Here is a 54,131-nt window from a genome sequence, read left to right as displayed (position 1 = left end):
GGCGACCTGCTCGGCGCCGACAGTCATGTCTACGGCTATGAAGTCGACGGCCTCGATTTCGAGATCCGTGGCGGCCTGCCCTACCCGACCGCGAGCAGCGGCGCGCCGGACGGCTTGCAGGTGCTGGCGGTCGGCATGGCGAGCCAGGTCGAGGAAAGCGCCGACATCCCGATCGAGGACCAGTTCCTCGCCGACGAGGATGGCCGCTTCACCGCCGAGACGTTGTTCGGCGAGGTGAGCGACGCCAATCTCGACAAGGTCAAGCGCGGCAACGGCATGATCGTCAATTTCCCGCGCGGCAAAGGCGAGGTCTTCCACGCCGGAAGCTGCGAATGGGTCGCCGGCCTGCTAAGGCAGGACGCGATGGTCGAACGCGTGACCAAAAATGTTCTCGACCGCTATCTCGGAAAGTCCTGACATGTCGAAACTGGAAGTCCAGCCCGTAGCAGAGGCCGAAGCGCGGCCGCCGTCGCACCTGTTCTATTTGTCCAGCCTGCGCCGGCCGCTCGTCGACCGGGCCGAGGGCATCTATTTCTGGACGAAGGACGGTCGCCGCTTCATCGATGGCTCGAGCGGGCCGATGGTCGCCAATATCGGCCACTCCAACCGCAACGTGCTCGACGCCATGAAGCGGCAGATGGACAAGACCACCTTTGCCTACCGGTTGCATTTTGAGAACGAGCCCGCCGAAGAGCTGGCGCGCGCGCTTGCTGGCAAGCTGCCCGAAGGCATGGACCGCATCTTCTTCGTTTCGGGCGGCTCGGAAGCGACCGAATCCTGCATCAAGCTCGCCCGCCAATGGGCGGTCGCCACCGGCCAGCCCAAGCGCTGGAAGGTGATCACCCGCTTCCCCTCCTATCATGGCGGCACGCTGGGCTCGCTTTCCATCACCGGCGACGATGCGCTCGCCGAAACCTTCACGCCGATGATGAAGGTGATGCCGACAGTGCCTGCGCCCACAGCCTGGCGCGACCGCGACAATCTCTCGATGGAGCAGCGCGGCCTTCGCTATGCCGACATGCTGGAGGAGAAGATTCTCGCCGAAGGGCCGGAAAGCGTTTTGGCCTTCATCATGGAGCCGGTCGGCGGTGCCGCGACCGCAGCCCTTGTCGCGCCCGACAGCTACTATCCGCGCATCCGCGAAATCTGCGACCGCTACGGCATTCTTCTGATTCATGACGAGGTGATGAGCGGCGCCGGCAGGACAGGCAAGTTCCTCGGCGGCGACCACTGGAACTGCAGGCCCGACATTGTCGCCCTCTCGAAGGGGCTGGGCTCGGGTTACGCGCCGCTCGGCGCCCTCGCCGCGCCGATGCGCCTGGTCGAGCCGCTGCTGGCCTCCGGCGGTTTCCAGCACGGCCATACCTATGCCGGCAATCCGCTGGCCTGCGCCGCCGGCCTCGCCGTGCTCGGCGAGATGGACCGGCTCGACCTCATCGCCAACGCCGCCGCCATGGGCGACGTGCTGATGGCGGAGTTGAAGGGCTTGCAAAAGCGCTTCCCCTTCATCGCCGACGTGCGCGGCAAGGGCCTGCTCTCCGGCGCCGAAATGGTCGCCGATCCCGAGACTTTGAGGCCCATCGATCCGGCCAACAAGGCGACGCAGCGCCTGCTCGACCACGGCTATGCGCGCGGCCTGATCATCTATGGCCGCAAGGTCAAGGGCGGCGTCGACGGCGACAATTTCATGGTGGCGCCGCCGATGATCATCACCAGAGACCAGATCGGCGAGATGATTTCCATCATCGGAGATTCGCTGGAGGCGCTCGCCGCGGAGCTCGACCTGCCGGTGGAAGGCTGAAAAAGGTGTTTTGATGCCGGCACCAATCACCCTCCGCCCCGGCACCATCGACGATGTCGAAACCATCCATGCCGCCCTGCTGCGCCTCGGTACCGATATCGGCGCGCATCAGGAAATCACTTCGACGCCCGAGGATCTGCGCCGCTACGGCTTCGGCGCCAAACCCGCCTTCTCGACCCTGATCGCCGAGATCGACGGCGAGTTCGCCGGGCTTTGCCTGCATTTTCCGATCTTCTCGACCTGGATGGGCCGACCAGGCGTCTATGTGCAGGACCTTTATGTCGAGGATCGCTTCCGCGGCCGCCGCATCGGCGAAAAACTGCTCAGACGCGTGGCGAAGGAATGCCGCGCGGCGGGCGGTAGCTATCTGAGGCTGTCCGTCGATACCGACAATGAGACGGCCAAGGCCTTCTACGAAAGACTGGGCATCGGCCGGTCGAGCTATGAGCAGGTGCAGAAAATCGTCGGCGATGCCTTTTTCGCCTTTGCCGATACGCCGGAGGAATGATGATGAAAGCCTTCTATGCCGAGGAGCAGAAGCGCCATGACCCGAAAGCTTTCCTCTCCAGCGGCGCGCCGCAGCCCAACCCGGAAAAGCCGGAGCGGATTGAACGATTGTTAGCCGGCGCAAGATTGGCCGGCTTGACGATCGAACGTCCAGGCAATCATGGACTCAGCCCGATCGCCGCGGTGCATACGCCTGAATATCTCGATTTTCTCGAGCACATTTTTGCGCGCTGGCAGCGCATCGAAGGCGCCTCGGCGGAAGTCATCCCGAACATCCATCCGATCGCCCGCGCCGGCTCCTACCCGGCCTCGGCTGTCGGCCAGGCCGGCTACCACATGGCCGACACCGCCTGCCCGATCTCGGCCGAGACCTGGAACAGCGCGCTGTGGAGCGCCTGGAGCGCGGTGGAAGCCGCTGAAGCGGTGATGGCCGGCGCGCCCTCTGCCTATGCGCTTTGCCGTCCGCCCGGCCATCATGCTTTCGCCGATGTCGCCGGCGGCTTCTGCTTCATCAACAATTCGGCGGTCGCGGCGCAGGTGCTGCGCAAGAACGCCGCCCGCGTCGCCATCCTCGATGTCGACCTGCATCACGGCAACGGCACGCAAGGGATCTTCTATGCCCGCCCCGACGTGCTCACCGTCTCGCTGCACGCCGATCCGGTGCGCTTCTACCCGTTCTTCTGGGGGCATGCAGACGAGCGCGGCGAAGGTCCCGGCCTCGGCTACAATCTCAACCTGCCGCTGCCGCGCAAGTCCGGCGACGCGGCCTTTCTCGAAGCGCTGGCGACGGCCTTCCAGCGCATCCGCGCCTTCGCGCCGGAAGCGCTGGTCGTGGCGCTCGGCCTCGACGCTTTCGAGGGCGACCCGTTCGGCGGCCTGTCGGTGACGACGCAAGGCTTCTCGCGCATCGGCGAAGCGATCGCCGGACTCGGCCTGCCGACGGTCATTGTCCAGGAAGGCGGCTATCTCTGCGATGCGCTCGGCGACAACCTCACCGCATTCCTCACCGGCTTCGGCGGCAAGCAGGGCTAGAAGCAATTCCAGGAAAAGTGTGTAGCGGTTTTCCGTCCGGAATTGCGTAAAGCTAAAAAACTAGGAGCGCTGCTGCCGCAGCATCGCGATCACGCGGTGCACGCTCTCCAGCGTCTCCTCGATCTCGGCCGCCGTATTGTAATGCGCGATGCCGATGCGCACGACGCCCTGCTCGGCGGGTATTCCGAGCTGGTGGACGACCTCCCACGCATAATTGTGGCCGGACCAGACGAAGATGTTCTCGGCATTCATCTGCCGCACGATCGTCTCGGGCGCGATGCCTTCGACGGTGAAGGAAACGGTCGGCACCCGCTCGGCGAGGCGTTCCGGATCGATGGTGCCTTGGATGACCAGCCCCTCGATGTCGGACAGGCCTTCGATCAGTTGCCGGGCAAGCGTATTCTCGTAAGCAATCGAGACCTCGAACGCCTTGGCGATCCGCTGCCGCCGCGACCCGCTCTCGCCGGCGGCAGCGCCGAGATCGGCGAAATAGTCGATTGCCGCCGTCAACCCGGCCATCAGCTCGATCTGCGGCGTGCCGAGCTCGAACCGCTCGGGCAGGACGTTCGACGAGCAGCGGCATTTGTAAGGCTGGAGCGCGTCGATGACGTCGCGCCGGCCCCACAATATGCCCATATGCGGCCCGAAGAATTTATAGGCCGAGCAGATCAGGAAATCGCAGCCGAGCGCCCGCACGTCGATCAGCCCGTGCGGCGCGAATTGCACGGCATCGACGTAGACCAATGCGCCCGCCTGCTTGGCAATCGCCGTCAGCGCCTTCACACGGTTGATCGAGCCGGTGAGATTGGAGGCATAGTTCAGCGCGACAAGCCGCGTCTTTTCCGAAAGCAGTCCCTTGAGCGCCGTCTCCTCCACCTGCCAGCTCCGCTCGTCGAACGGCAGGAAGCGCACGACCAGGCCGAGATCCTCGGCAAGCTGCAGCCAGGGCGAGACATTGCCCTCATGGTCCATGCGCGTGACGATGATCTCGTCGCCTGGCTTCATCGTGCGGCCGAGGGTGCGCGACATGTGGTAGGTCAGCGTCGTCATATTGGCGCCGATGACGATCTCCTCGACGCTCGATGCGTTCAGGAAATCAGCCATAGCGGCATGCGCAGCGTCGACCACTTTCTGGGCCGCGACCGTCGTTTCAAAGAAACCACCGAGATTGGCATTGGTCGTCAGCAGGCAGCGCGACACCGCGTCCGGTACCGTCAGCGGCACCTGCGTGCCGGCTGGATTGTCGAGATAGATACGCCGGCGACCGTCATCGGCGAGCGAAAGCGCCGGAAATCTGCCGCGCACGGCCTCGATCGGAAAGTCTGCCATCGTCTCCCCCTGTTTTTTCTCAACGATCCGTCTTTTCTCGACGATTCCCGCTCAAGGGCACGGATTGCCGACACGCTGATGGATCACGTCGACCGCCTTCTGCATTTCTTCCGTCCAGGTGACGTCGACCGAGGACAGCGCCACATCGAGTTGCGCAACGCTGGTGGCGCCGACGATGTTCGCGGTCACGAAGGGCCGGCTCGCCACATAGGCGTTGGCAAAAAGCGCTGGCTCCATGCCGAAGGAACGTGCCAGCTCATTGTACTGAAGCAGCACCTCCGCCGCGTTCGGCGTCTCGTAGCGCTGGCCTCGGTTGAACAGCTGCGAGCGCGAGCCCTGCGGTCGCGCGCCATGATCGTATTTTCCGGTGAGATAACCCTGCGCCAGCGGCGAATAGGGAAGGAATGCGATCTCCTCGCGCGCGCAGACCTCCGCAAGATTCACCTCGAAGGTGCGGTTGACGAGGTTGTAGGCGTTCTGCAGCGAGGCGACGCGCGGGCCGCTGCCCTTTTCGGCCTCGAACACGAAGCGCATGACACCCCAGGAGCTTTCGTTCGATAGGCCGAGATGGCGGATCTTGCCGGCTTTCACCAGGTCCTGGAAGACGGCGAGCGTCTCGGCAATCGGTGTTTCGTCTGCGGGCGCGGCTGCGGCATCGGCCCGGCGCGCCACCGCTCCGATCCGCGTCGGGTTCGAACCCCACGGAATGTCCCGGTCCGGCCAGTGGATCTGGTAGAGGTCGATATAGTCGGTGCCGAGCTTGGCCAGCGATTTCTCGACCGCGTCGAAAATGTCGGCGCGCACCAGCTTCGACGGACGATCGCCGCGGAACCATGCGTTGGCCGTGCGGCCGACCACCTTCGAGGCAAGGATGACCTTGTCGCGGTTTCGATTGGCCTTCATCCAGCTGCCGATGATCCTCTCGGTTCGCCCTTGCGTCTCTGCCTTGGGCGGGATCGGGTAAAGCTCGGCCGTGTCGATGAAATTCACCCCGCGCGAGAACGCCAGATCCATCTGCGCGTGGCCCTCGGCCTCGCTGTTCTGCTGACCCCAGGTCATCGAGCCGAGGCAGATTTGCGAAACAAGGAGATCGGTCCGACCGAGGCGGCGCTTATGCATGGAATTCTCCGGCGGGAGGTTTGCGCGGACAGCGCGGGGAGGAGGTTGAACATAGAGCAAAACGCTTGCGTTTTGCAAAGCCGCCCAGTTTCGAGATTGGCCGAAGCGTCAGTCAGTTCGTCATTCTAGGGCGGAGCAAGGAGCGAAGCGACGCGCGCAGACCCTGGAATCCATTCCGTTACCCTAAAGCGTTGTAGCGGTTACAGAATTCTGCACCGCTGCACTCTACGTTGAAGGTCACGGAATGGATCCTTGGGTCTGCGCTCCGCTTCGCGTCGCTACGCCCAAGGATGACGAATATTGGAGAGGCTCCAGCCAATTTCGATAGCGAAGTCTCTGATGGAGGGAACTACCGCCTCGCCCCGGCCAGCGCCCGCCGCTTGGCCTCGTCGATCAGCATGTTGGCAACCTGCATGCGGATCATGGCACGCTGGCGCAGATGCGGCGCGACCCGGTCCGGATGGTTGGCGAAGGCGAAGTTACGGCGGATGCGACCGAAATCGGCGTTCTTGGCCGGACGGTCGAGGCCGAGCTCGCCGGCGATCGCTTCGGGATCGATCGGCGGCAGCTTCTCCTCCGGCCACTGCTCTTCGCCGGCAAGCGTCAGTTTCGCCTGATCGAGAAGTGCTGCGAACTCGGCAGCGAGGTCGGCGGCGGACTCGCGATATTCGGCGGCGACGCTCTCGCCGGCGACCTTGATGCGGCCGGAATGCAGTTCATCGGCCACGGACAGATAGTCGAACGGGATGGACGGTCGGGCGCCCTCGTCCTCGCCTTTCTCCGAGGCGACGATCAGGTCGTCGAGCAACGAAGCGAAATCGAGCTTGTTCCCGGTGCCGATCTCAACCTCCCTGTCGTGACGGCATGCAGTGATGCCGCTAAACATAGTGGGCTCTCGTTAAGAATGAATTCTGGCGATATTGACAATTGGCGGCTTTTCCGCCCGGCAAGACGGTATCGGAAAATAAAAAGCCGGACTGCTCTTCGTGCAGTCCGGCAAGGTCGCCAGGAGTGGCGAGGAAAAAGCCGGCCATGTGCCAGCACGGGTGCCTACGGTTGAGCCTGCCGAAAAGTTTCACGGAAAATCGAGTGTGGCGGGAAAATTGTCGCGGCATGGCAGCCATGCAAATGCTGCACTGCACAATTTTAAAAATCGCCTATATGCTGGCGTCGGGAGGACCAACTGGGGCAACTGAGTCATGGGGTTCTTCACTGAAATGTTCGCTCGGCCGAGGCCGCAGGAACACCAGCGTTACCGCTCGGCGCTTGCGCTTCTGAACGCGATGAGCAATGCGGACCGCGCCGATATCGGCGTCAAGCCGGCGGATTTTCCGCGCATCGCGCGCGAAATGTCGATCCGCTGAGCTGAGCCAAAGAGGTTTCCCGGAATCCCGGGAAACCTCCAAGCCATTCAACATCAACGATTTCCGAGAAAAGTCTGCTTGCTGAGCGGCACGCCATTGTGGCGCAGGATGTCGTAGGCCGTGGTGACGTGGAAATAGAAATTCGGCATCGCCAGGTGCAGCAGATATTGCAGGCCGGGCAGCGTGGTTTCGCGTCCGCCGAGCCGCACTTCGACCGTCCTGTCCTCAGATCCTTCCAGATCGGCCGCCGCAAACGTCGCCAGATAATCGAGCGTCTTGGCGATCCGGGCCTGCAGCTCGGCAAAGCTCGCTTCATTGTCCTCATATTTTGGCACCTCGCGGCCGGCCAGCCGCGACGGCGCGCCCTTGGCGTGGTCGGTGGCGATCTGGATCTGCCTGGCCAGCGCGAACATGTCGGGCGCCAGCCGCGCCGTGAGGAACACCTGCGGATCAATCTTGCGTTCGCCGGCATTCTGCTCCGCCGCCGTCAAGACGCTGGCCAGCGCCTTCAGCCTGGCGGAAAAAACGCCCACCGATATGTCGTACATGGAAATGGTCACGGGCAATCTCCCCACGCGGCCCAGCGCCGCGGGCCGTGAACTAGCGCCTCCCGCCACGATTCTTCAAGCGGCCGTGGCTATGGCGTCACCGCGCCGCCGCAATCGCCGTGGTAGTATTTTCGTTACCGAGCGGAGGATTCGATGAAAAGAGCCACTTTCGCAGCGATTGTCTTTTTCTCATTGGCCGGCCTCACGCATTCCGCGTCCGCGGCGGATGCGCCCTATGTCGATGACCGATCAAGCGCCGATGCGGTCGTCCGCTCGCTTTACAGCGCCATCAACCGTCACGAATTCGCCCGTGCCTGGGGCTATTTCGGCGATACGAAGCCGGCAAAGGATTTCAACGCCTTCGTCAAGGGTTACGACGGCACCGACAGGGTCGAAGTCAAGACTGGCGCTGTCTCGGAGGACGGTGCTGCCGGCAGCATCTATTACAGCGTCCCCGTCGCCATCCAGGCGACCGACAAGAAAGGCGAGGCCAAGGTTTTCGCCGGCTGCTACACGGTCCGCCAGGTCAATGCGCAGATCCAGGAGCCGCCCTTTCAGCCGATCTTCATCGACAAGGGCGCGTTGAAGCCGTCGACCGAGGATTTCGACAGCGCCGTGCCGGCAAGCTGCGGCGACGGTCCGCCGCCGCCAAAGAAGGACGAGGCATTGGAGCAGGCCAGGAAAGCCTTCCTCGCCACCTATGGCGACCAGTGCGACAAGCAGGATCCTGACGGCAAGCCGATCGGCGAGCCAGAGGCTCATTCCATCCACTATAAGGACAAGGACGCCCAGCCCAGCGACCCAGAGCGCGAGACGCGGCTGTTCCGCTTCTTCTGCTCGATGGCCGCCTACAACGAGACGGCGGTCTACTACATCACCGACGACGTCAACGGCGTCTCACAGTTGCAGTTCACCGAGCCGGAGCTCGACATCCGCTACGAGAACAACAACAGCGAAGGCAAGGTCGAATCGATCCATATCATCGGGTTCAAGACCAGCGGCTGGGCGACCAACTCGGACTATGACGACAACACAAAAACCATCACCACATCCAACAAATGGCGTGGTGTGGGGGATGCCTCGTCATCGGGAACCTACCTTTTCCGCAACGGCGATTTCTCGCTCGTCCAGTATGACGTCGATGCATCCTATGACGGCGAGCAAAATCCGCAGACGGTCATCGACTACAACACGGCGCCTTGAGGCGCTGCAGCGCAATCACGGCGCTTTCGTCAGCATCCAGTTCAGCGTGCCGCGCCAGTCGACCATGCGGATCGGCGTGCCGTGGGTGCCGGTTTCGAAGCGCACGAAGCGGGTCGGATAAGCCTTCTTGGCCAGAATCGAGCGGAAGAAGGCTTCCTGCTTCTCCACCGGGAAGACCCCGTCATGGCTGCCCTGGCCGAAGAACACCGGCACGCGACGCCTGAAGGCGGGGCTGGTGAGAAAGCTGTCGTCCCACAGCGAGCCGAGCAACAGCAGCCCATTGATGCGGCCGCCCGTGTCCTTGCGCGCGGCGAGCTTCCAGCAGATGATCCCGCCCATCGAGCCGCAGGCGACGAAGATCTTCGCGCCCGGCGATGTCTCGGCATAGTGGTCGATGAGCGCCGCGACCTGCGCCGCGCCCTTGTCGCCGAAATCGGGGAAATCGGGCGAAAGATAGAGCCCGTTGTTGGCGGCCATCAGGTTCTTGATGCGGTTGAAATTGCCGCCGAAGGTGAAGTCGTCCACGCCCTGCTTGCGGCTGCCGCCTTGCCCGTGAAGATAGAGCACGATGATGGACGCGCCTTCCGTCCTGCCGACCGCGACATGTCTGATATCGCCAGCATCGGTCTTCAGCATCAGGTCCTGCTGCACCTTGCGTACCCCGGGATCGGTATACTGCGCATGCACGCGCCTTTCCGGCACCTCGTCGCGCTGATTGATGTCGCGCATCTCGCGATAGTCGAGGACGGTGTAGGCGCCGTTGTCGCCGGTCGATAGTGTCGCCGGATAGGCGAACAGATCGTCCTTGAACGATTTCAGCGAAAGCGTCTGCCCCTCGGCGGCGGAGAGGGACAGCGCCGCCGCGGTGATCAGGGCGAAGAAAAGTCGATAACGCAAAGCCATGCCGAGAGGCATGCGGAATTCGGCTCTGCTTTGTCAATCCTGCAGAACGCCACCCGCCCCTTCCAGCGCCTCGCGCGTGTCGACATCGATCGAGGCGCCCTGCCCGATCTCGACATCGATGACGTCGAGACCCTCGGCCTCGACCAGATGGCGCGCGCCGGTATCGCCCTCGAGCTGCGCGACAGCCGCGAAAAGCGATCGCGGCAAAAGCACCGGATTGCCGCGCTTGCCCTGGTGGGAAGCGCGCACCACGGAGCGGCCGCCGGCGCGGCGGAACGCGTCGATCAGGCTGTCGAGGTCTTTCGACGAAACGCCCGGCATGTCGCCAAGCACGATCATGGCGCCGGCCGCGTCGGGCGCGACCTTCGCGATACCCGCCTTCAACGACGAAGCGAGTCCATCGGCGAAATCCGGGTTGTCCACGAATGTCACGCCAAGACCGCCAAGCGCCGAACGCACGCGCTCGCGCTGATGGCCGGTGACGACGACGGTGGCGGCGGCCTTCGAGGCCAGCGCACGACCGGCGGTGCGGCGCACAAGCGGCTCGCCGTCGAACAGCGCCAGAAGCTTGTTCGGCCCGCCCATGCGACTCGAGCGGCCGGCGGCCAGAAGCACGATATCGACTTTCATCGCCGACCTTGCCGGCTGCGGCGCCGGCTCGCGCGGCTGCGGCCTGGTCGGGATTTCCATCAAAAGCCCGCCAACGCCCATTCCGGCAATATCGCCCGCCGTCACCTCGAGCCCGGCAACAAGGCGATCGAGCACCCAGTCGAAGCCATTTTCCTTCGGGCTGCGCGCGCAGCCGGGCGCGCCGACAATGCGCTTGCCGTCGAGCGTCCCCAGCACCAGCAGATTGCCGGGATCGACCGGCATGCCCGCGCGGATGACGGTACCGCCGGCACGCTCGATCGCGGCCGGCACGACATCGGCGAAGTCGCTCATCGCCGAGGCGCCGAAGATCACCACCATGTCATTGTCGCGCGCCAGCTGGGTTGCGGCCGCGGCGACCGGCGCCACGTCGTGCGGCGTGCGCCGTTCGGCGGTCAGTCGGCCGCCGAAACGCGCCAGCCGGGCCTCGGTGACGCGCAGCGTCTTGTCGAGCACGCTCGGCTTGACGCCGGGAAGCATCGTCTGGATGACGCCGACAGTTATGGGGCGATAGGCATTGACGGCAAAGATCTCGCGGCCGGCGCAGATCCTCACCACGCTGGCTACCAGGCTTGCAGCGACGGCAAAGGGAATGATCTTCACCGTCGCCACCATCTGGCCCTTCTCGACCGGCGCGTGCTGCGCCAGCGTCGCGATGGTGATGGCCGGATCGACGGCGTTGATGGCGTCGATCATTGCCGCGTCGACGGTAAAGACGCCTGAGGCTTCCGCATGCAAATTCACCCGCCCGGTCGCGGCCGGCTTGACCTCGATGTTGCGGTGACGCATGGCGGCGGCGATCTTCGCGGCTGCGGCATCTTCGCCCAAATCGTCCGCGGCAAGCACCGCCGCAACGACTTCGGCGACGCCTGCCGCCTTGAGCGCCGCGATATCGTCTCGGCTCAATCGGTGCGCCTTGCGGAAGCGTTTTTCGCCGGCGGTGATCGCATGCGCCAGCACCGCCCCTTCCGCCTCATCGATCGGAACCGGTCCGAATTTCACGCCACGGCGCCTTTTGCTTCGAGACCGCGCGAGCGGAAGGCGTGGATCGTCTGCGCAAGGACGGCGACGGCGATCTCGGCCGGACTGGCAGCACCGATATCGAGGCCGATCGGCGCGTGGATGCGGGCGATCTGGTCGGCGCCGGTGCCGAGCGCCAGCAGGCGTTCGACACGCTTGGCGTGGGTCTTGCGACTACCGAGCGCCCCGACGTAAAAGCATCGGGCGTCGAGCGCCGCCTTCAGCGCGAAATCGTCGATCTTCGGATCGTGGGTGACGGCGGCAAGGGCGGTATAGCTGTCGAGTGGCGCGCGTTTCAGCACATCCTGCGGCCATTCGGCATGCAGCGCGACGCCGGGGAAGCGTTCCGGGGTAGCGAAGGCTGTGCGCGGATCGATGATCTCGACCGGATAGCCGGCAATCCTGGCCATCGGCGCCAGCGCCTGGCTGATATGCACGGCGCCGATCACCACCAGGCGCGGACGCGGCAGATGCGCGTTGAGAAAGAACGTCCGCCCTTCCGCCGCCACCGTTTGTGAATTGCCGGTGCGGAACGCATTGGCGATCGCCGCCCCGAGATCGCCTGCGACATGGTCACCCTCGCGTACGATGCGGTCGCGACCGTCGTCCAGGTCGGTGACAAGCACCGCGGCGCGGCGGGCGCGGCGTTCTTCGTTGAGCGTCTTCAGGACGTAGGGATCCATCTGTGATCAGCCCAGCCTTTCGACATAGACCTTGATGCGGCCGCCGCAGGAGAGGCCCACCTGCCAAGCGGTCTCGTCGGCGACGCCGAACTCCAGCATCCTGGCCTTGCCCGAGCCCATGACATCCATCGCCTCGGTCACCACGGCGCCCTCGACACAGCCGCCGGAGACCGAGCCATGGAAATTGCCCTCGGCGTCAATGACCAGATGGCTGCCAACCGGGCGAGGCGCCGAACCCCAGGTCTCGACCACGGTCGCGATGGCGACATCCTTGCCGTCCTTCATCCAGCCTTCCGCGATGATCAGCGGATCGCGGGCCTCGTCGAGATAAATGCTCTCATCCATCGTCGCTTCTCGCAAAGTCTGTTTTTCAAGGGAAACCTTGGTCGTCCCTACGGTAAACGTTGGTTTCCCGCCAAGGAAACATATGGCTACGCAGCCTGCCTCCCGCCAGCTTGCCGCCAGCGGCGCGGGTCGACCGAAGCCGCCCGCCGCTGGTCGAGCGAAGCGCAAAGATCGGCCAGCGCGTCGAGATTGTGCACTGCCCGGAACTCGTCGACATAGGGCAGCATCGCTTTCACACCACGGGCGCGGGCCTCAAAACCGTCGAAGCGCAACAGCGGATTGAGCCAGATCAGCCGCCGGCAGGATTTTTGCAACCGCTCCATCTCCTGCGAAAGGCCGGCGACGTCGTCGCGCTCCAGTCCGTCGGTGATGAGAAGCACCACGGCGCCCTGCCCCAGCACGCGCCGCGACCACAGCCGGTTGAACTCGGCAAGCGTGTCGCCGATGCGGGTGCCGCCCGACCAGTCCTTCACCGCCGTCGAGCATTCGGCCAACGCCTCGTCGGGATCGCGATGGCGCATCTGGCGGGTCAGGTTGGTCAACCGCGTGCCGAAAACGAAGGCGTGCACGCGCCGGCGCTTCTCCGTCAGCGCATGCAGGAAATGCAGGAAGATGCGCGTATACTGGCTCATCGAGCCGGAAATGTCGGCCAGCACGACCAGCGGCGGATGCGCTTCGCGCGGAGACCGGAATTTCGGCAGGATAAGCTCGCCGCCGGTGCGCGCGGCCGAGCGCATCATGGCGCGCGGATCGATGCGACCCCCTTGCGCGTCCGCCCTGAAGCGCCGCGTACGGATCAGATCGAAGGGCAGGCGCAAGGCCGCGATCGCCTTTTTGGCTTCGGCCATCTCCGCCGCATCCATCTGGGCAAAATCCTTGCCGCGCAGCACCTCGTTGCCGGAAAAGGTGAGGCGTGCATCGACCTCGATCTCCGGCACTTCCCGGACCGGTTGATTCTTCCGATGGCCTTCGAACATCGCCTGGCTGACGCGGTTCTCCGCCGCCCGCGGCTTCTGCTTTTCGCGATCGTCCGGCGCAACCGGCGAGAATATCGCCAGCAGCTTCTCGATCAGCTCGCGCGATTTCCAGAACAGGCGGAAGGCCTCGTCGAAGACAGGATGATCCTCGCGCCGCGAGACGAGCACCGCATGCAGCGTCCAGTAGAAATCGTCGCGCGAGCCGATGCCCGCGGCAAGCACCGCCTCGATGGCGTCCTTCACCGACGCCGGGCCGACGCGCATGCCTGCCTTGCGCAACGCACGCGCGAAATAGACGATGTTGTCGGCGATGCGCCCATCGGCGAGCGCTTCCTTGGGTTCCGGACGCGGCACAGGCATCGCGCCTACTCCGCCGCCGACAGCTCGGCCTTCACCTCATTGAGGATGCGCCGGCCCTCGCCCTCGCCGATACGGGCGATATCGTCCTGGTATTTCAAAAGCACGCCGATCGTGTCCGACACGGTCTCCGGATCGAGCGCCACCTTGTCGAGTTCGGTCAAGGCGCCGGCCCAATCGATGGTCTCGGCAACGCCGGGCGCCTTGAACAGTTCCACCTGGCGCAGCTTCTGGATGAAGGACACGACCTCCGCCGAGAGCCGGCGATTCGCCTGCGGCACCTTGCGCCGCACGATCTCCAGCTCGCGCTCGGCGTTCGGATAGTCGACCCAGTGATAGAGGCAGCGACGCTTCAGCGCGTCGTGGATTTCGCGTGTCCGGTTGGTGGTGATGATGACGATCGGCGGTTCTTCCGCCTTGATCGTGCCAAGTTCCGGAACTGTTACCTGGAAATCGGAAAGAATCTCGAGCAGGAACGCCTCGAAAGCTTCGTCGGTGCGATCGAGCTCGTCGATCAGGAACACCGGCGCGGCACCCGCCTCGCCGGTCAGCGCGTCGAGCACCGGACGGCGGATCAGGTATTTCTCGGAAAAGACGTTGCGCTCCATGTCGGAGCGCACGACCTTGCCCGCCGCCTCCTCCATGCGGATCTCGATCATCTGCGCGGCGTAATTCCACTCATAGACGGCGGAGGAGACGTCGAGCCCTTCATAGCATTGCAGCCGGATCAGCCGGCGGCCGAGCGCGCCGGCCAGCACTTTGGCGATCTCGGTCTTGCCGACGCCCGCTTCGCCTTCGAGGAACAAGGGCCGCTTCATGCGCAGTGAAAGAAACAGCACCGTCGCCAGCGAACGGTCCGCGACATAATCCGCACCTGTCAAAAGATCGAGCGTTTCGTCGATCGTTTTCGGCGCGGGGCGCGGCGCGGTCATCTTGTCTCCGTGGATCCCGCTTGCACGTTCAAAGAAAATGATAGCCGCGGTTGTGGTAGATCAGCGGCCGCAAATTATCGCCGATGCGTAGGCCTGTCACCTTGCCAAAAAGCACACGGTGGGTGGCAAGGTCCTTGCTATCGATGATCTCGCAGTCGAACACGGCCAGCGCGCCTTTCAGCGTCGGGGCGCCAGTCGAGATCACATCCCATTCAGCAAGCGCGAAGCGCTCCTCCACCGGCAGGCCGGTGATGCCGGAAAAGGCGACCGATACGGCTTCCTGGTCCGATGCGAGGGTGTTGAGCGCGAACTTGCCGTTCTTGATGAAAGCTTCGTTCTTGGCGTTCTCGCGGTTGAGGCAGACCAGCACCGTCGGCGGGGTGTCCGAGACCGAACAGGCGGCGATCACCGTCGCGCCCCTTTTGCCGCCGGGCCCGTCGGTCGTCACCACATGCACATGGCCGGCAAAATGCGCCATCGCATCGCGATAATGCTGCGGCCCGATATCATTGATCTTCAGCACCCGATGTCCACCTGTCGAAACCAGTTCGTTATATATGGCGGCATATTGCACGCCACAAGTTGCATAGCATGGGCGAAGTGCTTGACCGCAATCCGCAAATTCGCGTGTTGCGCAGCGCTTAGCCAGCCTTTAGGCATTTCCTGGAACAGTGTCGGGACTGTATTCCCGGCATGGAGGATCTCTTAGCCCGAATGCGTCTTCTCACGACGACATCAGCCGTGCTGCTCTGGTTGTCGCTGGCCGCGAGCGCCGGCGCCGATACGCTGGTCGGCGTTGCCGCGCCGCTTTCCGGCTCATCGGCGATCCTCGGCAAGCAGATCGAGGCCGGCGCCGGCCTTGCGGCGGAAGCGAACGGCATCGCGATCAAGGCCGTCGATGACGATTGCACCGCCGACGGCGGCGTTGCCGCGGCAAAGGAATTCGTCGACGCCAGGGTCAATGTCGTGGTGGGCTTTCTCTGCACTGACGCGATCGAGGCGGCGCTGCCGATCCTGAAGGATGCCAACATCCCGGTCATCACGGTCGGCGTGCGCACCGAAAGCCTGACCGACCGGCGCGCCAAGACCGGCTGGCCGGTCTACCGGCTCGGCCCGCGCGGCGACGATGAGCGCAATGCGGTCGCCGCCAAGCTAATCCAGCTCTGGCGCGACGACCTGTTCGCCATCGTCGATGACGGCACCATCTATGGCCGCGAGCTGGCCGAGACCTTTCGCGCCGCAGCCGAGCAGGCTGCCTTGAAGCCGGTCTTCACCGACACGTTCCGGCCGCAGCTCGACAACCAGATCGGGCTGATCGGCCGGTTGAAGAAGGCCGGCGCGACCAAGGTGTTCGCCGGCGGCGACGGCGAGGATGTCGCCATCATGGGCCGCGACGCCGCCCAGCTCGATGCCGGCATCACCTTTGCCGGAGGCGAAAACCTGCGCACGCCGCCGGGCGATGTGCCCTATGCCGTCGGCACGCTGATGATCGCCCCGCCGGAATGGTCGGAGATCGCCGATCCCAAGGTGGTGCAGGGTTTCGCAGCGAAGAACATCGTGCCGGACGGCTACACGCTTCTGGCCTATGCCGCGGTCGAGGTCGCCAAGGCCGCGCTGGCCGGTGCGCAAAGCACTGGGCAGCCGCTCGGCGAAGCGTTGACCGGCCGTGATTTTGCGACCGCGATCGGCACCGTCCGCTTCGACGACAAGGGCGATCTCAGCCAGAACCCGTTCCGCCTCTTCCGCTTCGACGGCATGCATTTCGTGCCGCTGGAGGATAAGTGATGTTCCGCACCGGTCCGCGCAATCTGATCACCGACGTTGCCGGCCTTCGCGTCGGCAATGCCGCCGACGCCAGGCTCAAATCCGGCGTCACGGTGGTGCTGTGCGACGAGCCTGCGGTTGCCGGCGTCCAGGTGCTGGGCGGCGCGCCGGGCACGCGCGAGACCGACCTGCTCGAGCCGCAGAATTCGATCGCGATGGTCCACGCCGTCGTTCTGTCCGGCGGTTCCGCCTTCGGCCTCGACGCCGCCTCGGGCGTACAGGCGGCGCTGCGCGAAAAGAACATCGGTGTCGAGGTCGGCGGCTTCCGCGTGCCGATCGTGCCGGCCGCGATCCTGTTCGACCTGCGCAATGGCGGCGACAAGGATTGGGGCCGTTACCCGCCCTATCGCGAGCTCGGCTATGAGGCCGTGCAGACGGCAGCAGTGGATTTTGTCATCGGCACGGCTGGCGCCGGCACCGGGGCCCTGACCTCCGGCCTCAAAGGCGGGCTGGGCTCCGCCTCGACCGTGCTTGACAGCGGCGTCACCGTCGGCGCGCTCGCCGCCGTCAATCCAACCGGCTCGGTGACGGTCGGCCGCAGCCGCCATTTCTGGGCGGCGCCTTTCGAGATCGGCGACGAGTTCGGCGGCTTCGGCTACCCGGCCCCGTTGCCTGAAGGTGCTAGAAAGATCCTGCTGAAATACCGCGACAGGCAAATGGGCGGCGAGGCCGAAGGCGGCAGCACCACCATCGCCGTCATCGCCACGGACGCCGTCCTGACCAAGGCCGCGGCCAAGCGACTGGCGATTTCCGCGCATGACGGCTTCGCACGAGCCATCTGGCCGACGCACACGCCGGCGGACGGCGATCTCGTCTTTGCCCTGGCGACCGGCAGGAGCGGCATCGAGCTCGGCGCCGATGCCGCGATCGATCTGTTCGCAGCCGCCGGCGCCACCATGGCGCGCGCGATCAGCCGCGGCGTCCATGCGGCGACGCCGGCCGACGGCGACTTGTTTCCGGTTTGGTCGTCGCGTTGACGGCCGATCAAGTCGGATCCGATTTTTCTTCCTCGAAGGTGACCGCGACATCCGAATTCGCGGAGAGCCATACCTTCTGGCCGTCGATCTCCGCGACCAGGGCAAGCGAAATGTAGTGGTGATGGTTCTTGTGCGAGCCCATGCCGCTGTCGGCCTTGGTCAGCTTGATCCGATCACCCTCGACTTTGTCGACGGTGCCGATATGGACGCCGTCGGCGCCGATCACTTCCATGTGTCCGCGTATCTTGCTGATGTCGGTGCTCATGCTGGTTCTCCGCTGGATGGCAATTTGCCCTTTCGGATGCGAGACGGCCGACAATAACAAATGAACGCCGGATTGGATGCATCGCACGGCGCGCCTCGTTCATCGTGGCGTGATAAGCATGACGCTGATGAGACAGATGACAAACCGTCTTGCAGCGCTCGTCGCGGTCAGTACCTGGTTTGCGCGGCAGCGGCGTTGAGCATTGGGCGTGGCTCTGTTAGGACGCGGCTGACGCTTCTCCCAGGCAGGACTTAGAAAACGGATGATCCCTCGCTATTCCCGGCCGGAAATGGTCGCCATCTGGTCGCCCGAAACCCGCTTCCGCATCTGGTTCGAGATCGAGGCGCATGCCTGCGATGCGCTGGCGGAGCTGGGTGTCATTCCGAAGGAAGCGGCGAAGACGATCTGGGAAAAAGGCGGCGCGGCCAAATTCGACGTCGCCAAGATCGACGAGATCGAACGCGTCACCAAGCATGACGTCATCGCTTTCCTGACCCATCTCGCCGAATTCGTCGGACCGGATGCCCGCTTCATTCACCAGGGCATGACCTCGTCGGACGTGCTCGACACCTGCCTTGCGGTGCAGCTGACCCGGGCCAGCGACATCCTGCTTGCCGATATCGACGCCTTGCTTGCGGCGCTGAAGCGCCGCGCCTTCGAGCACAAGGACACCGTCACCATCGGCCGCAGCCATGGCATCCATGCCGAGCCGACCACCTTCGGCGTCAAGCTGGCGCAGGCCTATGCCGAGTTCTCGCGCTGCCGCAAGCGGCTGGTGCACGCGCGCGAAGACATCGCCACCTGCGCCATTTCCGGCGCGGTCGGCACCTTCGCCAACATCGAGCCTTATGTCGAAGAGCATGTGGCGGCAAAGCTTGGCCTGAAGCCGGAGCCGGTGTCCACGCAGGTCATCCCGCGCGACCGCCATGCCATGTTCTTCGCCACGCTTGGCGTCATCGCCTCGTCGGTCGAACGCCTCGCCATAGAGATCCGCCATCTGCAGCGCACCGAGGTGCTGGAAGCGGAAGAGTATTTCTCGCCGGGCCAGAAGGGCTCGTCGGCTATGCCGCACAAGCGCAACCCGGTGCTGACCGAAAATCTCACCGGCCTTGCGCGCATGGTGCGCGCCTACGCCATGCCGGCGATGGAAGATGTGGCGCTCTGGCACGAGCGCGACATTTCGCATTCCTCGGTCGAGCGCATGATCGGGCCGGATGCGACGGTGACGCTGGATTTCGCGCTGTCGCGCCTGACCGGCGTCGTCGATAAGCTGCTCGTCTACCCCGAGAACATGGAGAAGAACCTCAACAAGTTCCGCGGCCTGGTGCATTCGCAGCGCGTGCTTCTGGCGCTCACCCAGGCCGGCCTGTCACGCGAGGACGCCTACCGCCTGGTGCAGCGCAACGCCATGAAAGTCTGGGAACACGGCGCCGATTTCCTGGAGGAACTGCTTGGCGACAAGGACGTGACGGCGGCGCTGCCCGAAGACGAGATCCGCGAGAAATTCGACCTCGGCTATCATACCAAGCATGTCGACACGATCTTCAAGCGGGTGTTCGGAGAGGCTTGAGGCCGAACAAAGGCGCGCGCTGGCGCCAGGCTGGAACACCCCTCATCCGTCTTGTCGCTTCGCGACAAGCCACCTTCTCCCACAAGGCGAGAAGGGGGAATTTGGCGCCCGCGCCTCAGCTAATCACGAACGCCGCGATTGGCGCCGGCTCCGGCGCGGTTTTCCCTTCTCCCCCTGTGGGAGAAGGTGGATCGGCGCGCTAGCGCCGAGACGGATGAGGGGTGCTCCAGCTTGACGCAGGCGTCGCTCAAGCCTTCCCAGGCACCGTCCTGATCACCGTGCCCCAGGGATCCTCACGGCTCGTCTCCTCCTTCACATTGTCCGAGCGCATCTCGACCCAGGCGAGGCCCGAGCGCGACGGATCGCGGCGGCCGGCGCCGGTGCTCTGCCAGGCATTGGCGCCGATATGGTGGTGGTAATGGCCGGACGACAGGAACACCGCCTGGCCGCCATATTTGGCGACGGTGTCGAAGCCGAACTGGTCATGCCACCAGGCCTCCGCGTCCTCCGGCCGACCGACGCGCAGATGCACATGGCCGACAATGGTGTTTTCCGGCGCGCCCTGCCAGCCGGCATCGCCCGCCGGCACGCTGCCCACCACCGCCTGCAGGTTCAGCCGCTCGGTCGCCATGGCAATTCTGTCGCCGTTCCATTTCCAGTCCTGCGGGCGGCGATCCGCATAGATCTCGATGCCGTTGCCCTCCGGATCAGTGAGATAGAGCGCCTCGCTGACCAGATGGTCGGAGGCGCCCTCGATGCCGATGCGATTGGCGGCGGCGTGGCTGATCCAGCGGCCAAGGTCCGCACGCGACGGCAAAAGGAAAGCGGTGTGAAAAAGGCCGGCGCTACGCGGATCGTCGGGCTTGGCCGACGAATCCTGTTCGAGCACCAGCAATGGCCGATTGGCTGCGCCGAGCGTGATCGCGCCATCGGCGCGGCTCAGTTCCTGCAGGCCGACGACGGCGCGATAATAGGCCGCCAGGCTTTCGGCATCGCGCGCCTTTAGCCCGACACGCGACACGCTGACCGGGGTGGTCGCGGCAAAAGGCAGTTCGCTCATCAAACTCTCCGTTCGGGCAGCGCTTATCCCAGCATGGGATTGCCGTGGCCGCCAGCCCTTGTTCCTTGTTCCCCCCAAATCGTCGATTGCGATCGTTCACACAAGAGAGCAAGAATCGAACAAGTTGTTCACAATTGTGATCGCTCCGAATTTTCCGACAGGGTTGCAGCCAAGAAGGCCGCTCGCTACATCGGCGCCATGAAAGTCAAAGACGCAGATATACTGATCGTGCCGGGCTACACCAATTCCGGCCCCGAGCACTGGCAGACCCGCTGGCAATCGAAACTGTCGACGGCGCGCCGGGTCGAGCAGGCGGAATGGACCAAACCCGTGCGTGAGGACTGGACGGCGAGCGTGGCCAACGCCGTCAACGAGGCCGAGCGGCCCGTGGTACTTGTTGCGCACTCGCTGGGCGTGACGGCGGCGGTGCAGGCCATCCCGCAATTCAGGAAGCCGGTCGCCGGCGCCTTCTTCGTCGCGCCGCCCGACGTCTCCAATCCGGAAATCAGGCCAAGGCATCTGATGACCTTCGGCCCCTATTCGCGCGATCCCCTGCCTTTTCCGTCCATCGTGATCGCCAGCCGCAACGATCCATTCTGCGCCTTCGCAGTCGCCGAGGACATTGCTGCCGCCTGGGGATCGCTCTTCATCGATGCCGGCGAGGCCGGCCATCTCAACCACGACGCCGGCTTCGGCCCGTGGCCGGAGGGTTCGATGACTTTCGCCAAATTCCTGACGGAGTTGAAGGAGCCGTAACGCCGGCTTCAGGAGCCGATCGAATCCCGCATGCTCTTCAGCAGCGTTTTCGCGCCGAGCGAGATCAGCGTGTGGTCCGAGCCCATGGCGAGCAGCCGAAAACCCATCGACACGACGCGCCCGGCAATCGCCGGTTCGATGACATAGATCGCGGCATGCTTGCCGGCCTTGCGGGTCCGCTCGGCGATCGACGCGACCGTCTCCATCATGCTTTCCAGCGTCGAGTTGATGGTGGTGCCGTTCGACCAGGCGATCGAGAAATCCGACGGACCGACGAAGATGCCGTCGATGCCGGGCGTATCCAAGATACCGTCCAGCGCCTCGAGGGCAGCCCGCGTCTCGACCATGGCGAAAGCCATGATGCGCTGGTTCGTGTCGCGCAGCCATTCGGCATGGTCGCCCTTGCCATGGCGCGGGAAAGCATAGGTCGGGCCCCAGGAGCGTTCGCCCAGCGGCGGATATTTCATCGCGGCGGCGAATTGCCTTGCATCGGCCACGGAGTTCACCATCGGCGCGATCACCGCCTCGGCGCCGAAATCGAGCGCGCGGCTTGCCATGTCGAAGCGTCCGACCGGAATGCGCACCAGCGCCGGCTTGTTGGCGGCGAGCACCGGCACCAGGCCGCGCAGCACGCTGTCCTCATGATGGCCGCCATGCTGCATGTCGAGGGTCACGGCGTCAAAACCCTGCTTGGCGATGATTTCGACCGTCAGCGCGTCCGGCACGCCCGACCAGGCAGTGAACAGCGTTTCGTCGGCGGCCAGGCGGGACTTGAGCGACATCGAAAGTTTCCTTGTGAACAATCCGCAGTTTTGGCCGGAAACGACGCGAAGGCAAAGAAAAACCGCTCGGTTTGGCCGAGCGGTCGATTGGTCCAGTCAGAGCACTTCCAGGAAAAGTGTGTATCGGTTTTCCGTCCGGAATTGCGTAAAAACAAAGAGATAGGGAATGATGCCGAAAAGCGCGAAGCGGTTCTCGGACGACACCATGTCCGCACAGCCTCAGCTGTTCTTGATCTCCTCGATCGCCTGCGCCATCAGCTCGTCCATGGTGCGGCGGATCTGATGGTCGGACTGGGCGACGCCGGCCGCGTCAAAATCCGTGCGTATCTTGCGGAAAACATCGTGGTCCCCCGCTTCCTCGATATCGGAGACCACCACTTCCTTGGCATAGGCTTCGGCATCGGCGCCGGATTTACCCAGTTTCTCGGCGGCCCACAGGCCAAGCGCCTTGTTGCGGCGCGCCGCGGCCTTGAAGCGAAGCTCCTCGTCGAAGGCGAATTTGCGCTCAAAACCCTCTTCGCGGTCTTTCATGCTGCTCATGACGTCCCTCCGATCAATCCGATTCGCTTGGCGGTGAATATGTGTGGTGGGCAAGCACAAACCAAAAGGCCGCGGGCCGGTCAATATGCTTCGTCGCATGCTGCGCTGCGGCATTTCAGTCCCGAAAGCGGTTGATTCGCGGGATTTGCCGATTGAGCAAACAAGACGATTGCGATAACACCGGCATTGAACGCCGCCTTCGCCATACTAATTTAGGCAGACGGGCAGGAACCGGTCACTCGCCGCTTGCCCGCAGATCCAGAGAAAAAATCAAATGAAAAATCGCCGCCGCATTTACGAAGGCAAGGCCAAGATCCTCTATGAGGGCCCTGAGCCGGGGACGCTGATCCAGTTTTTCAAGGACGATGCCACCGCTTTCAACAAGAAGAAGCACGAAGTGGTCGATGGCAAGGGCGTGCTCAACAACCGCATTTCCGAGCACATCTTCAACCACTTGAACCGCATGGGCATCCCCACCCACTTCATCCGCCGGCTCAATATGCGCGAGCAGTTGATCAAGGAAGTCGAGATCATCCCGCTCGAGGTGGTGGTTCGCAATGTCGCCGCCGGCTCGCTATCCAAGCGCCTCGGCATCGAGGAAGGCACCGTGCTGCCGCGCTCGATCATCGAATTCTACTACAAGGCCGACGCGCTCGACGACCCGATGGTGTCGGAAGAGCATATCACCGCCTTCGGCTGGGCAAGCCCCCAGGAAATCGACGACATCATGGCCCTGGCCATCCGCGTCAACGACTTCCTGTCCGGCCTGTTCCTCGGCGTCGGCATCCAGCTGGTCGACTTCAAGATCGAATGCGGCCGCCTGTTCGAGGGCGACATGATGCGCATCGTCGTCGCCGACGAGATCTCGCCGGACTCCTGCAGACTGTGGGACGTCGCCACCCAGGACAAGCTCGACAAGGACCGTTTCCGCCGCGACATGGGCGGTCTGGTCGAAGCCTATCAGGAAGTTGCCCGCCGTCTCGGCATCATCAACGAGAACGAACCGCCGCGCCCCACGGGCCCCGTGCTCGTCGCCTCTTCCGAGGCGCCTAAGGGCCTGAAGCACTGAATATTGACGGGCCTGCCGGACAATGGCAGGCCTCCCTAACTGACGATCTGCCCAGGAGCATCGATGAAAGCCCGTATCACCGTGACCCTCAAGAACGGCGTCCTCGACCCGCAGGGCAAGGCGATCGAGCACGCGCTCTCCGGGTTGGGCTTCGATGGCGTCGGCCAAGTGCGGCAAGGCAAGGTGTTCGACATCGAACTCGCCGGAACCGACAAGGCCAAGGCCGAAGCCGACCTCAAGGCCATGTGCGACAAGCTTCTGGCGAACACGGTGATCGAGAACTACGCGGTGGAGATCGCCTGACAATGAAATCAGCCGTCGTCCTCCTGCCTGGCCTTAACCGCGACCGCGACATGATCGCGGCGCTGACCAAGATTTCCGGCCATGCGCCGGCGACCGTCTGGCAGACCGACACTGAAATCCCCGATGTCGACCTGATCGCTATCCCGGGCGGCTTCTCCTTCGGCGACTATCTGCGCTGCGGCGCCATCGCGGCGCGCATGCCGGTGATGCGCGCGGTCGCCGAAAAGGCGGCCAAGGGCGTGACCGTTATCGGCGTCTGCAACGGCTTCCAGATTCTCGTCGAGGCGGGATTGCTGCCCGGCGCCCTGATGCGCAACGCCTCGCTGAAATTCGTCTGCCGGCAGGTGAAGCTCGAGATCGCCAACGCCAACACCATGTTCACCCGCGGCTACCAGCCCGGACAGGTGATCCGCTCCCCGGTGGCGCATCATGACGGCAACTATTTCGCCGATGCCGAGACGCTTGCCCGGCTAGAAGGCGAAGGCCAGGTGGTGTTCCGCTATGCGGAAAACACCAACCCCAACGGCTCGATCAACGACATTGCCGGCATCGTCAACGACAAGGGCAATGTGCTCGGCCTGATGCCGCATCCGGAAAACCTGATCGAAGCGGCGCATGGCGGCAATGACGGACGGGCGCTGTTCGAAAGCGCGCTCGGCATCGCTGCCTGATCCTTTAACATCCTATCGGAACGCGGGGGCGGACTGACCATGAGACTGACGATTGCTCGCCTTGCTCTCCTGGCCGCCGCCGGGCTTGCCTTGGCTTCCTGCCAGTCCAGCCCCAAGAGGACGCCGGTTCCCTCAGGCAAGAGCGCCTCGCTGCTCGCCATGGAGCAGGTTGCCATCGCTGCGCACAAATGCTGGATCGCCAGCAAGGACCCAGCCTTCAAGCCCTACCAGATGGCCAATGAGCTCAATTCCTACAGCGGCACGCCGCGCTTCCTGCTGGTGCCCGCCAAGCATTATGGCGGCAAGCCGCTGCTGGTCGTGCAGGCGCAGGGAAATTCCCGCCGCGTCGATGCCTTCGGGCCGCTGATGAACGAGCCGCTCGGCGCGCGCATCGGTTCCGACATCGCCCGCTGGCAGGCCGGCAATCCGTCCTGCGCGGCTGCCGCCTGAGGTTGTCATGGCCCGGTTCCTGCAGACCGCGGGACTGGCTGTCGGGCTGATTGCGCTTGTTCTGCAATTCGCCATCACTATCCCGGCATCGATGGCCGCAGGCCGCGGCCTGCTCAGCTCGATCGTCTTCTATTTCAGCTTCTTCACCGTCCTGACCAACATCGCCGCTGTGATGGTGCACGCCTCGCTGCTGTCACCCGCCGGCTATGCCTGGTTCCCGGCCTTTGCCGGACCGCGGACGCGGACTGGCGTCGCCGTGGCCATAACTTTGGTTTTCATCGTCTACACCACAGTCCTGGCGAAGCTCTGGCAGCCGCGGGGTTTGTTCCTGCTCTGCGACGTCCTCTTGCACTATGTGACGCCGGCGCTGTTCGTGCTGTGGTGGCTGGTGGCGGGCGCCGATGGCAGGCGGCAGTGGAGCGACATCGCCTGGTGGATGATCTATCCGGTCGCCTATCTCGCCTACGCGCTGGTACGCGCGCCCTTCGCCGGCGAAGTACCCTACCCATTCCTCGACGTCGCCAAGAACGGCGCCGCCAACGTTGCCGTTTCGGCGCTTGGCGTCACGGCCCTGTTCATCGCATTGAGCGTGCTCGCAGTGCTTGTCGATCACGGTATCGGCCGGTTGCGAAGAAAGCCCGCAACCCGAAGATAGACCATCATTCCCAAAATGGCCTGATGCCTTCGCGATGGGCGTCGCAGCGCGAGACGCCGATATCCTTGAGCTGCTCGTCCGTCATCTCCATGAGCGCGAGGCGGCCGCGCCTGCGCTCCAGCATGCGGTCGATCTGGCTTACGATGGAACGGAGCACAGCCGCCATGCGGCCGACGAACCCGCGATGGGCCAAGGGATCGACCTGCGCGCCAAAAGCCGGGCGAGCATAGCGAATTGTCTCGATTGTATCCATTGTCATTCTGCCTTGTTCCGATTGTACCTTCCCAATCGCGAGATCGATATGAATTGACTCATCGCGCGGTGCAATATAGAAAATTGTCACCATGACAAATTGGCTCCCCGATCTTTCCTTTGGCTCCGGTCCGCTGTACCAGCGCCTTGCTGACAGCATTGAGTCAGATATCGACAAGGGCGTCATCGATGCCGGTGCAAAACTGCCGCCGCAGCGTGACCTCGCCTATGACATCGGCACGACCGTCGGCACCATCGGCAGGGCCTATCAGCTGCTGCGCGAGCGCGGCCTTGTGAGCGGCGAGGTCGGCCGCGGCACCTATGTGCTAGGCCAGCGCGCCGCAGACCCGAAGCCGGATTTGGAACCTGCCATCCAGGGCACGCGCCCCATCGATGCGCCGAGCGGCAAGCTGCGCTTCGACAGCACCGCCGCGCCCGATGTCGGCCAGGGCGCGGTGATAGCCGACATGCTGGCACGCACGGCGCAGGAGCATCCGCACGACATTTCGAGCTATACGCGGGATTTTCCCGAACGCTGGTATGAGGCAGGCAGCCGCTGGCTGGCGCGCAATGCCTTCCGCCCCTCGCTCGATTCGATCGTGCCGACGCTGGGCACCCATGCTGCGGTCATGGCGGCGATCGCGGCGCTGACCATGCCCGGCGACTACGTGGTCTTCGAGCACCTCACCTATTCGCAGATCGCGCGCAGCGCCGGGCTGATCGGCCGCCGCACGGCGCTGGTTTTGACTGATGAGGGCGGTATCGACCCGGATGATTTCGAGCGCGTCTGCGCTCAGAAACATCCAAAGCTGATGTTCCTGATGCCAACCGCTAAGAACCCGACGCTGGTTACGTTGTCGGCGGAGCGACGGCAGGCGATCGCCAAGATCGCGCGCGAATACAATGTCGCGCTGATCGAGGACGATCTCTACGGCGAGCTCACCGACGACCCGACACCGCTGCTGGCCGAATACGCGCCCGAGCGCACGATCGTCGCCGGCGGCCTGTCAAAGTCGGTCGCGGCAGGCGTGCGCGGCGGCTGGCTTTCCTGCCCACCGGCCTATCGCCACCGCATCCGTGTCGCGCACAAGATGATGACCGGCGGCCTGCCCTTTCTGCTGGCCGAGGTCGGCACGAGGCTGGTGATGTCGGGCCAGGCGGGCGAGATCCGCAAGCGCTGCATTGGCGAAATCCAGGCGCGCCTCGCCATCGTGCGCGAAGTGCTGGCGGGTTTTGATTTCAAGGCGCGCGACAACGTGCCCTTCGTCTGGCTGACCTTGCCGGACCCGTGGCTGTCCGGCACCTTCAAGAACGCCTGCCTGGCGCAAGGCGTGCTCATCGACGACGAGGACGAGTTCAAGGCCGGCCGCTCCGAGCAGGTCTTTCACGGCGTGCGCTTTGGCGTGTCGCAGCCGCGGCAAAGCTCGGATGTCGCCGGCGGCGTCGCCGTCATCCGCCGCCTGCTTGACGAAGGCCGCGCCGGCTACGACAGTTTTTCCTGATCAAGCTGGCGAGCTCTAGGCCCTGGCCTCCGCCGGCAGGGGCCGTTTTCCGGCTTTTTTCGTCATCCGGTGGGGTGTATCGCGCGAAAGCTTGCGATAAGAGGAGACTCAAAGAAACTCCCCTCTTCCACGGACAAAAATCGCCGCTCATGACCATTTCCAATTCCGTGCCGATCACTCCCGAGCTCGTCGCCGCGCATGGGCTGAAGCCGGACGAATACCAGCGCATCCTGGATCTGGTCGGCCGCGAGCCAAGCTTCACCGAGCTCGGCATCTTCTCGGCGATGTGGAACGAGCACTGCTCCTACAAGTCCTCCAAGAAATGGCTGCGCACGCTGCCGACCAGCGGTCCGCAGGTCATCCAGGGTCCAGGCGAGAATGCCGGCGTGGTCGACATCGGCGACGGTGACTGCGTCGTCTTCAAGATGGAGAGCCACAACCACCCCTCTTACATCGAACCTTATCAGGGTGCCGCGACCGGCGTCGGCGGCATCCTGCGCGACGTCTTCACAATGGGCGCCAGGCCGGTGGCGGCAATGAACGCGCTTCGCTTCGGCGCGCCGGATCATCCCAAGACCCGGCACCTTGTCGCGGGCGTGGTTTCGGGCGTCGGCGGCTACGGCAATTCCTTCGGCGTGCCGACCGTCGGCGGCGAAGTCAATTTCGATGCTCGCTACAACGGCAACATTCTGGTCAATGCCTTCGCGGCGGGTCTTGCCAAGACCAACGCCATCTTCCTGTCGCAGGCCAAGGGCGTCGGCCTGCCGGTCGTCTATCTCGGCGCCAAGACCGGGCGCGACGGCGTCGGCGGCGCCACCATGGCCTCGGCCGAATTCGACGACAAGATCGAGGAGAAGCGTCCGACCGTGCAGGTCGGAGATCCCTTCACCGAAAAATGCCTGCTGGAGGCCTGTCTCGAGCTGATGGCGTCGGGCGCCGTCATCGCCATCCAGGACATGGGTGCGGCCGGCCTCACCTGCTCGGCGGTCGAGATGGGCGCCAAGGGCGACCTCGGCATCGAGCTCGACCTTGACAAGGTGCCGGTGCGCGAGGAGCGCATGAGCGCCTATGAGATGATGCTGTCGGAAAGCCAGGAGCGCATGCTGATGGTGCTGCGCCCCGAGAAGGAAGAGGAAGCCGAGGCGATCTTCCGCAAATGGGGCCTCGACTTCGCCATCGTCGGCAAGACCACCGATGACCTGCGCTTCCGCGTCATCCACCAGGGTGACGAGGTCGCCAATCTGCCGATCAAGGAACTGGGCGACGAGGCGCCGGAATATGACCGCCCCTGGATCGAGGCGAAGAAACCAACGCCGCTTGCCGCGAACGACGCACCGAAGGCCGACGTCGCCGACGCGCTGCTCAAGATGCTGGGGGGGCCGGATCTCTCCTCGCGCCGCTGGGTGTGGGAGCAGTATGACACGCTGATCCAGGGCAATTCGCTACAGCTTCCAGGCGGCGATGCCGGCGTCGTGCGCGTCGAAGGTCACCCGACCAAGGCGCTGGCCTTTTCCTCCGACGTCACGCCGCGCTACTGCGAGGCCGATCCTTACGAAGGCGGCAAGCAGGCTGTGGCCGAATGCTGGCGCAACCTGACGGCAACGGGCGCCCTGCCGCTTGCTGCCACCGACAATCTCAATTTCGGCAATCCGGAGCGGCCGGAGATCATGGGTCAGCTCGTCGGCGCCATCAAAGGCATCGGCGATGCCTGCCGCGCGCTCGGCTTCCCGATCGTGTCGGGCAATGTCTCGCTCTACAACGAAACCAATGGCCGCGGCATCCTGCCGACCCCGACGATCGGCGGCGTCGGCCTCATCGCCGACTGGTCGAAGATGGCGCGCATCGGCTTTGCTGCCGAGGGCCAGATGATCGTGCTTGTCGGCGCGCCACCGACATGGGGCAGCCATCTCGGCCAGTCCGCCTATATGCGTGACATCCATGGCCGCTCCGACGGTCCGCCGCCGCCCGTCGACCTCGCGCATGAGAAGCGCGTCGGCGACCATGTGCGCTCGCTGATCGCTTCCGGCATCGTGACATCGGCCCACGATGTCTCCGACGGCGGCCTGGCGGTAGCGCTGGCCGAAATGGCTATGGCCTCCGGCATCGGCGCCACCATCCCCGGCCTCACCGGCACCGACCCGATTCCGGTCTGGTTCGGCGAGGACCAAGGCCGCTATCTATTGACGTTATCGATCGACCCGCAAAGCGGCGAATGGGACAGGATCCGCGAGGAGCAGAGCAAGCTCGGCATCTTCGCGCCATGGATCGGCACCACCGGCGGACGTGAATTGAAGCTGGGTGACGCACGGCCGATCCCGGTCAGTGAATTGACCGCCGCCCATGAGGGCTGGTTCCCGCGCTTCATGGATCAGGCCAGTTGACCAGAAGCATGTCTCCCGAAAGTGTGCAGCGGTTTCGGGAAAAAGACATGCCTACGACAAAAGACCTAAATCATGTCGCATAGATCCTTTTTTATGCGACATGATTTAACCGCCAGGGCGCTGGTCGCAGTCGTCTTCTGGCCGTCTCTGTTCTTCTTCTGGTTTCTCGGACCGTTCGCCCTGTTCCTGCTGTCGACGACCTCGAGCGAGGTCTGCCCCCGGCTAGAAACCCGCGCCGAGTTCCTGGCGGCGGCAAACGGCACGCTGCCGATGCTCATCGTGCAGAGCCTGATCTACGCGGTTCCAATCGCCTGCCTCGTGCTGTGGAACAGGTTTTCTCCGGAGCCGGCGCGGGCGAAGCACATCGCGACCTGCATCAAGCTCTTTGCCGTTGCCGCCGCGGTCGGGGCGGTTTGGGACTATGGCTCGTCCTTGATCTGCGACGGCTACGGTCAGGCCTTCTTCTCAACTGCATGGCGGATGACGAGCTATCTTCCCATCGTCGGCCTGCTGATCAACGTCCCGCTCTACGTGCTGGTCTTCAGCCTCGGCCGCGCCTATTCGACGCGCGATGACATCAGCGAGGACGGTGTGGTTCATCCGAGCCCGGATAATTCCTAGGCTTCCTTCTGCGACGGAACGGCTTCAATCCGGGCTGGAAAGGTTCTAGGCTCTACCCCGAGTCACACCACACAGCCTGCCCGCTTGAAACAGGATTTTGCCATGGCAATGGATGCCCACGACATCGAAAAACTGATCAAGGAAGGCATTCCCGACGCCAAAGTGACCATCCGCGACCTGGCCGGCGACGGCGATCATTATGCGGCCGAAGTGGTGGCCGAGAGTTTCCGGGGCAAAAGCCGCGTCCAGCAGCACCAGATGGTCTATGACGCGCTGAAGGGCAAGATGGGCGGTGTCCTGCATGCTCTGGCGCTGCAGACCAGCGTTCCGGACTAGTGCTTGAAATCTGACGGCTCGTATTGGAGTTGTAGGTCCCTTAGCGCGGAAATTTGCCGGGGATGACCAATTTTTTGAGTCCTTCGCGAATCCCCGTGTAGGCCTTTTCGTTGCGTTGAACCATGAGCGCGATGGCCGCCTCGGATGCCTTGTCAGGGTGACCTGAATCAAAGGGAGGAGACGGGTCGTACTCGATCCCGAGTTGGATGGCTTGCGCGACCTCCGGTCCAGCAAGTTCGGCGACGATGCGGAATGCGAAGTCAATCCCCGAAGTGACGCCGCCCGAGGTGAAGACATTGCCGTCGCGCACTACCCGGCCCTTTTCGTGACTGGCGCCGACCAAGGGGAGCAGATCGACGTAGGCCCAATGTGTCGCAGCCCTACGTCCCTTCAACAACCCGGCTGCACCAAGAAGAAAGGCGCCCATGCAAACAGAGGTTACATATTCTGCCTGCTCGCCCTGGCGGCGAATGAAATCGATCGTCTCGAAATCGGCGAGAGCTTCTACGACGCCTGCGCCACCGGGCAGGCAAATCAGGTCTAGTTGGGGACAGCTCTGAAACGTGCAGGTGGGCATGATGCCGAGACCGCGGTCGCTCGAAACCGGTAGCATGGTCTTCGCGACAACGTGGGTTCTCGATTGAGGGAACTTGCTGGCCGCAGAGATCGAGGCAGGCGTTCCAAGCCGGCTCAAGACTTCAAACGGGCCAGTAAAGTCGAGTTGCGTGATTCCAGGGAAGATCACGAAGCCGATATCGAAACCGGACATGCCGCATTCGCCTCCAAATGCCCACACGCCGGCTTGGCGCAGTGGAGATCATCGCGCTTGGTGAAGATATGCGCAACGGGTCACAGCTCCGAGGGAGCAGATCTGGGCCGGGAGACGTCTTCCGCATCGGGCACCAAGCTCAGATTCATCACTACGAATCCACCGTCACTCGGTTTGGCCCAAACCGCGCCGACTTTTGCGCCATTGGGCCAGCGTCACGGCTAACGTCTTGTTTCAGCCAACCTATGGGTTTATTTGAAGGACATGCTTCGAGCCTGACTCCCACAGGCATGAAAGGATTGTCCATGACCGGCATCAACGACTACATCGATAATGAAGTGAAGAGCAACGACGTCGTGCTCTTCATGAAGGGCACCCCCGGCTTCCCGCAATGCGGGTTCTCCGGCCAGGTGGTGCAGATCCTCGACTATATCGGGGCCGACTACAAAGGCGTCAACGTGCTCGACTCGGCCGAATTGCGCCAGGGCATCAAGGACTATTCCAACTGGCCGACCATCCCGCAGCTCTATGTGAAGGGCGAATTCGTCGGCGGTTGCGACATCGTGCGCGAGATGTTCCAAGCCGGTGAATTGCAGGACTTCCTGGTCGAAAAGGGCGTCAGCGTCAAAGGCGCCGCCTGATCGGATTGCGTCGGCGACCGGCCGGCGGACACTAGCTTCCGGGGCTGCCCCCACCTCGGCATTGTAGTTCTCGGATTCGAGAACGAGACGAATGGATGCGCCGGTAATCCGGCGCATGTTCGTTTGAAGAATCGGATTTCGCGGTGGACAAGCAGGCAGCAGCGCAGCAATCGGCAACAAGCTTGCCCATTCCGCGCTGGGAATTCATCGCGCTCTGCGCGGCGCTCATGGCGCTCAACTCCCTGGCCATCGACATCATGCTGCCGGCGCTTCAGCAGATCGGCGCCTCGCTCGGCGTCGAGAGCGAGAACCATCGCCAATATGTCATCACCGCCTATATGCTTGGCTTCGGCGGCGGACAGCTTTTCTTCGGACCCATTTCGGATCGCTTCGGGCGCCGTGCGCCATTGGTCTTCGGCCTGGTCGTCTACGTCGCCGCCGCGGCTGCCGCCGCCGTCGCGCCGAGTTTCGCCCTGTTGCTGACCTGCCGCCTGATACAAGGCTTCGGCGCGGCGGCGACCCGCGTCATCGCCGTCTCGATCGTGCGCGACACGTTCGAAGGGCGGCGCATGGCCGAGGTGATGTCCCTGATCTTCATGGTGTTCATGGCAATTCCGGTGGTCGCGCCCGGCATCGGCCAGTTTGTCATGCTGTTTGCCAGTTGGCATTGGATTTTCGTCACCATGGCCATCGGTGCGCTGGTCGTGTCGGCGTGGGCGCTGTTGCGCCTGCCCGAGACGCTGCATCCGGAATATCGCCGGCCGCTGACGGTAAGCTCCGTCGCCGGCGGCTTCCGCATCGTGCTCACCAACCGCCTCACGCTTTGCTACGCCTTTGCCAGCACCTTCATCTTCGCGGCCATGTTCGGCTTCATCAGCTCGGCCCAGCAGATCTATATCGACATCTTCCATGTCGGCGAATTGTTCCCGCTGATCTTTGCCGGCGTCGCCGGCGTGCTGGCTTTCTCGAACTATCTGAATTCGCGGCTGGTCGGACAGATCGGCATGCGCCGCCTATCGCAAGGCGCGCTGCTTGTCTTCCTGTGCATCAGCCTTGCCTGGCTGGTGGTCTCGCTGGAGATGCAGATGCCGCTCTGGCTCTTCGTCACCTTCTTTGCCGGCGCGATGCTGCCATTCGGCGGACTGGGCGCGAATTTCAACGCCCTGGCCATGGAACCGCTCGGCGAGCTCGCCGGCACCGCCGCGTCCATCCTGGGCTTCATGCAGACCTTCCTCGGTGCCCTGATCGGAGCGGCGATCGGCCAGGCCTATAATGGCACGGTCACGCCTTTGGCCGCAGGTTTCTGCAGCGTCTCGGTCGCCGCTTTGCTGATGATCCTGATCGCCGAGCGGGGCAGGATGTTCCAGCCCCACAATCCCCCCGTTTCGGGGCACGTCACAGATCTGCACTAGATTGCTGTGGCCGCCAGGCCTGCCGGCCCTGGCCAAGCGCAGGATTTGGTCCTACTCGGCCCAGAGCTCGCGTCGCAACTCGTCCCAGCTTTGCTTGTCCGGTGCCACCAGCAGGCCGCCATCGACATGCGAGGGAAGGTAGGCGCTGCCGTCGACGCGCAACATGGCCGCCGGCTTCCTGGTGGATCAGCGCCCCGGCGAGATGATCCCAGGGCATCAGCTTGTTGTAGAGCACGAAATGGGCGTGGCCGCTGGCCAGAAGCCGGTATTCATGCGCCGCGCAGCGATAGGCGAATTGCGACAGCGTCTTGGTCTGGTTGCGGGCGAGCCGCGAGCGTTCGGGCTCGTGAAGAAACTGCCAGGAAACGGAACCGGTCATCTGCGACATCGGCACCGGCGCCGCGACGCGAACCTTCTCCAGCGCGCCATGCGCATGGCGGATATGGCTGCCGGCGCCCTTGGTCCCGATCAGCCAGTCCTTGCCGACCGGGTCATGGATGATGCCGGCGACGGTCTCGCCATTGACGACGACGCCGGCCATGACACCGAACAGCGGCACGCCGGAAGCGAAATTGAAAGTGCCGTCGACCGGATCGATAACGAAGGCAAGCGCAGCATCGCCAAGGCCGGACAGCAGCGCCGGGTTCTCGGAGCAGGCTTCCTCGCCGACCACCATGGCGTCGGGAAAGCGCTCGCGCAGCCTAGCGGTGATCAGCCTCTCGGCGTTGACGTCCGCCTCAGTGACGAGGTCGGCGGCGGATGTCTTCTGGCGCACGTCGCCCTCGCCCAGCCGGCGGAAGCGCGGCATGATTTCGGCGTTTGCGGCACCGGCGAGAAGCTCGGCCAGCCAGTCGATCGCGTTATCGTCAAATCGCATCGGAAATGTCTTGTCCCGGGTTTGCGTCGAGCCCCGCGAAGTCGAACAGCTTCCTGTCCAGGAGATGCGAGGGCCTTACATTGGCCATGGCTCGGATCATCGTGTCCTTGCGGCCCGGCATGCGCTTCTCGATGTCGTCGAGCATCGCCTTCATGGCGTTGCGCTGCAGCCCTTCCTGGCTGCCGCAGAGGTCGCACGGGATGATCGGGAATTTCATCGCGTTGGCGAATTTTTCGAGGTCGGCCTCAGCGCTATAGGCGAGCGGCCGCAGCACCATGACGTCGCCTTCGTCATTGAGGAGCTTGGGTGGCATGGCGGCGAGACGCCCGCCATGGAACAGGTTCATGAAGAAGGTTTCGAGGATGTCCTCGCGGTGATGGCCAAGCACTAGCGCCGAACACCCTTCCTCGCGCGCGATGCGGTACAGATGGCCGCGCCGCAACCGCGAGCAAAGCGAGCAATAGGTGCTGCCCTGCGGCAGCTTGTCGGTCACCACCGAATAGGTGTCCTGGTATTCGATGCGGTGGGCAATGCCGTTGGCGTTGAGATAGTCGGGCAGGATGTGCTTCGGGAAATTCGGCTGGCCCTGGTCGAGATTGCAGGCAAGCAGTTCGACCGGCAGGAGGCCGCGCCATTTGAGGTCGAGCAAAAGCGCCAGCAGGCCGTAGGAATCCTTGCCGCCCGACAGCGCCACCAGCCAGCGTTCGCCCGGCTTCACCATCGCGAAATCCTCGATCGCCTGGCGGGTGAGCCTCAACAGCCGCTTGCGCAGCTTGTTGAACTCGACCGAGGACGGCACGTCGCGGAACAGCGGGTGGAAACCGCCGTCGGTCTCATCGTCGATCGCCTCGAGGGATTTGACATCTGGCAGCATATTCATGGCGCCGGCCCCATGGTTCTGTTGGCGCCCGGCTTAGCGGACCTGACCGCCAAAGAAAAGGCCGCCTCGAAAGGCGGCCTTGGATGCACCGGCTGACTGATGTCGATCAGCGCGAGTAGAATTCGACGACCAGGTTCGGTTCCATCTGCACGGCGAACGGAACGTCCGAAAGGCCGGGAACGCGAGCGAAGGTCGCGGTCATCTTGTTGTGGTCGGCTTCGATGTAATCCGGCACGTCGCGCTCGGCGAGAGCGACCGATTCCAGCACAATCACGAGCTGCTTCGACTTCTCGCGCACCTCGATGACGTCGCCCGGCTTGCAGCGATACGAGCCGATGTTCGTGCGCTTGCCGTTGACGTTGACATGGCCGTGGTTGACGAACTGACGGGCGGCGAAGATGGTCGGCACGAACTTGGCGCGGTAGACCACCGCGTCGAGACGCGACTCGAGCAGGCCGATCAGGTTCTCGGAGGTATCGCCCTTGCGGCGGTTGGCCTCTTCATAGACCTTGCGGAACTGCTTTTCCGAAACGTCGCCATAGTGACCCTTCAGCTTCTGCTTGGCGCGCAGCTGCAGGCCGAAATCGGAAAGCTTGCCCTTGCGGCGCTGGCCGTGCTGGCCGGGACCGTATTCACGCTTGTTGACCGGGGACTTCGGACGGCCCCAGATATTTTCGCCGAGACGGCGGTCGATCTTGTATTTCGCGGATTCGCGCTTGCTCATCGCATTCCCTTTCAAAACAATATACCCGGAACCCCATGGCTCCGGGCGAAGGAAACGCGCCCTCCTCTGGCCTCCGTTTTCGAGACCTGACAGGGTTTTCCACGCAAAGCGACGGAAACCCACGGGACACGTCAAAAGAAACCACCGGGCGTCGCCACCCGGTGTTGGTGGGCCTGTTAAACAGAGATTTAACCGGTGTCAAGCTTACGGCTGGCAGCGCGGGTCGCAACCCGATAATTTCCCGCGTGGCGTGCAGTGCCGGTTGTGGCGAAAGCCGTCGGCAGCAGAGCGGCTTGTGCTTCCAAGGAGCTGCCCTGCTCTGCCATCTTAATGAAGGGACTGGAGCAGAGGAGTCCGAATTCCCATGAAGAAGTTCTTCCTTACCCTGACCGGGGCCGCTGTATTGGCGGGATCTATGGCGGTCATGACGCCGGAACCTGCCATGGCCAGGCATTGGAGCGGCCACAGGCAGATATGCCGCGTCGTGGTGACGAAAAGAGTGGTCTGGCGCCACGGCCATCGCCACGTCATCCGCTACAAGACCAAACGCTGCTGGTGGCGCCGCTAGCTCATCTTGCGCCAAAAGGGGTTGACGGAGGCCCGTGGCCGACGCCGCGGGCCTTTCATTCGACTACGACTTCTTGCTGGGCAGACTTTTGCGCTTGGTCTCGGCGAACTCCTCGAGCTGCTTTTCGCTCATCGATTCATACATTTCGCGCGAAGCGCCTTTGAGTTCGCTCTTCTTCGTCTCGCCGCGCTTGGCGGAAAGCGCTGCGCCGGCGGCCTTTTGCTGGGCTTGCGATTTGGCGGGCATGGCGGTTTCTCCCTTTGCTGTGAGAAGAAACGCCGGGCCGAAGCGGCAGTTCCAGCGGCTACGGCCCGGCCCGTGGGCCTGCTTGAGTTGGCGATTAGGCGGCCGACCTTGGCGGTATCCTGGCAAGCCTTCCCGCGCCCGGAATGCCAGTGTAGGACGGCAGCATGAAATCGCTGAACGATCCCTCACAGGCGCTCTCCACCGGTCTTGCGAAAATCCGCGCAGAATTCCACGTGCCGGATGGATTTCCGCCTGCGGTAATGGCCGCGGCTGAGGCGGCGGCAAAGCGTGTGCCCGACCAGCATGCCGACCGGACGGCAATGCCCTTCGTCACGCTCGATCCGGCGAGTTCCACCGATCTCGACCAGGCCTTCTCGATCGAGGCCAGCGGCGGCGATCTTCTCTTGCACTATGCCATTGCCGACGTGGCCTGGTTCGCCGAGGACGGCGACGCGATTGATCTCGAAGCTTGGGGCCGAGGCGAGACGCTTTACTTGCCGGACGGCAAGGCCGGGCTCTACCCGCCGGTGCTCGCCGAGGCCGCGGCAAGCCTGTTGCCCGATGGGCCGCGTCCGGCAGTCGTCTTCACCGTTCGGGTCGCCGAGGACGGTGCGGTGAAATTGGATGGCGCGGAGCGCGCCATCATCCAAAGCCGCGCCAAGCTCGCCTATGACAGCGTGCGGGCCGCCGACGTTCCGGCCGGCTTCGCGGAACTGGCGCGGCGTATGGCGGCAAACGAACAACGCCGCGGCGCTTCGCGCGTCGATCCGCCCGAGCAGGAGGTGGAAAGGCTCGCCGACGGCACGTTCCGGCTTTCGTTCAGGCCGCTGCTGCAATCCGAGCAGGACAATGCAGCACTTTCGCTGGCCGCCAATATGGCGATTGCCGACGCCATGCTGGCCCACAAGACCGGCTTGTTCCGGGTGATGTCGGGGCCGGACGCCTCCAAGGTGCAAAGGCTGCGCAACGCGGCACAGGCGCTCGGCCTGTCCTGGCCGGCCTCCACCAGCTTGCGCGACTATCAACGCACGCTCGATCCGGCCGACCCGAAACAGGCGGCGCTGATGCTGGAAATCCGCCGGGCAGGCAACGGCGCATCCTACCAACCCTATCAGGAGGGCGTCGTCCCCTGGCATGAGGCGATGGCCGCGACCTATGCCCACGCCACCGCGCCGCTCAGGCGGCTGGCCGACCGCTACGTCCTGCGCTGCACGCTGGCGATCGCCAATGGCCAGCCGGTGCCGCAGGCCGTCACCGACGCCTTCGCCAGATTGCCGAAGGTGATGGGCCGCGCGGATGCCCGCGCCTCGCAGATCGGCCACGCGGCAATCGACCTTGCCGAGGCGGTGATGCTCAAGGGACATGAGGGCGAGACGTTCGAGGCCGTCGTCACCGACTTCGTCGACCGTGGCGTGCGCGTGCAGCTTGCCGACATGCCGGTGGTTGCCAGCGTGAAAGCCTCCGGGCTCAGGCAAGGCGACGGCCTGACGCTAAGGCTGGTTTCGGCCGATCCGGATCAACGCAGCATCGTCTTCGAGCCCGCCACCCCGCCTTGAGCACTAAGGTGCGGTCAGTCCAAAGCCCTGGATGAGCCGCCTCGTGGCGAAATCCACCTTGCCCGAGGTGAAGACGGCAAGATCGGGCTCACTTACGCCGGATGTGTCCCCAACGGGTTCAAGCAGCGACATGGCGCGCCGCGCGATCGCTTCGGCCGGATCGATCCAGTCGACCGGCCAAGGCGCGGTCTTGCGCATGCGGTTGGCGAGAAACGGGTAGTGCGTGCAGGCAAGCACGACGATGTCGGTGCGGTTGCCGTCGCGCTCGATGAAGCAGGGCGCAATTTCGGCGCGCACGGCTTCTTCGTCGACGAAACCCTGGCGCATATAGATCTCGGCGAGCCCCGCCAGCCGATCGCTGCCGACCAGGCGCACATGGCATTTCTGCGCCCACTTGCTGATCAGGTCGCGCGTGTATTGGCGCTTCACCGTGCCCGGCGTCGCCAGCACCGATACCAGGCCGGAGCGGGTGCGTTCGGCCGCCGGCTTGATCGCCGGAACGGTGCCGACAAAGGTATGGCCGGGGAATTTGTCGCGCAGCGCATCGATCACCAGCGTCGAGGCTGTATTGCAGGCAATGACCGAAATCGCCGGCTGGAGCCGGTCGAGCAATTTGCCGAACAGCGCAAGGATGTGTTCCTTGAGCGCCGGCTCTTCCCAGGCGCCATAGGGAAACGCCGCGTCGTCGGCGACATAGACGAAGCGGCGGTCGGGCATCAGCACGCGCGCCTCGCGCAGCACGGTCAGCCCGCCGACGCCGGAATCGAACATCAGGATCGGGCGCTGGCTTGATCGATCGCTCATTGTCATCCGGTTATGAGAAACGACAGGCCCGGAATTGGACCGACGCGCTTCTATCGCGAATGATCGTGGTCTTGAAGAGGCGAATGCGAGCAGCTTTTGCGCAGTCGCTAGAACATGATGCCGAAAAGTGCGAAGCGGTTTTGGGACGACATCATGCCCTATCTCTAAAATCACTCATATGCCGCGCTTGCCGAAACCGGCCGGCCGCGGTCTGCCGAAAGGCTGCGGCGCGGGCGGAATGTGAGCGGCTGAAGCGCCAACCGCGGCGCGTGGAGCGGCCGGCACAGCGGTGCGTGCAGCGCGCGTCGACGCCGGCAGCGGGCCATCGAAGTCGAAAACATCGGTCAATTCATCGATGTTGCTGCCCGCGACGGGCTTCGCCCACCAAATCGTGCACCAGAGGCCGAATACCGAAAACCCAAGCAGGTTCAGCCCGCCCGGAATGCTCTCGGGGTCGCCGAATTTGACGACCAGCAGCACGCCTGCCTGCAGAAGGGCATAGACGGACGAAAGGGCGATGTAGGCCCACAGGATCCAGCGGCGCCCGTTGGCGTCGCGGGTGCGGCGCGAGGCGATGTTGCCGCGAAGCGCGACAAAGATGAGGGAGGCGATGAGGACCGCGCCTGCCATGTCCTGGCGCGACGGACCCGGCCCTGAATTGAGCAGCCCTTCGAAACCGATCGTGCTGACAATGCAGATGACGATCACCACGGTTTCGGCTACGGCGAGACCGAGAGAGTAAAGGAAAAAGCGCAGTCGACCAATATTGGACGTAAACATGTGCCACCCCCACTATTGCAGCAAGGATGGCATATAATCGAATAAAATTCGGTTACTTCAAATGCTCGCAGCTTACCGATCTTAACTTTCTTCGTCTTTGGCGCGACTGCGCGCGCCGGCCGGCAACCGTCTCGGATCGTCGCCGGGCGAGCCATCGCCGCGCGGCATGGCCGGCGAGAACCTGTCGAGCGACGAGATGATGCCGCGCAGCACCTTGAGCTCGGGCTCGGCGAAGCCCGCGCGCGTCAGCACCGCGCGCAGATTGTCGACCATCTTCGGCTTCTTTTCTTCCGGGCGAAAATAGCCGCGCGCTTCCAGCGCGTTTTCCAGGTAGGCGAACAGGCTGTGCAGCTGCTCCTTGGGCGCCGGTACCAGCTCCGGCCCGGAGAAGTTGGTCTGCGTCTCGTCGGCGAGGCCGGACTTCATCCATTCATAGGACATGAGCAGCACCGCCTGGGCGATGTTGAGCGAGGAAAAGCCGGGATCGACCGGAAAGGTGACGATCTCGTCGGCAAGCCCGACCTCGTCATTGTAAAGGCCGAAGCGCTCGCGGCCGAACAGGATACCGGTGCGCAGCCCGGCCTCGCTGCGCGCCCTTAGCGCCCTGCCTGCTTCCACCGGACCGCGCACCGGCTTGAAGCCGTCGCGCTCGCGCGCTGTCGTGGCGAAGACGAAGTTCAGGTCGGCGACCGCCGAGGGCAGATCGTCGAACACCCTGGTGGCGTCGATGACATGGTCGGCGCGGCTGGCGGCCGCGCGCGCCTTCTCGCTCGGCCAGCCGTCGCGCGGGTTGACCAGCCTGAGCTCGGACAAGCCGAAATTCGCCATGGCCCTCGCGACCATGCCGATATTCTCGCCGAGCTGTGGCTCGACCAGGATGATCGCCGGTCCGGTCTTGGTTGTGTCTTCGATGGCTGGCATGGGTTGTGGGTAACCGGGGTTTGCGGCGTTTCGGCGTCCCCTGCCACATCCGGATCGAAAAATGAAGCATTCACAACAGCGGCACCCGTCTGCCCCGGCGCGGATCGCGGTTTGCGCGCTGAAAAAGCCTTTGATATACGCTCCGCATCCCCGGCCGAAGCCATGCGGGCAAGGCCGTTCAGATCCCCCAGCAACGAGGCATTCTTTCCATGGCGAAGATCAAGGTGGCGAACCCGGTCGTCGAGCTCGACGGCGACGAGATGACCCGCATCATCTGGCAGTTCATCAAGGACAAGCTGATCCACCCCTATCTCGACCTGAAGCTGGAATATTACGATCTCGGCATCGAGCACCGCGACGCCACCAACGATCAGGTGACGATCGATTCGGCCAATGCCATCAAGAAATGGGGCGTCGGCGTGAAATGCGCGACGATCACCCCCGACGAGGCGCGCGTCGAGGAATTCAAGCTGAAGAAGATGTGGAAGTCGCCCAACGGCACCATCCGCAACATTCTCGGCGGCACCATCTTCCGCGAGCCGATCATCATGAAGAACGTGCCGCGCCTGGTGCCGGGCTGGACCAAGCCGATCGTCGTCGGCCGTCATGCCTTCGGCGACCAGTACCGCGCCACCGACTTCCGCTTCCCCGGCAAAGGCAAGCTGACGATCAAGTTCGTCGGCGACGACGGCCAGGTCATCGAGCATGACGTCTATGACGCGCCGGGCGGCGGCGTGGCCATGGCCATGTACAATCTCGACGAGTCGATCCGTGAGTTTGCCCGCGCCTCGCTGAACTACGGCTTGCTGCGCAATTTCCCGGTCTATCTGTCGACCAAGAACACCATCCTCAAGGCCTATGACGGCCGCTTCAAGGATATCTTCCAGGAGGTCTACGAGAAGGAGTTCGAGGCCGAGTTCAAGGCAAGGAAACTCTGGTACGAGCACCGCCTGATCGACGACATGGTCGCTTCCAGCCTGAAATGGTCGGGCGGCTATGTCTGGGCCTGCAAGAACTATGACGGCGACGTGCAGTCCGACACCGTGGCGCAAGGCTTCGGCTCGCTCGGCCTGATGACCTCGGTGCTGATGACGCCGGACGGCAAGACGGTGGAGGCGGAAGCCGCGCACGGCACCGTGACGCGCCACTACCGCCAGCATCAGAAGGGCGAGGAAACCTCGACCAATTCGATCGCCTCGATCTTCGCCTGGACGCGCGGCCTCGCCCACCGCGCCAAGCTCGACGACAATGCCGAGCTCAAGCGCTTCGCCGAGACGCTGGAAAAGGTCTGCATCCAGACCGTCGAGAGCGGTTTCATGACAAAGGACCTGTCGCTGCTGATCGGTCCCGACCAGCCCTGGCTCTCGACCACCGGCTTCCTCGACAAGATCGACGAGAATTTGCAGAAAGTGATGGGGTAAACCCACATTCGGCATACCGAAGGCTCCGGAAGGAGCCTTCTTTTTTGGAGGGGAGCGCTGATCGATGGCCAAGCCAACTCTCTACGGCGCGGACTACAGCGTCTATGTGCGCATCGCACGGATGACGCTGGAGGAGAAAGGCGTCGGCTACGAGCTCGTGCCGCTCGACATCTTCGCCGCCGAAGGCATCCCGGCCTGGTATCTGGAACATCACCCTTTCGGCCGCATCCCGGCCTTCGAGCACGACGGTTTTCGACTGTTCGAGACCAGCGCCATCGCGCGCTATGTCGACGAGGCCTTCGACGGTCCGGCCCTGCAGCCGGCCGACGCCCGCGGCCGCGCCAGGATGGGCCAGATTATCGGCGTGCTCGACGCATATGGTTATCGCGCGTTGGTCTGGGACGTCGCGGTGGAGCGGCTGGAGAAGACGCAACCGGATGAGCAGCTGATCGCCAGCGGGCTGAGCCAGGCTGAGACGGTGCTCAAGGTTCTGACATCGGTGAAGGCGAAAGGGCCGTGGCTGCTAGGCGAGCAACTGACACTGGCCGACCTGCACGCGGCACCGATCGTCGCCTATTTCGTCAAGGTCGCAGAAGGACGCGATTTGTTGGCTCGCTTTGCGGATGTCCGGGATTGGTATCAGCGCTTTGCCGCGCAGCCGAGCTTCGCACGTACGGAGAGGGTCGGCTGAAGTCTGCGCACAAACAGAAGCGACAAATATCCCGCTATCGCACCACTGGTACCGTAGCTGGCACAGGTCCTAAATATGCGGTACAGCCTTCAATCTCGATCTTCCACTCTGCTGACGGATCTGGATTAACTATTTGAGGTACACGCCAACTGCTTGGCTCGAGCGAGAAAGCAAACCGGCTATTCCCGCATGATACAGTGACCGAGTACTTATCTTTCCTCGCGGTTGACGGTGCAGTGAAATCGAAATGAAGCTCGCCGCCCCGCGTGTACAACTCAGTGATGTAACTCCCGCGGCGCAGAAACAATGAGCCACCTTTTTCGACCGCAAAACGCACATCAGAAACGTTAACGTTGCGAAGCAGATATCTAAGCATTCTCTCTTCGTGAATGGTACGGCAAACGACCGCTCTAAGGTGGTGGGCCAGGGGCAACTCATTCCTGACTACAACCTCGGCCATCCGAGCGTCATGAATAGTTTGCATCATGTCCTGCGAAACTGCTGAATCGTGATAAATATAGTTAAAATTTAGACCATCAAAATTCGTATCGCCTTGTAGCGGTGCCAATGCTTGGGATGCAAAGTTTCCCGAGACAAAAAAGCTGTCCGCGAGAGTTATTACAGATGCGAAGTCAAAAACCAACATGACCGGTATAGCCATATGTGGATTGACCCGGTAGGGATCAGAATTCGACTTAATCCCTTCCGTCTTGAAATGAAAGCTGTTCTTCGGTCGGAAGTAGAGCCTCACATACTCATGCGCAGCGGGATTGTTCCAAAGGGCGCCCTGGTTCGCGACATCGCACAAAACGATGGGAACATGCTGCCTGCAGACAACTTTGCGTTGACGCACTATCTCAGCGGCAGTCTCGATCTGGCATGCGTGGAAAAGAGAATTCACCCATCCGTTGCGAGATGGATACCGCGCAAGCTTTTCGTTCCATTCCCTGATATGCCGCTGAGCACGTGCTATTGAAATAGCCATTCTTGGCTATCCCTCGAAGTCGAGACACTGGAGTATGGCGTCTTTTGATCGCGATCGATAAAGAGCGCTTCGGCCCGAGTGGATCCAGTGTTACCGGCCTTGATCTTGACACTCCGGACATAGGGCAGTTCCGCGAGGATTGGGAAGAGATAACCCTTCAACCTACGGGATTTCTCGTCGGAGAAATTCTCAAAGGAGAGCAGCCGTTCACGGAGCCTAATCCAAGCCGCTTCCATCAAATCGGGATCAATGCGCTCTCTTTTCCCGGTCTCGTGCTGGACAACGACTGAGTTGTCCGGCTGCATTTCCGCACTAAAGAAGCTATCTCTAGACGTAGAGAATTTGCGCCCCCTTGAGAGTCGATCGATGTCCCTAGAAAATTCAGCAAAATCCCTTGGCACAGTTGCAGGTTCTTTGTGTTCTGGCACAAAATCCGCTGCTACTTGAATGTCGTGTATGTAGATTGGAATATCAACCTTCGATAGATACTCCTCCATCACCGGTTTGACATCGGCCCAATTGAGATTCCCATTGCCGCAACCGAGCGGCGGGAACGATGCCGAACTGATGCTGAGCGCCTTATATGACTCTACAAATTTGGCCAAACCAGAGTGAATGTATTCCAGCTTGGATGGAAGCTTCCATGTGGTCTTGGTCGGAAAATTGAGGACCCATCGGGTGTCGGAACGCCACAGATGAATTTTGCCGACGCCTAGCGCCCGTTGCTCGCAGAGCTTCCGATACTCAGCAAACATTGCCGGATACCGGCTCTTAAATTCCTTGGCGATACCCTTTCCCATCACCCCGACGGTGTTAACGGTGTTAACGAGCGTCTGGGCCGGGGACTCAAAAACGCTGCTCTCCAAATATGTGATCATCGCTTGCGTTCCATTTCCAACCCCGATAATGGGAACATATAGAGAACATAGCGCACTTCGTAGCACGATTCCAGCGCTGGTGTCGCGGCGCTATCGTAAGATTGTGCCGCGAATACGGATCAAAACAACATGTTTGGCCAAACCAAACTAGGTTGGTGAATTCGGCGGCACCAGGGCCCGCAGGTGGCGCTCCGAAGAATATCGGCACGTAGCCACCCCAGACGAGTTGCTAGACTGTCACGCCGCCTCCAGCGCCGCCTTCACCGCTGCGATCGCGTCGTTGGCCCTGGAGGCGTCGGGGCCGCCGGCCTGCGCCATGTCGGGCCGACCGCCGCCGCCTTGACCGCCAAGCGCGGCGGACGCGACGCGCACGAGATCGACGGCGCTGAAGCGGCCGGTCAAATCGTCGGTGACGCCGACGACCACGCTCGCCTTGTTGTCCTCGCTGGCGCCGACAAAGACGACCACGCCGGAGCCGAGCGTCTTCTTGCCGGCGTCCGCCAGCGGCTTCAGGTCCTTCGGCGCGACGCCGCTGACTGCCTTGCCGAGAAAGCCGACGCCGGCGACCGTCTCGTTGGCGGCCGGAGCATCGGCAACGGCCGAACCGCTGCCCAGCGCCAGCTTCTTGCGCGCTTCCGTAAGCTCCTTTTCGAGCTTCTTGCGCTCTTCGAGCAGCGCCTCGACGCGCGACGGCACATCGGCCGGCGAGATCTTCAAGGTCGCCGCCGCGGCTTTCAGCCGCCTGTCCTGCTCGTCGAGATGCTTGCGCGCCGCCTCGCCGGTCAGCGCCTCGATGCGGCGCACGCCGGCCGCCACCGCGCTGTCCGACAGGATGCGCACCAGGCCGATATCGCCGGTCGATTTCACATGCGTGCCGCCGCAGAGTTCGACCGAATAGGGACGATTGGCCTTAGCGCCATGCAGGCCGGTGCCCATCGACACGACACGCACCTCGTCGCCGTATTTCTCGCCGAACAGCGCCATGGCGCCCTCGGCGATCGCGTCGTCGACCGACATCAGCCGCGTCGTCACCGGGCTGTTCTGGACGACGATCTCGTTGGCCATGCGCTCGACCTCTTCGAGCTCGTCGGCCGAGATCGGCTTGTTGTGCGAGATGTCGAAGCGCAGCCGGTCCGGCGCCACCAGCGAGCCCTTCTGCGCGACATGGGTGCCCAGCACCTCGCGCAACGCCTCGTGGATGAGATGCGTCGCGGAATGGTTGGCGCGCAGCCTCGAGCGGCGGGCGTGGTCGACCTTGAGTTCGACAGCCACACCCGTCTTGACTGTGCCTTTGGCCACCTTGCCCAGATGCACGAACAGGCCGTCGGCCTTCTTCTGCGTATCGGAAATCTGGATCGAGAAGCCCTCGCCGGAGATCACGCCGGTGTCGCCCATCTGGCCGCCCGATTCGCCATAGAACGGCGTCTGGTTGACGATCACGGCGACCGCCTCGCCCTGGGACGCGCTATCGATTGCTTTGCCGTCCCTGACCAGCGCCTGGACGATGCCTTCGGCCTGCTCGGTCTCATAGCCGAGGAACTCGGTCGCGCCCGTCTTTTCCCGCACGGAGAACCAGACGGTTTCGGTCGCGGCCTCGCCCGAGCCCGCCCAATGCGCGCGCGCCTCGGCCTTCTGCCGCTCCATCGCGTCGGTGAAGCCGGCGATATCGACCGAGATGCTGCGCTGGCGCAGCGCATCCTGCGTCAGATCGAGCGGGAAGCCGTAGGTGTCGTAGAGCTTGAAAGCGGTCTCGCCGTCCAGCATATCGCCGGCTTTGAGCGTCTCGGTCGCGTCCGAAAGCAGGCCGAGGCCGCGCACCAGCGTCTTGCGGAAGCGTGTTTCCTCGAGCTTCAGCGTCTCGGTGATCAGCGCCTCGCCGCGCACCAGCTCGGGATAGGCCTGGCCCATCTCGCGCACCAGCGCCGGCACCAGCTGCCACATCAGCGGATCCTTGGCGCCGAGCAGCTGCGCGTGGCGCATGGCGCGGCGCATGATGCGGCGCAGCACATAGCCGCGCCCCTCGTTGGAAGGCAGCACGCCGTCGGCCACCAGGAAAGAGGACGAGCGCAGGTGGTCCGCGATGACGCGGAAGGATGCTGCATTCTCCTGGTTGTGGCCGTGCCCGAGCGCCGAGCACGTCGCGTCGATCAGATGCTTGAAAAGGTCGGTCTCGAAGACGCTTTCGACCCCCTGCAGGATGGAGGCCATGCGTTCCAGGCCCATGCCGGTGTCGATCGAGGGACGCGGCAGGTCGATGCGCTCTTCCTTCGTCACCTGCTCATACTGCATGAACACCAGGTTCCAGAATTCCAGGAAACGGTCGCCGTCCTCTTCCGGGCTGCCGGGCGGGCCGCCCCAAATATGCTCTCCGCGGTCGATGAAGATTTCCGAACACGGCCCGCATGGGCCGGTGTCACCCATCGCCCAGAAATTGTCGGAGGTCGGGATGCGGATGATGCGGTCGTCGGAGAAGCCGGCGATCTTCTTCCAATAACCCGCCGCCTCGTCGTCGGTGTGATAGACGGTGACCAAGAGCTTGTCTTTCGGCAGACCGAATTCCTTGGTGATCAGGTTCCAGGCAAGCTCGATCGCGCGCTCCTTGAAATAGTCGCCGAACGAGAAATTGCCGAGCATCTCGAAGAAGGTGAGATGGCGCGCCGTGTAGCCGACATTGTCGAGATCGTTGTGCTTGCCGCCGGCGCGGACGCTCTTCTGCGCGGTCGCGGCGCGCGAATAAGGGCGCTTCTCCAGCCCGGTGAAGACGTTCTTGAACTGCACCATGCCGGCGTTGGTGAACATCAGCGTCGGATCGTTGCGCGGCACCAGCGGGCTGGAGGCGACGATCTCGTGGCCCTCCTTGCGGAAGTAGTCGAGGAATGTCGACCGGATGTCGTTCACGCCACTCATTGCATACTGCCTTTTTCGCAAGAACCGCCGGCCCGGCCGGCGGCAAATGGGCTTTGGTGTTTCAGAAGATAGATTGGCCTTTTAGCGATAGCTCTTGTGCCTGTCCAGAAACACGCAAAACAGGCGTGTCGCTCAAAACTGCGCAAGCGGTTTGGGAAAACGACAGGCACAAGCATGGACCAAAGCGCATTGCCTGAATTCATTGCAGCGCTACGCGCTTTGGGCCGATCGGCGGACGAGCGGCGGCTCAGCCCCACCCCGCACAACGCAAAACCGCCGGCACGAAGGCCGGCGGTTCGGGTTACGCAATACAAGAACTCGATTACATAAGCATAAGGCGATAAACCAGGATTGTGGCCGAACTCCGGCTGAGCCAACCAACTATCCTCGGGCGCCTTTGGATCGCCCCGGAGCGCAAAATCCCAGGGTAAACGCACTTTACAGGGCGCCGGCTTCATCCTCGAAACCGTCGTCGCCGCCTTCGGAGCCGCCATTCTCGAGGAATTTCTCGGCGATCAGTCCGGCATTCTGGCGCAACGCAAGCTCGACCTCACGCGCCGTATCGGGATTGTCGCGCAGGAACAGCTTTGCGTTCTCGCGACCCTGGCCGAGGCGCTGGGAATTGTAGGAGAACCAGGCGCCCGACTTCTCGATGACGCCGGCCTTGACGCCGAGATCGATCAGCTCGCCGGTCTTCGACACGCCCTCGCCATACATGATGTCGAACTCGACCACCTTGAAGGGCGGGGCCAGCTTGTTCTTCACCACCTTGACGCGGGTCTGGTTGCCGACGACCTCGTCGCGGTCCTTGACCGAGCCGATGCGGCGGATGTCGAGGCGCACCGAGGCGTAGAATTTCAGCGCGTTGCCGCCGGTGGTCGTCTCGGGCGAGCCGAACATGACGCCGATCTTCATGCGGATCTGGTTGATGAAGATGACCATGGTGTTGGAACGCGAGATCGAGGCGGTCAGCTTGCGCAGCGCCTGGCTCATCAGGCGAGCCTGAAGACCGGGCAGCGAATCGCCCATCTCGCCTTCGATTTCAGCGCGCGGCGTCAGTGCCGCCACCGAGTCGACGACCAGCACGTCGATGGCGCCCGAACGCACCAGCGTGTCGCAGATCTCCAGCGCCTGCTCGCCGGTGTCGGGCTGCGAAATCAAAAGGTTCTCGAGGTCGACGCCAAGCTTGCGGGCATAGACCGGATCGAGCGCGTGCTCGGCATCGACGAAGGCGCAGATACCGCCCTTCTTCTGGGCTTCCGCAACCGTGTGCAGCGCCAGCGTCGTCTTGCCCGAACTTTCCGGCCCGTAGATTTCGATGATGCGGCCGCGCGGCAGGCCGCCGACGCCGAGCGCGATGTCGAGGCCGAGCGAGCCGGTCGGCACGGTTTCGATCTCGACCACCTGCTCGTTGGCGCCGAGCCGCATGATCGAGCCCTTGCCGAACGCGCGCTCGATTTGCGACAGCGCCGCGTCCAGAGCCTTTGATTTGTCCACTGCCTTATCCTCTACAAGCCGCAAAGAATTCTGAGCCATGATACATCACCCCTTGGTCGTCAATGAAGGCCGGACAATCCGTGATCCCTGCTTGTTTTGTACCTTTTTTGTTCTCATTTGGCAAGAGGCAACAAATATCTGAAAAATAATCAATATCTGGATTTGTTCTATTTTTGTCTCACCAGGGCTGGTGCAGAGTGCAACCACGGGTCCAGAAGAGATTTCGATACCCGGCCGTCCGAATCGCGACCCCGATTGCAGGGCGGCGCGCAGAAACCTAGTGTGCGCGGCCGCACGATCAACGAAAGTCATCGACCCGAAATGTCGACATCCCCAACAATCCTGGCGCTTGGCGGCGCCCATATCGACCGGCGCGGCCAGGTCTCGGGCGTCTATGTGCCCGCGGCTTCGAATCCCGGCATCATGCGCGAGGACGTCGGCGGCGTGGTTTTCAACGCGCTGCGCAGCGTGGTGAAGCGCGGCGTGTCGGCCTCGCTGATCTCGGTGCGTGGCGGTGACGCTGCGGCGGACACAGTCGCCTCGGCGATCGACAACGCCGGGATAACCGACCTTTCGGTGGTGTTCCTCGACCGAACGACGCCAAGCTACACGGCGCTGATCGATGCCGAAGGCGAGTTGATCGTCGGGCTTGCCGACATGGCGCTCTACGATCTTGCCTTCCCCAAACAAATAAGGCGCGCCAAGGTGCGCGAGGCGATCGCCGCCACCGACGCCATCCTGTGCGACGCCAACCTGCCGACGGCCGCGCTGGAGCGTCTGCTGGCGCTTGCCGGCGGCCGGCCGGTCTTCGCCATCGCCGTCTCGCCGGCCAAGGTCGTCCGCCTGGCGCCGCTGCTCGACAACCTGTCGCTGCTCTTCATGAACCGCCGCGAGGCCGCCGCGCTGGTCGGCGCGGAGCCATCCGGCGAAACGCTCGTCGACGCGCTCCGGCGGGCTGGCCTGAACGCCGGCGTGGTCACGTCCGGCAGCGCTCCGGTGCTGGGCTTCGACGATACCGGCATCTTCGAGATCGACCCGCCCGCGCCGCGCAAGGTGGCCGACGTGACCGGCGCCGGCGACGCCTTGACCGGCGCAACCGTCGCCGCCTTGTTGCGCGGCCTGCCGCTGCGCGCAGCACTACGCGAAGGCCTTGCCGCGGCGATGCTCGCCATAGAGAGCCCGCGGGCCGTGCCGTCCTTCACGATCGCCACCTTCACGCAGGCGCTTGCCCTTGTGCCGGAGCCGCGGGAAGTGGCATAGGGCCACCACTGCCGAAGCAATCCGTTCGGATCGGAGACAGCCATGACGCCTGATACCGCCCGCCCCTTCGTCGATATCCATCCGCCGGTGGCGGAGGCGCTTGCCGCCGGCCGGCCCGTGGTGGCGCTGGAAAGCACCATCATCACCCACGGCATGCCCTACCCCGACAATGGCGCCATGGCCGCCAAGGTCGAGCAGATCATCATCGATGGCGGCGCGGTACCGGCGACGATCGCCGTGGTCGAGGGCCGTATCAAGATCGGCCTCTCCGACGGCGAGCGCGAATCGCTTGCCATGACCGGTGACGCCATGAAGCTGTCGCGCGCCGATCTCGGTTTCGCGGTCGCTCAAACGCGCACCGGCGGCACCACGGTCGCCGCCACCATGATCGCCGCGCATATGGCCGGCATAAAAGTGTTCGCCACCGGCGGCATTGGCGGCGTCCACAAGGGCGCTGAGAAAAGCTTCGATATCTCGGCCGACCTCGACGAGCTGGCGCGCACGCCGGTCATCGTCGTCTCGGCCGGCGCCAAGGCGATTCTCGACATCGAAAAGACGCTGGAAGTGCTGGAAACGCGCGGCGTGCCAGTTATCGGCCATGACTGCGAGACGATGCCCGCCTTCTGGTCGAGGCAGTCGCCCTTCCGCGCACCGCTGACCCTTCATGCGCCGGAAGACATCGCGCATTTCTACCGAACGCGCCAAGCGCTGGGCCTGGGCGGCGGCATCCTCGTCGCCAACCCGGTGCCGCAGAATGACGAAATCCCGGCCGCCGAGATGGACGGCTACATCCAGGCCGCGCAAAAGGCGGCCGAGGCTCTCAACGTCACCGGCAAGGCCGTGACACCGTTTTTGCTGTCGAAAGTTCTGGAACTGACCGGCGGCCGCAGCCTCAAGACCAACATCGCGCTAGTCGAGAACAATGCGCGGCTGGCGGCGGAGATCGCCAAGGCGTTGTAGAGCGTTCAGGTTGCGGCAGCCCGGCCAACTGCAATGGCCGAGTTCCTTCACACCCCCTCTGTGCCGCCACCATTTCTAACTTTCACTTCCCCGCCCTTCGTCCCGCTTCATAAGCCCGCCGCGCCCACACCGCCATTTCATCGGGATCGTCGAAGGCATCGTCCGGCACGCTCCAATAGGGCATCGTCACCTCCTTGCCGTGGCGCGAGCCGGTATAGGTCCATTGCTTGCAGCCGGCGGCTTCGAAGTCGGGAATTGTTTCCTCGTCCGCCTTGAGCATCAGCTCGCCACGCACGACGACCGCGACAATGACGCCGTCGCAATAGATGCCCTTGCCGCCGAACAGTTTTCGGATGGCGATCGGTCCAAGGCTTTCGAACAGTTCTTCAAGACGCGCATTATCCATGCCGCGATCATCTCATCCGTCATCGGCCTTGTCATCGCCGCAACCAAAAGCATGCTGACAGGTTGAAATCTGAAAACGGAGTTCCCGCCATGCCTGTCCTGCTCAAAGGCTCCTGCCGCTGCGGCGCCGTCCGCTTCGAGGTGGAGAGCCACACGCCCGTGCCGTTCATGCTCTGCTACTGCTCGATCTGCCGCAAGCAGCAGGGCGGCGGCGGCTTCGCCATCAATCTCGGCGCCGACTACGAGACGCTTGATATAAGGGGCAAGCGCAGCCTCGGCGTCTATCGCGCCGAAATCGAGGATGACGAGCATCCGCATTGCGAGGTCTCGACCGGCGAGCGCAATTTCTGCCGGAAATGCGGCGCAGCACTCTGGCTCTACGACCCGACGTGGCCAAACCTCGTTCACCCCTTCGCTTCGGCGATCGACACCGACCTGCCGAAACCGCCGGAGAAAGTGCATCTGATGCTGAAATACAAGGCGAACTGGGTCGAGCCGGTCGTCGGCAAGAACGACAAGGTATTCGACATCTATCCGGAGGAATCGATCGCCGACTGGCACAGGCGGACTGGGATGTGGGTTGATTAGGGCAATTCCAGCAAAGCTGCGCAGCGGTTTTCCGCCCGGAATTGTATTGAGACAATTATCTGGCGACAGGAGACCGAAATGAACCTCACGACGCACAAGAAATTCAAAGGCGATCGTTTGATGCCTTGGGGCAAGGGCACGGTCGTCTCGGACGCCAAGGGATATGTTTTTCTGTCCGGCAACACCGCCACCGTCGACGACTACGATCCGTCGAAACACCAAGGCGGCGCTGTCGGCGACGCGGCAACGCAGTGGCGCGAAATCCTGGCCAACATCAAGTCGGACCTGGAGGAACTTGGCAGCTCGCTTGACCACCTGGTCAAGGTGACGTTCTACGTCAAAGGGCCTTTTCCGTCCGGCGGCGTCCTCAGCTCACCCAACTTTCGTCTGGACGTGCTGGACGAATTCTTTGCCGAACATTGCCCCGCCGCCATCGGAAGTGATCGGTGTCGCCGCCCTGGCGCAGCCTGACCTCGTCGTCGAGCTTGTGGTCATCGCCGCGCTGCCGGACTGAGTGGAAGCGCTGGCGGGCCTGGTCAGGCCGAGGCGCGTGCCTCGGCAAGCGCCTTGAGGTCGGCAGGCTTCAGCTCGACGGATTCGCCGCAGCCGCAGGCCGAGCTCTGGTTCGGATTCTTGAAGGTGAAGCCGGTGCGCAGCGTCGTCTGCTCGAAATCCATCTCGGTTCCGAACAGGAAGAGCGCGGCTTCCGGCGCGACATAGACATGCGCGCCGTCGCGCTCAATATGGTCGTCCTTGGGATTCGGCTCGGTCACAAGGTCAACCGTGTACTCCATGCCGGCGCAACCGCCCTTCTTGATGCCGAGCCGGATGCCATGCGCGCTATCGCGCGCAGCCACGATCTCGCGCACGCGGTCGGCGGCCTTTTCGGTCATCGTGATGACGGCGAAGCGTCCCATGTTTTTCCTTCTCCATTCCATGCAGGTTCAAGGCCTGCCCGAATGATTCTCACCTAAAATGGTGAAGTTTTACAACTGGCGCAAGGATGTAGGCCTCAATACCATCCGACCGCGACCTGCGCCTCTTCCGACATGCGGTCGGGAGTCCATGGCGGATCGAATACCATGGCGACCTCGACGCCGGACACGCCCTCGACGGCGCCGACGGCGTTCTCGACCCAGCCCGGCATCTCGCCGGCCACCGGGCAGCCCGGCGCGGTCAGCGTCATGTCGATCTTGACTGACCGGTCGTCCTCGATATCGATCTTGTAGACGAGGCCTAGCTCATAGATGTCGGCCGGAATTTCCGGGTCGTAGACGGTCTTCAGCGCCGAAACGATGTCGTCGGTCAGCCGCGCCAGCTCGTCGGCGGGGATCGCCGAGGCCGAAACGATGCCGTTGGCGACCGTTTCCGGCGCTTTTTCTGCGGTGGTGCTCACGTCGTCCATCATCGTCACCCGAAGAACTTTCGCGCCTTTTCCAGCGCCTCGGCCAAAGCGTCCACTTCGGCCCTGGTATTATACATGCCGAACGATGCCCTGCATGTGGAGGTGACGCCGAAGCGTTTCAACAGCGGCTGGGCGCAATGCGTTCCGGCCCGGACCGCGACACCTTGCCGATCG

Annotated in this window: 60 protein-coding genes and 1 pseudogene (2 of these 61 cut by a window edge); 29 read left to right on the top strand and 32 right to left on the bottom strand. The window is 63.3% G+C overall.

Annotated elements, in window-relative coordinates; genetic code table 11:
• The 4 genes in view from LB525_RS05710 to LB525_RS05695 are tightly spaced (at most 13 nt apart) and all read left to right on the top strand, a layout consistent with a single transcriptional unit that may run on beyond the window.
• Positions 1–417, top strand: the 3' end of a protein-coding gene (locus LB525_RS05710) for a N,N-dimethylformamidase beta subunit family domain-containing protein (protein ID WP_224543879.1). The gene continues 1,224 nt to the left of window position 1, outside the view; 417 of the gene's 1,641 nt are visible here — the last part of the coding sequence; its start codon lies beyond the left edge, outside the window; the stop codon is at positions 415–417.
• Position 418: 1 nt separating this feature from the next.
• Entirely contained in the window at positions 419–1,801 is a 1,383-nt protein-coding gene (locus LB525_RS05705; protein WP_224543878.1) for an aspartate aminotransferase family protein, read from the top strand.
• Between the two features lie 13 nt (positions 1,802–1,814).
• The gene (locus LB525_RS05700) at positions 1,815–2,309 is read left to right on the top strand and encodes a GNAT family N-acetyltransferase (protein WP_224543877.1); all 495 of its coding nucleotides are present in this window, start codon (positions 1,815–1,817) and stop codon (positions 2,307–2,309) included.
• 2 nt (positions 2,310–2,311) lie between these two features.
• Positions 2,312–3,340 (top strand): histone deacetylase family protein, encoded by a 1,029-nt coding sequence (locus LB525_RS05695; protein WP_224543898.1) that lies wholly within the window; start codon positions 2,312–2,314, stop codon positions 3,338–3,340.
• Positions 3,341–3,400: 60 nt separating this feature from the next.
• On the opposite strand, the gene LB525_RS05690 is transcribed toward LB525_RS05695, so the two are convergent.
• The 3 genes from LB525_RS05690 to LB525_RS05680 all read right to left on the bottom strand — a co-directional run bounded on the left by LB525_RS05690 (position 3,401) and on the right by LB525_RS05680 (position 6,674).
• On the bottom strand, positions 3,401–4,669 hold the full coding sequence (locus LB525_RS05690; RefSeq protein ID WP_224543876.1) for a cysteine desulfurase-like protein: 1,269 nt from the start codon (positions 4,667–4,669) through the stop codon (positions 3,401–3,403).
• Between the two features lie 51 nt (positions 4,670–4,720).
• A complete protein-coding gene (locus tag LB525_RS05685) occupies positions 4,721–5,788 on the bottom strand; it encodes an aldo/keto reductase (protein WP_224543875.1) in 1,068 nt (355 codons plus the stop codon).
• Between the two features lie 349 nt (positions 5,789–6,137).
• Complete coding sequence (locus LB525_RS05680) at positions 6,138–6,674, bottom strand: hypothetical protein (RefSeq protein WP_411971001.1); 537 nt, start codon at positions 6,672–6,674, stop codon at positions 6,138–6,140.
• Between the two features lie 313 nt (positions 6,675–6,987).
• On the opposite strand from LB525_RS05680, the gene LB525_RS05675 reads away from it, so the two are divergent.
• A complete protein-coding gene (locus tag LB525_RS05675) occupies positions 6,988–7,152 on the top strand; it encodes a DUF1127 domain-containing protein (protein WP_140546832.1) in 165 nt (54 codons plus the stop codon).
• Between the two features lie 53 nt (positions 7,153–7,205).
• Here the strand turns inward: LB525_RS05675 and LB525_RS05670 are convergent, their stop codons facing one another.
• Complete coding sequence (locus LB525_RS05670; protein WP_140840129.1) at positions 7,206–7,712, bottom strand: DUF1993 family protein; 507 nt, start codon at positions 7,710–7,712, stop codon at positions 7,206–7,208.
• A gap of 141 nt (positions 7,713–7,853) precedes the next feature.
• Between LB525_RS05670 and LB525_RS05665 the strand changes: the two genes are divergently transcribed.
• Entirely contained in the window at positions 7,854–8,903 is a 1,050-nt protein-coding gene (locus LB525_RS05665) for a DUF1176 domain-containing protein (RefSeq protein WP_224543874.1), read from the top strand.
• Positions 8,904–8,918: 15 nt separating this feature from the next.
• On the opposite strand, the gene LB525_RS05660 is transcribed toward LB525_RS05665, so the two are convergent.
• The 7 genes from LB525_RS05660 to LB525_RS05630 all read right to left on the bottom strand — a co-directional run bounded on the left by LB525_RS05660 (position 8,919) and on the right by LB525_RS05630 (position 15,291).
• Positions 8,919–9,806 carry an alpha/beta hydrolase gene (locus LB525_RS05660; protein ID WP_224543873.1) on the bottom strand — a complete coding sequence of 296 codons (888 nt, stop codon included), beginning with the start codon at positions 9,804–9,806 and terminating at the stop codon, positions 8,919–8,921.
• A gap of 33 nt (positions 9,807–9,839) precedes the next feature.
• Positions 9,840–11,456 carry an NTP transferase domain-containing protein gene (locus LB525_RS05655; protein ID WP_224543871.1) on the bottom strand — a complete coding sequence of 539 codons (1,617 nt, stop codon included), beginning with the start codon at positions 11,454–11,456 and terminating at the stop codon, positions 9,840–9,842.
• Positions 11,453–12,157, bottom strand: coding sequence for an XdhC family protein (locus LB525_RS05650; RefSeq protein ID WP_224543870.1), 705 nt, complete (start codon positions 12,155–12,157; stop codon positions 11,453–11,455). Before LB525_RS05650 ends, LB525_RS05655 begins: the two co-directional genes overlap by 4 nt.
• A 6-nt stretch (positions 12,158–12,163) precedes the next feature.
• A complete protein-coding gene (locus LB525_RS05645; RefSeq protein ID WP_224543868.1) occupies positions 12,164–12,502 on the bottom strand; it encodes an XdhC family protein in 339 nt (112 codons plus the stop codon).
• 86 nt (positions 12,503–12,588) lie between these two features.
• Complete coding sequence (locus LB525_RS05640) at positions 12,589–13,839, bottom strand: vWA domain-containing protein (RefSeq protein WP_224543866.1); 1,251 nt, start codon at positions 13,837–13,839, stop codon at positions 12,589–12,591.
• A gap of 5 nt (positions 13,840–13,844) precedes the next feature.
• Positions 13,845–14,768, bottom strand: a complete 924-nt coding sequence (locus tag LB525_RS05635) for an AAA family ATPase (RefSeq protein WP_224543864.1) — start codon at positions 14,766–14,768, stop codon at positions 13,845–13,847.
• Positions 14,769–14,796: 28 nt separating this feature from the next.
• On the bottom strand, positions 14,797–15,291 hold the full coding sequence (locus LB525_RS05630; protein ID WP_095765215.1) for a flavin reductase: 495 nt from the start codon (positions 15,289–15,291) through the stop codon (positions 14,797–14,799).
• 191 nt (positions 15,292–15,482) lie between these two features.
• Here LB525_RS05630 and LB525_RS05625 point away from each other — a divergent pair, with 191 nt between their 5' ends.
• Positions 15,483–16,553: a branched-chain amino acid ABC transporter substrate-binding protein gene (locus tag LB525_RS05625; protein ID WP_224543862.1), complete on the top strand. Its 1,071-nt coding sequence runs from the start codon at positions 15,483–15,485 to the stop codon at positions 16,551–16,553.
• Positions 16,553–17,569, top strand: coding sequence for a P1 family peptidase (locus tag LB525_RS05620; protein ID WP_224543861.1), 1,017 nt, complete (start codon positions 16,553–16,555; stop codon positions 17,567–17,569). The genes LB525_RS05625 and LB525_RS05620 overlap by 1 nt, the downstream gene beginning before the upstream one ends.
• A 7-nt stretch (positions 17,570–17,576) precedes the next feature.
• On the opposite strand, the gene LB525_RS05615 is transcribed toward LB525_RS05620, so the two are convergent.
• A complete protein-coding gene (locus LB525_RS05615; protein ID WP_140546895.1) occupies positions 17,577–17,834 on the bottom strand; it encodes a DUF2171 domain-containing protein in 258 nt (85 codons plus the stop codon).
• A 262-nt stretch (positions 17,835–18,096) separates the two neighbouring features.
• On the opposite strand from LB525_RS05615, the gene purB reads away from it, so the two are divergent.
• The gene (purB, locus tag LB525_RS05610) at positions 18,097–19,404 is read left to right on the top strand and encodes an adenylosuccinate lyase (RefSeq protein WP_224543859.1); all 1,308 of its coding nucleotides are present in this window, start codon (positions 18,097–18,099) and stop codon (positions 19,402–19,404) included.
• Positions 19,405–19,651: 247 nt separating this feature from the next.
• Here the strand turns inward: purB and LB525_RS05605 are convergent, their stop codons facing one another.
• A complete protein-coding gene (locus tag LB525_RS05605; protein WP_224543858.1) occupies positions 19,652–20,464 on the bottom strand; it encodes a VOC family protein in 813 nt (270 codons plus the stop codon).
• Between the two features lie 198 nt (positions 20,465–20,662).
• Here LB525_RS05605 and LB525_RS05600 point away from each other — a divergent pair, with 198 nt between their 5' ends.
• Positions 20,663–21,220 (top strand): RBBP9/YdeN family alpha/beta hydrolase, encoded by a 558-nt coding sequence (locus LB525_RS05600; RefSeq protein ID WP_224543857.1) that lies wholly within the window; start codon positions 20,663–20,665, stop codon positions 21,218–21,220.
• A gap of 8 nt (positions 21,221–21,228) precedes the next feature.
• Here LB525_RS05600 and LB525_RS05595 read toward each other — a convergent pair whose 3' ends face one another.
• Positions 21,229–22,002: an HpcH/HpaI aldolase family protein gene (locus LB525_RS05595; RefSeq protein WP_224543856.1), complete on the bottom strand. Its 774-nt coding sequence runs from the start codon at positions 22,000–22,002 to the stop codon at positions 21,229–21,231.
• A gap of 219 nt (positions 22,003–22,221) precedes the next feature.
• Positions 22,222–22,542 carry a DUF1476 domain-containing protein gene (locus tag LB525_RS05590; protein ID WP_095765208.1) on the bottom strand — a complete coding sequence of 107 codons (321 nt, stop codon included), beginning with the start codon at positions 22,540–22,542 and terminating at the stop codon, positions 22,222–22,224.
• A gap of 274 nt (positions 22,543–22,816) precedes the next feature.
• Between LB525_RS05590 and purC the strand changes: the two genes are divergently transcribed.
• The 5 genes from purC (at position 22,817) to LB525_RS05565 (ending at position 25,690) form a co-directional block, all read left to right on the top strand.
• Positions 22,817–23,611 (top strand): phosphoribosylaminoimidazolesuccinocarboxamide synthase, encoded by a 795-nt coding sequence (gene purC, locus LB525_RS05585; protein ID WP_040995384.1) that lies wholly within the window; start codon positions 22,817–22,819, stop codon positions 23,609–23,611.
• Positions 23,612–23,674: 63 nt separating this feature from the next.
• Positions 23,675–23,914 carry a phosphoribosylformylglycinamidine synthase subunit PurS gene (gene purS, locus LB525_RS05580; protein ID WP_095765207.1) on the top strand — a complete coding sequence of 80 codons (240 nt, stop codon included), beginning with the start codon at positions 23,675–23,677 and terminating at the stop codon, positions 23,912–23,914.
• Positions 23,915–23,916: 2 nt separating this feature from the next.
• Positions 23,917–24,585, top strand: coding sequence for a phosphoribosylformylglycinamidine synthase subunit PurQ (gene purQ, locus LB525_RS05575; protein WP_224543855.1), 669 nt, complete (start codon positions 23,917–23,919; stop codon positions 24,583–24,585).
• A 39-nt stretch (positions 24,586–24,624) separates the two neighbouring features.
• Entirely contained in the window at positions 24,625–25,035 is a 411-nt protein-coding gene (locus LB525_RS05570; protein ID WP_224543854.1) for a hypothetical protein, read from the top strand.
• A 7-nt stretch (positions 25,036–25,042) separates the two neighbouring features.
• The gene (locus tag LB525_RS05565; protein ID WP_224543853.1) at positions 25,043–25,690 is read left to right on the top strand and encodes a Pr6Pr family membrane protein; all 648 of its coding nucleotides are present in this window, start codon (positions 25,043–25,045) and stop codon (positions 25,688–25,690) included.
• A 4-nt stretch (positions 25,691–25,694) separates the two neighbouring features.
• On the opposite strand, the gene LB525_RS05560 is transcribed toward LB525_RS05565, so the two are convergent.
• Positions 25,695–26,036 (bottom strand): DUF1127 domain-containing protein, encoded by a 342-nt coding sequence (locus tag LB525_RS05560; RefSeq protein WP_411971000.1) that lies wholly within the window; start codon positions 26,034–26,036, stop codon positions 25,695–25,697.
• Here LB525_RS05560 and LB525_RS05555 point away from each other — a divergent pair.
• The 4 genes from LB525_RS05555 to LB525_RS05540 all read left to right on the top strand — a co-directional run bounded on the left by LB525_RS05555 (position 26,035) and on the right by LB525_RS05540 (position 30,782).
• Positions 26,035–27,444, top strand: a complete 1,410-nt coding sequence (locus tag LB525_RS05555) for a PLP-dependent aminotransferase family protein (protein WP_224543852.1) — start codon at positions 26,035–26,037, stop codon at positions 27,442–27,444. The genes LB525_RS05560 and LB525_RS05555 overlap by 2 nt on opposite strands.
• Positions 27,445–27,593: 149 nt before the next feature.
• Complete coding sequence (gene purL, locus LB525_RS05550; RefSeq protein ID WP_224525650.1) at positions 27,594–29,825, top strand: phosphoribosylformylglycinamidine synthase subunit PurL; 2,232 nt, start codon at positions 27,594–27,596, stop codon at positions 29,823–29,825.
• Between the two features lie 93 nt (positions 29,826–29,918).
• Positions 29,919–30,446: a hypothetical protein gene (locus LB525_RS05545; protein ID WP_224525647.1), complete on the top strand. Its 528-nt coding sequence runs from the start codon at positions 29,919–29,921 to the stop codon at positions 30,444–30,446.
• 102 nt (positions 30,447–30,548) lie between these two features.
• Positions 30,549–30,782, top strand: a complete 234-nt coding sequence (locus LB525_RS05540) for a BolA/IbaG family iron-sulfur metabolism protein (protein ID WP_040995401.1) — start codon at positions 30,549–30,551, stop codon at positions 30,780–30,782.
• Positions 30,783–30,822: 40 nt separating this feature from the next.
• On the opposite strand, the gene LB525_RS05535 is transcribed toward LB525_RS05540, so the two are convergent.
• The gene (locus LB525_RS05535) at positions 30,823–31,551 is read right to left on the bottom strand and encodes a DJ-1/PfpI family protein (protein WP_224525640.1); all 729 of its coding nucleotides are present in this window, start codon (positions 31,549–31,551) and stop codon (positions 30,823–30,825) included.
• 305 nt (positions 31,552–31,856) lie between these two features.
• On the opposite strand from LB525_RS05535, the gene grxD reads away from it, so the two are divergent.
• Complete coding sequence (grxD, locus tag LB525_RS05530; RefSeq protein WP_059185116.1) at positions 31,857–32,192, top strand: Grx4 family monothiol glutaredoxin; 336 nt, start codon at positions 31,857–31,859, stop codon at positions 32,190–32,192.
• Positions 32,193–32,335: 143 nt separating this feature from the next.
• Entirely contained in the window at positions 32,336–33,604 is a 1,269-nt protein-coding gene (locus LB525_RS05525; protein WP_224543851.1) for a multidrug effflux MFS transporter, read from the top strand.
• 51 nt (positions 33,605–33,655) lie between these two features.
• On the opposite strand, the pseudogene LB525_RS05520 reads toward LB525_RS05525, so the two are convergent.
• The 3 genes and pseudogenes from LB525_RS05520 to rpsD form a co-directional block, all read right to left on the bottom strand.
• A pseudogene (locus LB525_RS05520) lies at positions 33,656–34,481 on the bottom strand (inositol monophosphatase family protein).
• A complete protein-coding gene (ttcA, locus tag LB525_RS05515) occupies positions 34,471–35,355 on the bottom strand; it encodes a tRNA 2-thiocytidine(32) synthetase TtcA (protein WP_224525720.1) in 885 nt (294 codons plus the stop codon). The pseudogene LB525_RS05520 and the gene ttcA overlap by 11 nt, the downstream one beginning before the upstream one ends.
• Positions 35,356–35,467: 112 nt before the next feature.
• On the bottom strand, positions 35,468–36,085 hold the full coding sequence (gene rpsD, locus LB525_RS05510; protein WP_140840172.1) for a 30S ribosomal protein S4: 618 nt from the start codon (positions 36,083–36,085) through the stop codon (positions 35,468–35,470).
• A 364-nt stretch (positions 36,086–36,449) separates the two neighbouring features.
• On the opposite strand from rpsD, the gene LB525_RS05505 reads away from it, so the two are divergent.
• The gene (locus tag LB525_RS05505) at positions 36,450–36,653 is read left to right on the top strand and encodes a hypothetical protein (RefSeq protein ID WP_140542642.1); all 204 of its coding nucleotides are present in this window, start codon (positions 36,450–36,452) and stop codon (positions 36,651–36,653) included.
• Between the two features lie 63 nt (positions 36,654–36,716).
• Here LB525_RS05505 and LB525_RS05500 read toward each other — a convergent pair whose 3' ends face one another.
• Positions 36,717–36,899, bottom strand: coding sequence for a DUF3008 family protein (locus LB525_RS05500; protein WP_095765193.1), 183 nt, complete (start codon positions 36,897–36,899; stop codon positions 36,717–36,719).
• A gap of 164 nt (positions 36,900–37,063) precedes the next feature.
• Here LB525_RS05500 and LB525_RS05495 point away from each other — a divergent pair, with 164 nt between their 5' ends.
• Positions 37,064–38,455, top strand: coding sequence for an RNB domain-containing ribonuclease (locus tag LB525_RS05495; protein ID WP_224543849.1), 1,392 nt, complete (start codon positions 37,064–37,066; stop codon positions 38,453–38,455).
• Between the two features lie 3 nt (positions 38,456–38,458).
• On the opposite strand, the gene murI is transcribed toward LB525_RS05495, so the two are convergent.
• From murI to LB525_RS05480, 3 genes are all read right to left on the bottom strand, one after another.
• Positions 38,459–39,259, bottom strand: coding sequence for a glutamate racemase (murI, locus tag LB525_RS05490; protein WP_224543848.1), 801 nt, complete (start codon positions 39,257–39,259; stop codon positions 38,459–38,461).
• 174 nt (positions 39,260–39,433) lie between these two features.
• Positions 39,434–40,039, bottom strand: a complete 606-nt coding sequence (locus LB525_RS05485; protein WP_224543846.1) for a hypothetical protein — start codon at positions 40,037–40,039, stop codon at positions 39,434–39,436.
• 81 nt (positions 40,040–40,120) lie between these two features.
• Positions 40,121–40,960, bottom strand: coding sequence for an RNA methyltransferase (locus LB525_RS05480; protein ID WP_224543844.1), 840 nt, complete (start codon positions 40,958–40,960; stop codon positions 40,121–40,123).
• Positions 40,961–41,169: 209 nt separating this feature from the next.
• On the opposite strand from LB525_RS05480, the gene LB525_RS05475 reads away from it, so the two are divergent.
• On the top strand, positions 41,170–42,381 hold the full coding sequence (locus tag LB525_RS05475) for an NADP-dependent isocitrate dehydrogenase (protein ID WP_224543842.1): 1,212 nt from the start codon (positions 41,170–41,172) through the stop codon (positions 42,379–42,381).
• Between the two features lie 64 nt (positions 42,382–42,445).
• A complete protein-coding gene (locus tag LB525_RS05470) occupies positions 42,446–43,072 on the top strand; it encodes a glutathione S-transferase family protein (protein WP_224543840.1) in 627 nt (208 codons plus the stop codon).
• Between the two features lie 34 nt (positions 43,073–43,106).
• Here the strand turns inward: LB525_RS05470 and LB525_RS05465 are convergent, their stop codons facing one another.
• From LB525_RS05465 to recA, 4 genes are all read right to left on the bottom strand, one after another.
• Positions 43,107–44,057, bottom strand: a complete 951-nt coding sequence (locus LB525_RS05465) for a DarT ssDNA thymidine ADP-ribosyltransferase family protein (RefSeq protein WP_224543839.1) — start codon at positions 44,055–44,057, stop codon at positions 43,107–43,109.
• The gene (locus LB525_RS05460; protein WP_140627545.1) at positions 44,042–44,935 is read right to left on the bottom strand and encodes a macro domain-containing protein; all 894 of its coding nucleotides are present in this window, start codon (positions 44,933–44,935) and stop codon (positions 44,042–44,044) included. Before LB525_RS05460 ends, LB525_RS05465 begins: the two co-directional genes overlap by 16 nt.
• Before the next feature lie 237 nt (positions 44,936–45,172).
• Positions 45,173–47,842, bottom strand: coding sequence for an alanine--tRNA ligase (gene alaS / locus LB525_RS05455; RefSeq protein ID WP_224543838.1), 2,670 nt, complete (start codon positions 47,840–47,842; stop codon positions 45,173–45,175).
• A 438-nt stretch (positions 47,843–48,280) separates the two neighbouring features.
• Complete coding sequence (recA, locus tag LB525_RS05450; protein WP_095765184.1) at positions 48,281–49,378, bottom strand: recombinase RecA; 1,098 nt, start codon at positions 49,376–49,378, stop codon at positions 48,281–48,283.
• A gap of 282 nt (positions 49,379–49,660) precedes the next feature.
• Between recA and LB525_RS05445 the strand changes: the two genes are divergently transcribed.
• Both LB525_RS05445 and LB525_RS05440 read left to right on the top strand, forming a co-directional pair.
• Entirely contained in the window at positions 49,661–50,599 is a 939-nt protein-coding gene (locus LB525_RS05445) for a carbohydrate kinase family protein (RefSeq protein ID WP_224543837.1), read from the top strand.
• Between the two features lie 42 nt (positions 50,600–50,641).
• Positions 50,642–51,559, top strand: coding sequence for a pseudouridine-5'-phosphate glycosidase (locus LB525_RS05440; protein ID WP_224543836.1), 918 nt, complete (start codon positions 50,642–50,644; stop codon positions 51,557–51,559).
• Between the two features lie 82 nt (positions 51,560–51,641).
• Here LB525_RS05440 and LB525_RS05435 read toward each other — a convergent pair whose 3' ends face one another.
• Positions 51,642–51,965: a TfoX/Sxy family protein gene (locus LB525_RS05435; RefSeq protein ID WP_224543835.1), complete on the bottom strand. Its 324-nt coding sequence runs from the start codon at positions 51,963–51,965 to the stop codon at positions 51,642–51,644.
• Between the two features lie 89 nt (positions 51,966–52,054).
• On the opposite strand from LB525_RS05435, the gene LB525_RS05430 reads away from it, so the two are divergent.
• Both LB525_RS05430 and LB525_RS05425 read left to right on the top strand, forming a co-directional pair.
• A complete protein-coding gene (locus LB525_RS05430) occupies positions 52,055–52,552 on the top strand; it encodes a GFA family protein (protein WP_224543834.1) in 498 nt (165 codons plus the stop codon).
• A 78-nt stretch (positions 52,553–52,630) separates the two neighbouring features.
• Positions 52,631–53,023, top strand: a complete 393-nt coding sequence (locus tag LB525_RS05425; RefSeq protein WP_224543833.1) for a RidA family protein — start codon at positions 52,631–52,633, stop codon at positions 53,021–53,023.
• A gap of 65 nt (positions 53,024–53,088) precedes the next feature.
• Here the strand turns inward: LB525_RS05425 and sufA are convergent, their stop codons facing one another.
• From sufA to LB525_RS05410, 3 genes are all read right to left on the bottom strand, one after another.
• Positions 53,089–53,469, bottom strand: coding sequence for a Fe-S cluster assembly scaffold SufA (gene sufA, locus LB525_RS05420; protein ID WP_140840198.1), 381 nt, complete (start codon positions 53,467–53,469; stop codon positions 53,089–53,091).
• Between the two features lie 95 nt (positions 53,470–53,564).
• On the bottom strand, positions 53,565–53,957 hold the full coding sequence (locus LB525_RS05415) for an SUF system Fe-S cluster assembly protein (protein WP_140840200.1): 393 nt from the start codon (positions 53,955–53,957) through the stop codon (positions 53,565–53,567).
• A gap of 5 nt (positions 53,958–53,962) precedes the next feature.
• Positions 53,963–54,131, bottom strand: the final stretch of a protein-coding gene (locus LB525_RS05410) for a cysteine desulfurase (protein ID WP_224543832.1). 1,073 nt of this gene lie beyond the right edge of the window; the window shows 169 of its 1,242 coding nt (coding positions 1,074–1,242); its start codon lies beyond the right edge, outside the window — the gene reads right to left on this strand; the stop codon is at positions 53,963–53,965.

It is taken from the genome of Mesorhizobium sp. CA16 (assembly GCF_020165175.1).
In the GTDB taxonomy this organism is placed as follows: domain Bacteria; phylum Pseudomonadota; class Alphaproteobacteria; order Rhizobiales; family Rhizobiaceae; genus Mesorhizobium.
This window is presented reverse-complemented; position numbering and strand designations above follow the sequence as displayed.

Excerpts from the sequence above, each read along its gene's own strand:
- LB525_RS05705 (WP_224543878.1), top strand. The coding sequence starts at position 419 with ATGTCGAAACTGGAAGTCCAGCCCGTAGCAGAGGCCGAAGCGCGGCCG.
- LB525_RS05700 (WP_224543877.1), top strand. The coding sequence starts at position 1,815 with ATGCCGGCACCAATCACCCTCCGCCCCGGCACCATCGACGATGTCGAA.
- LB525_RS05695 (WP_224543898.1), top strand. The coding sequence starts at position 2,312 with ATGAAAGCCTTCTATGCCGAGGAGCAGAAGCGCCATGACCCGAAAGCT.
- LB525_RS05690 (WP_224543876.1), bottom strand. The coding sequence starts at position 4,669 with ATGGCAGACTTTCCGATCGAGGCCGTGCGCGGCAGATTTCCGGCGCTT.
- LB525_RS05685 (WP_224543875.1), bottom strand. The coding sequence starts at position 5,788 with ATGCATAAGCGCCGCCTCGGTCGGACCGATCTCCTTGTTTCGCAAATC.
- LB525_RS05680 (WP_411971001.1), bottom strand. The coding sequence starts at position 6,674 with ATGTTTAGCGGCATCACTGCATGCCGTCACGACAGGGAGGTTGAGATC.
- LB525_RS05675 (WP_140546832.1), top strand. The coding sequence starts at position 6,988 with ATGGGGTTCTTCACTGAAATGTTCGCTCGGCCGAGGCCGCAGGAACAC.
- LB525_RS05665 (WP_224543874.1), top strand. The coding sequence starts at position 7,854 with ATGAAAAGAGCCACTTTCGCAGCGATTGTCTTTTTCTCATTGGCCGGC.
- LB525_RS05660 (WP_224543873.1), bottom strand. The coding sequence starts at position 9,806 with ATGGCTTTGCGTTATCGACTTTTCTTCGCCCTGATCACCGCGGCGGCG.
- LB525_RS05650 (WP_224543870.1), bottom strand. The coding sequence starts at position 12,157 with ATGGATCCCTACGTCCTGAAGACGCTCAACGAAGAACGCCGCGCCCGC.
- LB525_RS05645 (WP_224543868.1), bottom strand. The coding sequence starts at position 12,502 with ATGGATGAGAGCATTTATCTCGACGAGGCCCGCGATCCGCTGATCATC.
- LB525_RS05640 (WP_224543866.1), bottom strand. The coding sequence starts at position 13,839 with ATGCCTGTGCCGCGTCCGGAACCCAAGGAAGCGCTCGCCGATGGGCGC.
- LB525_RS05635 (WP_224543864.1), bottom strand. The coding sequence starts at position 14,768 with ATGACCGCGCCGCGCCCCGCGCCGAAAACGATCGACGAAACGCTCGAT.
- LB525_RS05625 (WP_224543862.1), top strand. The coding sequence starts at position 15,483 with ATGCGTCTTCTCACGACGACATCAGCCGTGCTGCTCTGGTTGTCGCTG.
- LB525_RS05620 (WP_224543861.1), top strand. The coding sequence starts at position 16,553 with ATGTTCCGCACCGGTCCGCGCAATCTGATCACCGACGTTGCCGGCCTT.
- LB525_RS05615 (WP_140546895.1), bottom strand. The coding sequence starts at position 17,834 with ATGAGCACCGACATCAGCAAGATACGCGGACACATGGAAGTGATCGGC.
- purB (WP_224543859.1), top strand. The coding sequence starts at position 18,097 with ATGATCCCTCGCTATTCCCGGCCGGAAATGGTCGCCATCTGGTCGCCC.
- LB525_RS05605 (WP_224543858.1), bottom strand. The coding sequence starts at position 20,464 with ATGAGCGAACTGCCTTTTGCCGCGACCACCCCGGTCAGCGTGTCGCGT.
- LB525_RS05600 (WP_224543857.1), top strand. The coding sequence starts at position 20,663 with ATGAAAGTCAAAGACGCAGATATACTGATCGTGCCGGGCTACACCAAT.
- LB525_RS05595 (WP_224543856.1), bottom strand. The coding sequence starts at position 22,002 with ATGTCGCTCAAGTCCCGCCTGGCCGCCGACGAAACGCTGTTCACTGCC.
- LB525_RS05590 (WP_095765208.1), bottom strand. The coding sequence starts at position 22,542 with ATGAGCAGCATGAAAGACCGCGAAGAGGGTTTTGAGCGCAAATTCGCC.
- purC (WP_040995384.1), top strand. The coding sequence starts at position 22,817 with ATGAAAAATCGCCGCCGCATTTACGAAGGCAAGGCCAAGATCCTCTAT.
- purS (WP_095765207.1), top strand. The coding sequence starts at position 23,675 with ATGAAAGCCCGTATCACCGTGACCCTCAAGAACGGCGTCCTCGACCCG.
- purQ (WP_224543855.1), top strand. The coding sequence starts at position 23,917 with ATGAAATCAGCCGTCGTCCTCCTGCCTGGCCTTAACCGCGACCGCGAC.
- LB525_RS05570 (WP_224543854.1), top strand. The coding sequence starts at position 24,625 with ATGAGACTGACGATTGCTCGCCTTGCTCTCCTGGCCGCCGCCGGGCTT.
- LB525_RS05565 (WP_224543853.1), top strand. The coding sequence starts at position 25,043 with ATGGCCCGGTTCCTGCAGACCGCGGGACTGGCTGTCGGGCTGATTGCG.
- LB525_RS05555 (WP_224543852.1), top strand. The coding sequence starts at position 26,035 with ATGACAAATTGGCTCCCCGATCTTTCCTTTGGCTCCGGTCCGCTGTAC.
- LB525_RS05560 (WP_411971000.1), bottom strand. The coding sequence starts at position 26,036 with ATGGTGACAATTTTCTATATTGCACCGCGCGATGAGTCAATTCATATC.
- purL (WP_224525650.1), top strand. The coding sequence starts at position 27,594 with ATGACCATTTCCAATTCCGTGCCGATCACTCCCGAGCTCGTCGCCGCG.
- LB525_RS05545 (WP_224525647.1), top strand. The coding sequence starts at position 29,919 with ATGCGACATGATTTAACCGCCAGGGCGCTGGTCGCAGTCGTCTTCTGG.
- LB525_RS05540 (WP_040995401.1), top strand. The coding sequence starts at position 30,549 with ATGGCAATGGATGCCCACGACATCGAAAAACTGATCAAGGAAGGCATT.
- LB525_RS05535 (WP_224525640.1), bottom strand. The coding sequence starts at position 31,551 with ATGTCCGGTTTCGATATCGGCTTCGTGATCTTCCCTGGAATCACGCAA.
- grxD (WP_059185116.1), top strand. The coding sequence starts at position 31,857 with ATGACCGGCATCAACGACTACATCGATAATGAAGTGAAGAGCAACGAC.
- ttcA (WP_224525720.1), bottom strand. The coding sequence starts at position 35,355 with ATGCTGCCAGATGTCAAATCCCTCGAGGCGATCGACGATGAGACCGAC.
- rpsD (WP_140840172.1), bottom strand. The coding sequence starts at position 36,085 with ATGAGCAAGCGCGAATCCGCGAAATACAAGATCGACCGCCGTCTCGGC.
- LB525_RS05505 (WP_140542642.1), top strand. The coding sequence starts at position 36,450 with ATGAAGAAGTTCTTCCTTACCCTGACCGGGGCCGCTGTATTGGCGGGA.
- LB525_RS05500 (WP_095765193.1), bottom strand. The coding sequence starts at position 36,899 with ATGCCCGCCAAATCGCAAGCCCAGCAAAAGGCCGCCGGCGCAGCGCTT.
- LB525_RS05495 (WP_224543849.1), top strand. The coding sequence starts at position 37,064 with ATGAAATCGCTGAACGATCCCTCACAGGCGCTCTCCACCGGTCTTGCG.
- murI (WP_224543848.1), bottom strand. The coding sequence starts at position 39,259 with ATGAGCGATCGATCAAGCCAGCGCCCGATCCTGATGTTCGATTCCGGC.
- LB525_RS05485 (WP_224543846.1), bottom strand. The coding sequence starts at position 40,039 with ATGTTTACGTCCAATATTGGTCGACTGCGCTTTTTCCTTTACTCTCTC.
- LB525_RS05480 (WP_224543844.1), bottom strand. The coding sequence starts at position 40,960 with ATGCCAGCCATCGAAGACACAACCAAGACCGGACCGGCGATCATCCTG.
- LB525_RS05475 (WP_224543842.1), top strand. The coding sequence starts at position 41,170 with ATGGCGAAGATCAAGGTGGCGAACCCGGTCGTCGAGCTCGACGGCGAC.
- LB525_RS05470 (WP_224543840.1), top strand. The coding sequence starts at position 42,446 with ATGGCCAAGCCAACTCTCTACGGCGCGGACTACAGCGTCTATGTGCGC.
- LB525_RS05465 (WP_224543839.1), bottom strand. The coding sequence starts at position 44,057 with ATGGCTATTTCAATAGCACGTGCTCAGCGGCATATCAGGGAATGGAAC.
- LB525_RS05460 (WP_140627545.1), bottom strand. The coding sequence starts at position 44,935 with ATGATCACATATTTGGAGAGCAGCGTTTTTGAGTCCCCGGCCCAGACG.
- alaS (WP_224543838.1), bottom strand. The coding sequence starts at position 47,842 with ATGAGTGGCGTGAACGACATCCGGTCGACATTCCTCGACTACTTCCGC.
- recA (WP_095765184.1), bottom strand. The coding sequence starts at position 49,378 with ATGGCTCAGAATTCTTTGCGGCTTGTAGAGGATAAGGCAGTGGACAAA.
- LB525_RS05445 (WP_224543837.1), top strand. The coding sequence starts at position 49,661 with ATGTCGACATCCCCAACAATCCTGGCGCTTGGCGGCGCCCATATCGAC.
- LB525_RS05440 (WP_224543836.1), top strand. The coding sequence starts at position 50,642 with ATGACGCCTGATACCGCCCGCCCCTTCGTCGATATCCATCCGCCGGTG.
- LB525_RS05435 (WP_224543835.1), bottom strand. The coding sequence starts at position 51,965 with ATGGATAATGCGCGTCTTGAAGAACTGTTCGAAAGCCTTGGACCGATC.
- LB525_RS05430 (WP_224543834.1), top strand. The coding sequence starts at position 52,055 with ATGCCTGTCCTGCTCAAAGGCTCCTGCCGCTGCGGCGCCGTCCGCTTC.
- LB525_RS05425 (WP_224543833.1), top strand. The coding sequence starts at position 52,631 with ATGAACCTCACGACGCACAAGAAATTCAAAGGCGATCGTTTGATGCCT.
- sufA (WP_140840198.1), bottom strand. The coding sequence starts at position 53,469 with ATGGGACGCTTCGCCGTCATCACGATGACCGAAAAGGCCGCCGACCGC.
- LB525_RS05415 (WP_140840200.1), bottom strand. The coding sequence starts at position 53,957 with ATGGACGACGTGAGCACCACCGCAGAAAAAGCGCCGGAAACGGTCGCC.